This is a genomic window from Cryobacterium sp. Y11 (assembly GCF_002929535.1).
Classification (GTDB): Bacteria; Actinomycetota; Actinomycetes; order Actinomycetales; family Microbacteriaceae; genus Cryobacterium.
On the sequence record NZ_PJJO01000055.1, the window covers coordinates 115,344 to 173,014 of the forward strand.

The following is a 57,671-nucleotide window of genomic DNA, read 5'->3' on the forward strand; positions in this document are numbered from 1 at the left end:
GCCTCACCGGCGAAGCCTTCGGCTCACTCAAGTGCGAGTGCGGTCCGCAGCTCGACGCCTCGCTCGACATCGTTCAGGAGGAGGGCGGTGTTGTCGTCTACCTGCGCGGCCAGGAGGGGCGCGGCATCGGCCTGATCAACAAGCTGCGGGCCTATGAGCTGCAGGAGGACGGCCTCGACACCTTCGACGCGAACGTGGCGCTGGGCCTGCCCGTCGACAGCCGCGAATACGGCGCGGCCAGCAGCATCCTGCACGAACTCGGGTTGACTTCGGTGCGACTGCTCACCAACAATCCCGAGAAGGTGCGCCAGCTGGAGCGGCACGGTGTAGGCGTGACCGAGCGGGTGCCGCTCGTGGTGGGCATCGGCGAATTCAACGAGGAATACCTCGCGACCAAGCGTGACCGGATGGGTCACCACATCACGAACACCGACATCATGAATGGAATCGCCTAATGGCTGGAACCGGACCTTTAATCAATGTTGACGGCAGCGGTCTGCGCGTGGTCATCGTGGCGGGTCTGTGGCACGACGTGATCACCGCCGGCCTGATTGCCGGGGCGACCAGGGTGCTCGAAGCGAGCGGCGCCTCCTGGTCGCTCGTGCGGGTGCCGGGCAGCTTCGAACTGCCCGTCGCCTGCAAGGTTGCCCTCGAAAACGGGGCCGATGCGGTCGTCGCCCTCGGCGTTATCATTCGCGGCGGCACCCCGCACTTCGAATTCGTCTCTAATGCGGCAACGGATGGCCTCACTCGCGTCGCGCTCGACACCGGCAAGCCGGTAGGTTTCGGCGTACTGACCCTGGACAACGAACAGCAGGGCCTCGATCGAGCCGGATTGCCCGGTTCGAAGGAGGACAAGGGTGAGGAGGCGGCATCCGCTGCCCTCGCCACCGCTCTGGTGCTGCGTGAGCTGCGCGGGCTTGTCCGGTAGCTTGTGGCGCATCGTCGTCGCCTAGGCTGAACGCATGGACCTTCTGCGCAACATTCTGCTCATTCTGCACTTCGTCGGCCTCGCCTCGCTGCTTGGCGGTTTTCTGGTGCAGATCAAGGCGATCATCGCCGGCAAGGGCACGATTGTCGCCGCAATGTTTCACGGCGCGCTGACCCAGCTGGTCACCGGAGTGCTGCTGGTCGGCGTGATTGAGATGGGTTCGCTCGGCCACATCGACAACGTCAAGATCGGCATCAAGCTGCTCGTGCTCATCGTGATCACCGTGCTCGTGGTCATGAACCGCAAGAAGCCAAGCGTGGCCTCCTGGGTGCTCTGGGCCATCGGAGCCCTCACCCTCGTCAACATTGTCGTCGCGGTGCTCTGGAAGTAATAAGTTTCGCGAAAGCGGGTAACTGGCTGCTTCACGTCACTCGAAGCAACCATTTACCCGCTTTCGATCGGGCGAGGTAGGGTTTTTTATGGCCTCCACTCGCGGCCACACCCCCATTCGTGCGTAAACGTTACCGCGGGAAGTCAGATCGACTTGCGGGTTTCGTCAGCGCTTCGCAATCCCTTCCGGAGTGTTTCACCCTCATGTCTACATCCACTGCGTCGGTTTCGACGCCGACCAAGCCCGTCAATCCGAAGGGCCGCGTCATCATGGCGAGCCTCATCGGCACGACCATTGAGTTCTACGACTTCTACGTCTACGCGACGGCGGCCGTTCTCGTCTTTCCCCACCTGTTCTTTCCCACCGGTAACGAGACCACCGCACTGCTCGCCTCCTTCGCCGTCTTCGGCGCCGCCATGGTCGCCCGACCGATCGGCGCACTGTTCTTCGGTCACTTCGGTGACCGCAAGGGGCGCAAAGCCACCCTGGTCGGCGCGCTGCTCATCATGGGCATCGCAACGTTCTTGATCGGCCTGCTGCCGACCTACGAGATGATCGGCTGGTGGGCACCGTTCATGCTCGTCATTCTGCGCCTGGCCCAGGGGTTCGCCCTCGGCGGCGAGTGGAGCGGCGCGGCACTGGTCGCAACCGAGAACGCACCGGCCGGCAAGCGCGCCTGGTATGGAACCTTTCCCCAGGTCGGCGCCCCGCTCGGGTTCATCATCGCCAACGGCTTGTTCCTCGGCCTCGCCCTCGCGCTGCCATCGACCGACCCAACCCGCCCGTCCGAGGCGTTCCTCGAGTGGGCCTGGCGCATCCCCTTCCTGTTCTCGGCCGTGATGGTCATCGTCGGCCTCTGGGTGCGTCTGCGCCTGGTCGAGAGCGAGGTCTTCACCCAGGTCGTCACGGCCAAACGGGTCGAGAAGCTGCCGCTCGCTGCGGTGTTCAAGTCGAACTGGCGCGAACTCATCCTCGGCACGTTCACTATGCTCGCGACCTATGTTCTGTTCTACCTGATGACGACCTTTACCCTCGGCTATGGCCGTGCAGCAACGGATGCCCCGGTGCCGGGACTTGGGTTCACCTACAACAACTTCATTCTCATGATGATTCTCGGCGTGGTGTTCTTCGGAATCTTCACCCTCGCCTCTGGCCCCTGGGCCGACAGGCACGGACGCCGCAAGACACTCATCATCGTGACGCTCGCCATTGTCGTGTTCGGGCTGCTGTTCGTGCCGCTGCTCGGGGCCGGATTTCCCGGTGTGATGCTGTTTCTCATCGTCGGCTTTTCACTGATGGGCATGACGTTTGGCCCGATGGGCGCGCTGCTGCCTGAGCTGTTCCCGACCAGCGTGCGCTACACCGGCTCGGCCTTCGCTTACAACATGAGTTCGATTCTCGGCGCGGCCGTCGCTCCATTCATCGCCATTTGGCTGTGGACGCTCGGCGGGGGCAGCCCCTTCTGGGTGGGTATCTACCTCTCGGTCATGGCCGTGATCACCCTGATCGCGCTGATCCTGAGCCGCGAAACGAAGGACCTCGACCTGCACCGCTAGGTTCGTGCTCTCGAGAGCGGCTCCATCGGTCTCGAGACGCCGGCTCCTCGACCAGCGAAGTGGGCGACCGACCCGCTGGTTGAGGAGCGCGCTTTACGCGCGTCCCGAGACAGCGCACACGGAGGTCGCCGCTCGTGCGCGTGCAGACCGCACCTGTACCAGTGGCGACGGTTCGCATCTTCGGCGGTTAAGATTAATCAGTGACTTCCGCTGAGCCCGACACATCTGCTCCCCCAACTGAACCGAAGCCGGCGCGCGCCGGCCGCCGGGGCCGCCCAGCCCCCACCGGCCCGCGTGCGAAGTTCAGCCAACTGCTCCCCTACCTGTTCGAACACAAGAAGGTGCTCGGCGTTGTCGTCGTCTTGAGCGTGCTCGGGGCCGCGGCAAGCCTGGCCCAACCCCTGCTGGTCAGCCAGGTCATCACGAAAGTCCAGGCCAACAACCCGCTCGGCTCGTTGCTCGGCTGGCTGATCGCGCTTGTGGTGATTTCCGGGTTGATCAGCGGTTATCAGCACTACCTGCTGCAGCGTACCGGCGAGGGGGTCGTGCTCTCCAGCCGACGTAAGCTGGTCGGCCGCCTGCTGCGCCTGCCGATCAGCGAATTCGATGCTCGCCGCACCGGCGACCTCGTCTCCCGCGTCGGCAGCGATACGACCCTGCTGCGCGCCGTGCTCACCCAGGGCCTGGTCGAGGCGATCGGAGGGTCGCTCACCTTTATCGGTGCGCTCATTGCGATGCTCATCATCGACCCGGTGCTGCTCGGTCTAACCGTGCTCGTCATCGCGGTGTCGGTGGTCACGGTCACAGTGTTGTCACGGCGCATCCGCACCGCGAGCCAGGCCGCGCAGGCGAAGGTCGGCGACCTCGCCGCGAGCGTTGAGCGTGCCATCAGCGCCATCCGCACGGTGCGCGCCGCCAACGCAACCGAGCGCGAAGTCGCCGTGATCGACCAGGACGCCCACGGCGCGTGGCGCATGGGCATCGAGGTCGCCAAGATCAGCGCCCTCGTGGTGCCGATTGCCGGCATCGCCATGCAGGTCACATTTCTCGTGGTGCTCGGCGTTGGCGGCTTTCGCGTCGCGAGCAACGCCATCAGCATCGCCGACCTCGTCGCCTTCATTCTGTTCCTGTTCATGATGATCATGCCGCTCGGCCAGTTCTTCGGCGCGATCACCTCGGTCAACGCGGCGCTCGGCGCGCTCGGTCGAATCCAGGAAATCATCGATCTGCCCGCCGAGGATCAGTTCGATCGCGACATCGCGCCGCTCGCCATGACCGTCGGTGCCGCGAACGAGAAGGTCAATCCAGAAGCCGCGGCGATCAGCTTCGACAACGTGCACTTCGGGTACGCTGCGGCGGCGGTCGAGGTTGACCCTACGGCTGCAGCGGATGCTGACGGCTCGGCCGCCACCACGGCGACCGCACCAGACGCCTCAGCCTCTACCGAACCGCGTCCCGTACTCAAGGGCATCTCATTCACCGCGCCGCGCGGCCTGCGCACGGCGCTCGTCGGCCCCAGCGGAGCCGGAAAGAGCACCATTCTCGCCCTGATCGAGCGCTTCTACGACGTCTCCGATGGCACGGTGCGGCTGGGCGGGCTGGACATCCGTTCGCTGGATCGCACCGCTTTACGGGCACAGATCGGCTACGTCGAGCAGGACGCCCCCGTGCTGGCCGGATCGCTGCGCGACAACCTCACGCTCGCAACGCCCGATGCCACCGACGAGGACTGCATCAAGGTGCTGCACGCTGTCAACCTCGGCGAGGTACTCGACCGCGACCCGGCCGGGCTCGGCGCCGCGGTCGGCGAATCGGGCGTGAAACTCTCCGGCGGCGAACGCCAACGCCTCGCAATCGCGCGGGCGCTGCTCGCGGCTCCGCCCATTCTGCTGCTCGACGAGTCCACCTCCAGCCTTGATGGCAAAAACGAGCAGATGATGCGCGAAGCTATCGACGCCGTGGCAGCCGACCGCACGCTCATTGTGATCGCACACCGCCTGTCGACCGTCGTCGACAGCGACCAGATCGTGGTGCTCGATCACGGCGAAGTCGTCGGCATCGGCACCCACTCGGAGCTCGTGGTCTCAACCCCGCTCTACCGCGACCTCGCGAAGCACCAGCTGCTGGTCTAGGCCGCCGAGCCGGTACGTAACGCCGGTGAATATGCGACACGCCGTGTCGGGTGACGCGTGGTGACGGCGTGTCGCGAATATTACCGGCGTTACGTGCGCCGATAGCGCAGCGTCACCAGCTGGAACGGGCGCAATTCCAACGTCAGGCCGGCGTCATCAGTCGCGGTCACGGCGGCGGGGGCGACACGGCGCTCAAGCAGGTCCGTCTCGTAGGCCTCGGCCGCCTCGAATGAGCGGATGATCCGGGCCAGGGCCCGGATTCCGTGCGCCTCGTAGAGCCGCACGATCACGTCACCGCTGCCGTCTTCGGCGAGCTTGACGGCCTCAATCACCACAGCGGGATTGTCGACCGCGAACAGCGGCTCGACCGTTATAGCGCCAACGCCGGTGACGGTGCGCAGCGGCAGGTTGAGCCGATAACCCTCATATACCGCGTCAGGAATACTCGCGCCGACGCGGAGAGATACCCCGACGTCGTGCCGTCCCTGGTCGGTGGCCGGGTCGGGGAAGACCGGGGCGCGTAGTAGGGACAGCGCCACGGTGGTGCCGACGCGCGCTGGTGTTTCGATGCGGGGGGCGGCATCCGTTGCGCGAAAGACGGTGCGGGTGATCGCGTGGCCGTAGGTAGAGTCGTTGGCCACCGCCACTCCGAAATCGGGTTCCCCGACGTGCACCCAGCGGTGGGCGACGGTTTCGAAGCGGGCAGCGTCCCACGAGGTATTCGCATGCGTCGGACGGAATATATGCCCGAACTGGATTTCAGAGGCGGCCCGATCGGCGTGCACGTCGAGCGGAAAGTTCAGCCGCAGCAGCTTCTGCCGCTCGTGCCAGTCGATGCTGAAGTTCAGGTCGATCGCACGTGAATCCGATGCGAGGGTGATCTCTTCGGTGAGGGACGAGCCTCCGAATCGGCGAGTGACGCGCACCCCCACCCTGCCGCTGGGAAGTTCGTCGATTCGGTCGATCGACTCGGCAGCGGTGAGCGCCTCGAACAGGCGCGAATGCGGGGTGTCCAGGTCCCAGGCGTCCCACTCGGTGGGGGTGTCCCGGTGCAGCGTGAGCAGGTTGGCCCTGGCTCCGGCCGGCACGACCTCGCGGTGGTTCTGACGATCATAGACCAACGTGAAGAGTCCGTCCGTGTCAATCGTCACGACCACGTGCCGGTTGGCGAGTACCCAGCCGTCGGGGGTGTTGGCGATCGTCGCTGTGACGGGCGTCACCTCGGCGCGCACGCTGCTGCCGCCAAGCGCGGGCACCCCGGCGCGGGCATACGGTCCAGCGTTCAGCACGATCGCGCCGCTACCCGCCCCGCACAGTGCACGAACGGATGCCTCGATCACCCCCTCCAGCACGCGCGCGACCCGTGCATACTCACGCTCGGCCTCCTGGTGCACCCAGGCGATCGACGATCCCGGAAGTATGTCGTGAAATTGCTGCAGCAACACCGTCTGCCACGCGTTATCGAGGGCCGCGCGTGGATACTCAGCCCCTGCCCGAAGAGAAGCCGTCGTCGCCCACAGCTCCGCCTCTCGGAGCAGGTGCTCACTGCGCCGGTTGCCCCGCTTGGTTCGGGCCTGCGAGGTGAGCGTGCCGCGGTGAAACTCCAGGTACAACTCGCCAGACCACACCGGTGGCGCCTCATATTCCGCCTCCGCCGCCTCAAAGAAGCGCCGCGGGCTCGACAGTTCGACCGTCGGCGAGCCCTCGAGCGACGCTGTGCGGTGGGCGGCGGCAATCATCTCCTCGGTCGGGCCACCGCCGCCGTCACCCCACCCGAACGGCACGAGCGAGGTATTCGCGGCACCCTTTTCGCTGTACAGGTTTTCGGCGCGGGCCAGTTCGAGGCCGGAGAGCTGCGCGTTGTAGTCGGCGACCGGCGGAAAGTGTGTGAAGACGCGGCTGCCGTCGAGGCCCTCCCAGAGAAAGCTGTGGTGGGGAAACACGTTCGTGTCGTTCCAGGAGAGCTTTTGGGTGAGAAACCACCGACTGCCGGCCGCGCGCACGATCTGGGGAAGCGCCGCCGAATAGCCGAAGGAGTCTGGCAGCCAGACTTCGAGGGGTTCCACTCCGAACTCCCGCAGAAAGAACCCCTTGCCGACGACAAACTGCCGGGCCAGTGCCTCGCCGCTAGGCATGTTCGTGTCGGACTCGACCCACATACCGCCGACTGGCACGAAGTTTCCGGCCGCGACGGCCCCGCGCACCCGCTCAAACAAGTCCGGGTATTGGTCGCGCAACCAGGCGTATTGCTGGGCGGAGGAGGCCGCGAACACGAAGTCTGGATACCGATCGATCAGATCGAGCACGTTGGACCAGGTACGCGCGACCTTCCGCACGGTCTCGCGCACCGGCCAGAGCCAGGCGCTGTCGATGTGCGCGTGCCCGACCGCGTGCACCCGATGCGCGCTGGCGTTTGCCGGGCTCGCCATTACATTTGCCAAGGCAGCCCGGCCCACGACTGCTGTGCCACTCACATCGTCGGGGTCGAGCAGATCGAGGCAGCGTTCGAGGGCGCGCAGAATGTTCGCCCGCCGCGGTGAGGCGACGGGTAACTCGCGGCGCAGGCCGTCGAGAGCGAACACGTCCTGCACGAGGTGCCAGACCTGTGTGTCGCGCTGGGCGACATCCGCTTGTCGAAGCAGGTAGAGCGGCGTGGTGCCGGCGGTGTCGAGATCGCCGAGCAGCGTGGGGGTGAAGCTGAAGTCGGCCGCGATATTCGGGTTGGCGGCGGCCTCTATATAGAGGTCAATGGTGTCGCCGCGCACACTCACGGTGCGGTTCAACGACTCAACACCCTTGAGCAGGCGGCCATCCGGGCTGTAGGCGGTGCCCTCGGCCTGAAATCCTGGCACTGCGGCGGTGAACCCGAGGTCGATGACGACTTCGATGCGGGTGTCGGCCAGGCCGGCCCACGTGGGCGGCACCAGCCCGGTGAGGTGAAACCACACGGTGCCCCACGGACGGCCCCACGCTTCGCCAACGACGAACGGCGCAAACGGATGCGCGATCGCCTCGGCAAACGAGACCGGCTCTCCCGGCACCGTCCAGGCGGTGACTGTGAGCGGCGCGGTGGCCCGGTAGATCGCTGGCAGCAGTCGTTCACGAACGAACCGGTTCAGCCGGGCTTCGATCAGTGCGCTGTCGTCGTGCATGCTGGCCCTACCCTTTGATCGCGCCCGACATGGAGAAGGAGGCTCCCATGCCGCGCGAAACGAGTGCGTACAGAAGTATTACGGGAACGGAATAGAGCACGGAGAACGCCGCGAGTTGGCCGTACGCTATCGCCCCGAACTGGCCGAAGAAGCTATAAATGCTTACGGCCGCCGGTTGCTTACTCGGCGAGAGCAGCAGAATGAATGGTACGAAGAAGTTTCCCCAGGCCTGGATGAACACGAAAATGAAGACCACCCCGAGGCCCGGTCGCATCAGCGGCACGACAATGCGACGCAGCGCCGTCATAGCACTCGCGCCATCAACCCAAGCCGCTTCCTCAAGGCTGATCGGCACCGAGTCCATAAAGTTCTTGGTCATCCAAATCGCCATCGGCAACGACGTCGCCGCCAGGAACAGAACGGTCGCCCCCATCGAATCGATCAGCTGCAACCGCACAAACAGGCTGTAGACGGGAACCATGATCGCCGTGATCGGCAGGCAGGTCCCGAACAGAATCGCATACATAAACGGTTTATTGAAGCGCATCGAATATCGGGAGAGCGGGTAGGCGGCGAGAACGGAGGCCACCACGGTCACGACCGATGCGCCAGCCGAGAGTAGAAAGCTGTTCCACAGGGGCCGAAAAGTGAGATCGGGGGTGAGCACCGCCCGAAAATTCTCTAGCGAGAGCCGGTCGGGAATTTGCGTCTGATAGCTCGCCCGCACGTCGAGCGAGGCGAGCACGAGCCAGGCCAACGGCAGCAGAAAACACAGCGCAATGAGCACGAGAACGCCATTAACGAGCAGCGCACTGACCGCCTTTTTCGGCGAGGCGACGGATGCTGCCGGTCGCGTCACAGCCGGGACCACTGCAGCGAAATCGGTCACCCTTACCCCTTACTCGGGCGCAGCGCGCGAATGTAGATGATGGAGAAAGCCGCACCAATGAGAAGCATCACGGTGGCGATCGCCGTGCCGTAGCCGATATCACTGAACCGGAAGGCTTCCTGGAAAGCCATCACCGGCAGAATCGTGCTCTGGTTGCCCGGGCCGCCAGCGGTCATCACCCAGACCAAGGTGAAGACCGACAGGGTCTGCAGGGTGATCAGCATGAGGTTGGTGGTGATGCTCGATTTAATCATCGGAATGGTGATCAGGAACAGCCGTTTCGCCCCACCGGCTCCGTCGATCATTGCCGCCTCAGTAATTTCGATCGGCACGTCGCCCAGGGCCGCCCGATAGACCATCATCGAAAACGCGGTACCGCGCCAGACGTTGGCGAGCACGATGGCGAGCATCGGAAAGCTGTACAGCCAGTTCGGACCGGTCATGCCGAGTGCGGCCAGAATCTGATTAAGGGTGCCATCCTGGCTGAAATAGGCGTAGGCCACGAAGGCCGCGACAATCTCGGGTAGCACCCAAGCCGCGACGACGCAGGTGCCGACCACGCCGACCACGGCACTGTTCGCGCGGTTCATGAGCAGGGCGATGCCGAGGCCGAGAAAGTTCTGTCCAATGATCGCCGACGCCACCACGAACACCACGGTGAGCCAGAGCGAGAGCGGGAAGACCGGGTCGGAGAACAGGCGCAGGTAGTTGTCGAAGCCGATCCAGGCCGGATTTTGCGCGTTCGTACCGGTGAGTGAGGCGTTCGTGAAGGAGCCGTAGAACGACCAGACGACCGGCCCAGCGAGAAAGATCAGCAGCAGGACGATCGCCGGCACTACCGGAAGCAGCCGCCACGCCGGAGACGGCCGGCGTCGCCGACCGCCCCGCCCGGCGGGCCCGGCGGAGGCCGGACTCGCCGGGGCAGATGCGATCAGCCCGGCGGTCATCGTTACTCGGTGACCTTGTCCGCACCTACGATGCCCTCGACGGCCGCGTCATAGGCGGCCGCAGCATCGTCGACGCTGAGCTGCCCGGTGATGACCGCTTCCGTTGCGGCCTGAACCTCGGCGGAGATCTTCGGATAATCCGACGTCGCTGGCCGATAGTGGGTCACCGACACCAGGTCAGTGACCGCTTCCACGAAGGGGTTCGCCTCGAGGTAGCTGGGTTCGCTCGCGACATCCGTGCGCACCGCGATCTGCGAATTGTTGATGTTGTACCAGAGCGCGTTTTCCTGGTTGAGCGCGAGGGTGAGAAATTCGAAGGCCAGGTCGGCGTTCTTTGTCTTCGCTCCGACGGCGAGAGTCCAACCGCCCGACATACTCACGCCCTGCGGGGCATCGCCATCTTGGGTGGGGAAGGCCGCGACACCCATATCATCGATGTATTCTGGCCAGGCATATGAGCCGCCTTCCTGCCAAAAGGACGGGGTGTATGAGCCCTCGACCGTTCCTCCGAGTTTGCCCTGCGGGAAGAGCTCGCCGAAGACCTTCTTCCACACGTTGGCGTCGAGCGCCTCGGCCGGGGTCACGGCCAGCTTCTCGTCGTAGAGCGTCTTGAGAAATTCGAGCGAATCCTTAAACCCCTCGGAGCCGACGACCCATTTTTGCTCATCCTCGTTGTACAGCTCGTCGCCGGTGCCGTAGAGCAGTTCGTAGAAACTCTGCATGACGGTGCCCTCGCCGGTGCCCTTGCCGGCATACATATTGAAGGGTACGACGTCGGGCTGGCTTACTTGAATGGCGCGCGCTGCCTTGAGGATGTCGTCCCAGCTCTCCGGTTGCCACGGCACGGTGATTCCAGCAGCTTCGAGTATCGGCTTGCTGTACCAGATTGCGCGGGTGTCGGTTCCGAGCGGGACGGCGTAGATGCTGCCGTCGTCTCCCATTCCCGCCGCCTTGGCCCCTTCGTTGAACTGGGACCAGTCATCCCAGCCGTCAACGTGATCGTCGAGGTTGAGCAGGTAACCGGCGTCGATATCGGAGCGCAGACGGAACGTGTCTTCGTAGAAGACGTCGGGGGCGGTCTCTGCCGACTGCTGGGACAGCGCGAGCTTGGTCGAATAGTCGTCGTCGTTCGCCTGGATCGGTTGCAGTTCCACGGTGACCCCCTCATGGGCGGCCTCAAATTCGGGCTTGATCTTCGTGAAGAGAGTGTCGAGGGCAGTGAAGGAATCCGTCTCCTGATAGACGATCTTCAGGGTTTGAGCGTCTCCGTTGTCTTCTGCGGTCGGTGAACAGCCGACCAGCGCGACCATCGAGGTCGCCGCCAACACAGACACGGCAAGTCGTACAGTGCGATGCATGGTGCTCCTTTGCTCCGAGATGCCCCCGCGGCCAGATGCCGGCCATACGGCCTTATCTGTGGCGATACTAAATCAAATGGATGCGTTGGACAAGGCCACAGCGAGCACGCACCAGGGACACACAACGGCCCCGCCACGGAAGTGACGGGGCCGTTAGCTGCGCGAACTAGTCCTTGAGGTGGTAGCGCACGCTCGCGAGCTCGGCCCGAAGCGCCGGCGGCACGCGGTCGCCGAACTTGTCGAAGTATTCCTCGGTCAGGTCGCATTCGGCGAGCCAGCTGGTCTGGTCGATTGCGAACAGTTGGTCGACGGATTCCTCGGACAGGTCGAGACCGTCGAGGTTCAGTCCGCCCGTGGTCGGGAGCAGGCCGATCGGGGTATCGACGGCGTCAGCAGTGCCCTCGATGCGGCGAATCATCCATTCGAGAACCCGCGAGTTCTCGCCGAATCCGGGCCAGATGAAGCCGCCGTCCGGGCCCTTGCGGAACCAGTTCACCTGGAAGATCGCCGGGGCGTTGGTGCCAAGTTCCTTGCCGACCTTGAGCCAGTGGCCCCAGTAGTCGGCCATGTTATAGCCGCAAAACGGGAGCATCGCGAACGGGTCGCGACGCAGCTCGCCAACGATGCCGTCGGCCGCCGCGGTCTTCTCAGACGAAATCGTGGCGCCCATGAACACGCCGTGCTTCCAGCTGCGCGCTTGGGCGACCAGTGGAACGTTGGTCGCGCGGCGTCCTCCGAAGATGATGGCGTCGAGGGGCACGCCGCCGGCGGCTTCCCAGTCGTCGGCGATCGACGGGCACTGGGCAGCTGCAACGGTGAAGCGCGAGTTGGGGTGGGCTGCTGTACGGCCGGAGTCGGGCGTCCAGTCCTTGCCCTGCCAGTCGATCAGGTGGTCCGGGGCCTTGTCGGTGAGGCCCTCCCACCACACGTCTCCGTCGTCGCGCAGGGCGACGTTGGTGAAGATGGTGTTGCCCCACATCGTGGAGACAGCGGTCGGGTTGGTCGTTTCACCGGTTCCGGGGGCGACTCCGAAGAAGCCGGCCTCTGGATTGATCGCCCAGAGACGGCCGTCTTCGCCCTGGCGCAGCCAGGCGATATCGTCGCCGATAGTCTCGACCTTCCAGCCGGGGATGGTCGGTCGCAGCATTGACAGGTTCGTCTTGCCACAGGCCGACGGGAAAGCTGCGGCAACGTGGAACACGCCGCCCTCGGGCGAGATCAGCTTGATCAGCAGCATGTGCTCGGCCAGCCAGCCCTGATCGCGGCCCATCACCGAGGCGATGCGCAGGGCGAAGGACTTCTTGGAGAGCAGGGCGTTTCCGCCGTAGCCGGAACCGTACGACCAGACCTCGCGGGTGTCTGGAAACTGCACGATGTATTTGTCGTCGTTGCAGGGCCAGTCGACGTCGGGGCGGGTGATGCCCGACTGGTCGACGAGCGGGTACCCGACGCTGTGCACGGTGTGCACCCACGGGTCGCCAGCTTCGATCATGGTCAGCACGGTTTCGCCCATGCGCGTCATGATGCCCATGTTGAGCACGACGTAGGGGGAATCGGTGATCTCGACGCCGAGCTGGGAGATGGGGCCGCCGAGCGGTCCCATCGAGAATGGCACGATGTACATGGTGCGGCCGCGCATACTGCCGGCGAAAACACCGCGGAGTTCCGCGCGCATTTTGGCCGGTTCGGCCCAGTTATTGGTGGGGCCGGCATCCGCTTCATCGTTGGAGCAGATGAACGTGCGATTCTCGACACGGGCGACATCTTTCGGGTTGGTGCGGGCGAGGAAGCTGTTGGGGCGCCACTCTGGGTTGAGACGGATGAGCTGGCCGGAGGCGACAAGCAGCTTGGAGAGCTCATTGGCCTCACGCTTGGAGCCGTCGCACCAGACGATGGCGTCGGGCTCGGTCAGGCGGGCAATCTCATCGACCCACGCCTGCAGGTTGGGGTCGGTACTACCGGTACGCGTCGGGTACGCGTCGCCATTGGTCTGAAGGGAAGAGGTGGTGAGGGTCATGTGCTGGCCTTTCCGGTCGCCGGGTGGAGGTGAAAGCGTTCAAGAAAAAGTTGCGAAATGGTCTGGCCGACGTTGTGCACAACCATAATTTCGTCCTACACCCTAAGAATGGCCTCGCTTTGGGCCTCTAACGGCGATATTGACACTTAAGAAACGCGATTCTTTAGATATCGTTAAGGAATGTCGCCTCAGCCTTCCGATCTGATCATGCTCGGCCACCGCATTCGCCACTTTCGTGGAGAGCGCGGGCTCACCCTGGACCAACTCGGGGAGCGCGTGCACCTCGCCGGCAGCCAGCTGTCGCTGATAGAGAACGGGCGTCGGGAGCCGAAGCTGTCGACCCTGCAGGATCTCGCCACCGCCCTCGCGGTCGATCTGGCCGAACTCTTGCGCCGGGAAGCTCCCAACGACCGGGCAGCGCTGGAAATTGAGCTCGATCGGGCCCAGAAAAATCCGCTCTACGGGGCGCTTGGCCTGCCGGTCGTCAAGGTCACCAAGGGGATGCCGCTGCCCGCCATCGAATCGCTGCTCGGCCTGCACCGTGAGCTGTCCCGCCGGGCCAGCGAGGCCATCGCAACGCCGGAAGAGGCGCGGCGAGCCAATACCGAGCTGCGCGAGCGGATGCGCGAGCAGGGCAACTACCTGCCCGAGATCGAGGAGCTCGTGGAGGAACGGGTGCGGGCGAGCGGGCATGTCTCGGGAGCCCTTACCCATCGAGAGGTCAGCGTTATGGCCGATCAGCTCGGATTCAGCCTGATCTACGTGAACGACCTGCCGAACTCCACCCGGTCGGTGACCGATCTGGCCAACGGGCGCATCTACCTGCCGCCGGCCTCCATTCCCGGCGGGCACGGCCTGCGGTCGATGGCGTTGCAGGCGATGGGGCACCGCCTGCTCGGGCATGAACGACCGGGCAGCTACGCCGAGTTCTTGTGGCAGCGGCTCGAGATTAATTATTTCGCGGCGGCCTGTTTGATGCCGCGGGAGGCATCCGTTGCCTTTCTGTCGAATGCGAAGCAGGAACGCGAGCTGGCGGTGGAGGATTTTCGTGACGCCTTCGGGGTCACTCACGAGGCGGCAGCACTGCGGCTGACCAACCTTGCCACCTCACACCTCGACATGACGCTGCACTTTCTGCGCGTGAACGGCGACGGCGCCCTGCAAAAGGGATACGAAAATGACGACCTACCGTTTCCGGCCGACGTGACCGGGTCAATCGAGGGGCAGTATGTCTGCAAACAATGGAGCGGGCGCACGGCGTTCACGCACACCAATCGCACCACCGAGTTCTACCAGTACACCGACACCAGCGCTGGCACGTTCTGGTCGGCAACCCAGACCGGGTCAACGGATGCGGGTGAGTTCGCGATCAGCGTCGGCGTTCCGTTTGCGCAGGCGAAATGGTTTCGGGGGCGCGAGACCACCCAGCGCACGGTGTCGCGCTGCCCGGACGAGTCGTGCTGTCGACGTCCCAGCGCGGAGGCAGCACAGCGCTGGGCTGGCAGGGCCTGGCCGAGCGCCCGGTTGCACGCGCACGTGCTATCGCCGCTGCCGTCCGGAACGTTTCCGGGGGTCGACGACTCCGAGGTATACGCGTTCCTGGAGGCGCACGCGGCCGAGTAGCAGCCGTGTCGTTCACTACTGAGCAGGGGTGTTCCGCCGAAATTTCCGCAGTTCTGTCGGGCGCTGCACGTCGGGCGATACAAATCTCAAAACGGGTCCGCCGACGAGTAGGGCCGCGCGCGATGTCAGACTCACTGTACAACTCGTCTTAGGTGCGCCAGGGTAGTTCGGGCCAGTGAGAGCTGGCGGTGTTGGCTCGGTGGGTACGGGCGGGTCGCCAGGTCTGAGACGGGTCCCACAAGATGGGGCCGAGCACCTGGGGGCGCCCGTTGACCATTCGAATTTTCCACCCAGTGGTGTCAATGGTGTGGTGGTGAAACCAGCATAAAAGTGTTCCGTTACTGATGTTGGTCGCCCCGCCTTGGTGCCAGGGGATGACGTGGTGGACTTCGCACCAGCGTGCGGGGATGCTGCAGCCGGGGATGATGCAGCCTTCATCGCGGGCGGCGATGGCTGCGCGTTGTGTGGCGGTGAAGCAGCGGATTGTGGTGCCGAGGTAGAGCACATCACCGTTCTCGCCGAACATGACCTGCTTGTAGCCGCCGGTGCAGATGAATTCTTTCACGCGGCGAAACGATATGGGGGCTTCGATGCCGTCGATCCAGCCGACGCCGCGGCCTTGGTCAAGGTCGACGGCATTGATGTGCACCATGACGGTGGGGGCTGCGCCGCCCATGGTCGGGGTCTGCGGGTCACGTGCGGCCGCTTCACACACGGACCGGAGGATGTCGGCACGTTTTTCGCCGGCGGTGCGGCGGTCGCCGTCGAAACGGGTGTCGCCGGTGAACGAGTCGGCACTGAACGGCTCGGTGCCGGCCGTGCCGGCGTCAAGGGCAGCAGGGTCGTCGAGGAACTCGGTGGGCACGAAGATGGGTGTGCGAGACCGCGCCGACAGGAACGTGTCAAACAACGTATCCATGATTCCGCGCAGTTCGGGCGTGACGTCGGCGCGCAGCGGGTAGAGCCCGTTGCGGAGCAGGCCAAACGTCAACGTGCTCGTCGCCTCGACAACGTCGTCGTTTGGGACGGTGCCGTTGGGGTCGAGTCGGCCCTGCCATTCCATCGCCTGCGCCCGCAGCATGTCGGGGGCGAAGCGGATGCCCGCCCCCGGCAGCCCCACAGTCTCCGGCGTGATCGCGCCGGTCGCCGACGCGACCACAGCGCGTTCGACGCGGTCGAGGTCGTCCTGCCCGACCCGGCCCTGCACAGCCGTCAGCGTGGCGGCGATGATCTCCGCCGACTCCATCCCGAGATCGCCGCTGATCAGGCCGTCGGCAATGACCGGGTAGCGGGCAGGGACGGGCAGGGACGGGCAGGCCGAGCGGGGTGCGCTCCACAGCGCCCTCGCCCAGCTTCAACCGACGTTTGGCTTCACGGCCGGAAATGCCGACAAGCTGGGTGATGAAATCAACCCGGTTACGGCATCCGTTCTTGTACGCCAACGACCCGGCACCGAGGTTCACTTCGGCACGCGCACCAATGTCAGTAGTCGCCCGTAGCCTGGCACCATCAACCTTGCGACCCAGCCCCTCCAAAGCCACCAGCACCGCAACAGCCTCGGAATCATCAAGCTGACCACACCGCACCCCATCGAACGCGGCCGCCAGAATCGCCCCCGCCCGAGCAATCATCGACACCCGCGAGACGGGCTCCGGGATCGAACCGGATACTGCGGGCAGGGCGGTCAGGGTCATGGCGTCGATGCCTCCTTCACCCACAATTATAGCCCAGAACGCACATAAAAACGAGAAAACATCACTAAGTAAGCAATTTTTTATGGCATGTCTGTACACCCCCCACGGGGGAACATGGTCGCTTCAACCCAGCGAAGCAGCCCATCACACGCAGTGACCGGGTGGCGAGTTGAGGTACACGGGAGGTGAAATGCGGGCGAGTTAAGGCACGGGATGGCGCAGATTCCCCTCAACTCAGCGGTGAGACTGCCCGTTCTCTCTGGCGCACGTTTCCCAAGGATATGCACGGTATAGGCGTTCTGGAGGCGCACGCGGCCCAGTAGCCGCGGTGCAGCACTCCAGCAGGCAACGCCAGTTCCTGTTCGACGACGGCACGGCCGTCGCGCAGGCAGTGGCCGAGTTCGCACCGTTGTGCACGGTCGTCGCTCCGGCAGCGCGCCGTGGCGACAAGATGCCTGTCGGTCGAGATCGACCTGCTTGAGTCACCGCTGTATGACTGCTGGGTGCAAGACATTGGCCCGAGTTTTGTGGCCGGCGCGCCCGACCTGAACGCTCAGCACGCTCCGGTCAACGACCACCGGTGACTCGTTGATTGTGCCAGCGGCGCATCACGAAAAACGGTCCAAACGCTGTCACAATCAGCAGCGCGAACGCCCAGGCCCCGATGGTGGGCGTCATGAGGTTTGCGCCCCAGATCACCAGCGCAATCCCGGCCAGATTCAGCAGAGTGGATGCTCGCGGCTGGCTCGGCGCGCTCCGAAACAGGGGCAGCGTCGTGGCGGGGTTCGCCCGAGTGAGCCGTACGACCGAGCTGATGCTGCAGAAGCAACCAGCCAGAACGAGGATCGTGCCGAAAATCACTGCCATGCCGTGGATCCTCTCAAGAGTATGTACTTCGACCATAACCTGTTCAATCTGCGCGAGTACCCGACCATTTTTTAATTAGAGAGTGCTTGCAAGTCTGACAGTATCCACTTGCCGAAACGGCTCAACCCGCGGTGAGGAAACCCGATGCGGCCGACCATCGCACCCTGGCCCGCGCCCACTTCGGCCTGGCCGTGGCCTTATTCATCTATCTCGGCGCCTTTCTGCTCCTCGTGGGCAATCAGACACAGGACGAAGTGTCCGGCGCGGGGCTAACGGCTAGGCCGATGCAAACGTTTTACTCATTCCCTTTCTCGTGTTCACGCAACTGATGCAGGGCGTGCAGAACCGGGCCCGGCTGCCGAGTACACACCGGCGAGTGCTCCTGTTCGTTTTGCTCGGAATGATTCCGTTCGCTCTTGCTGGCTGGTCGGCGTGCTCGTAGCGCTTCCGCTCGTGGTCGCGGCCGTGCGCGGAGCCCGGTCCTGACCGACGCGCCCCGGCGACATCCTCGCCACGGACTCGACGACGCACTTCTCACTCCGTTGCGATTCTCGCTGATGGCGGCGCTCGGAACGGATTCCGAGATCGACTTTGGTGCGCTGCGCGAGCTACTAGAGACGGAGGATTCGGCGCTCAGTAAGGGTATCGCTAGGCTCAGCGCGGCGGGCTCTGTACTCGTGCGCAAGGGCTATGTCGCGAATCGTCCGCGCACCTGGCTCAAGGCGACTCCGCGTGGGCTGGCTGCCATGCGTTTACACGTGGCCGCACTGCGGGCGATTGCGACCGGTTCGACTACTTCGGCTGCATCCGAATAGCGCCGTCGAGACGGATAGTTTCCCCATTGAGCATGGGATTTTCTACTATATGCCGAACCAGGAATGCGAACTCGTTCGGGTCGCCGAGCCGGGATGGATGCGGCACCTGGGCGCCGAGAGAGTCTCGCATCAGCTGCGGTAGCCCCTGCAGCATCGGGGTGTCGAAGATGCCCGGTGCGATGGCAACGACCCGAATCAGGCTCTGCGCGAACTCACGAGCGAGCGGAAGCGTCATTGCGGCAACGCCGCCCTTGGAAGCTGCATACGCCGCCTGCCCAATCTGCCCGTCGAACGCGGCGACCGAGGCGGTATTGACGATGACACCGCGCTCGGTAACACCCTGACGGTTTAGGTCACCCAGGGGCTCGGTGCGCTGCATCGCGGCGGCGGCCAGCCGCACGACGTTGAAGGTTCCGACAAGGTTGATGCGAATCGCGCGCTCAAAATCTTCGAGCGGCAACGGGCCGTCGCGGCCGACCGTGCGGGCGCCGGGCGCGATGCCGGCGCAGTTGATCACTACGCGGAGCGGCCCGTGGGCCGACGCCACGTCGACGGCGGTCTGCACGTCGCCGGCACTCGTCACGTCCCCGGCTACGAACCGGGCTCGATTGCCGAGCGTGGCAGCAATCTCAGCGCCGGGGGCGCCGGGCAGATCGAGCAACACGACGGATGCGCCGGCTTCGTGCAGGGAGCGAACACAGGCCAGGCCGAGGCCGGAGGCGCCTCCAGTGATGAGGGCAGAGCATCCATTTATATTCACTAGAGCCTCTCAATCAAGGTGGCGTTGGCCATGCCGCCGCCCTCGCACATGGCCTGCAGGCCCCAGCGTCCGCCGGTCATCTCGAGGTGGTTGAGCAGGGTGCCGAGCAGGCGAGTACCGGAGGAGCCGAGCGCGTGACCGAGGGCGATGGCGCCGCCACACGGGTTGAGGCAGTCGGGGTCGGCGTGAAGCTCGCGCAACCAGGCCAACGGCACGCTGGCGAAGGCTTCGTTGATCTCGTAGGCGTCGATATCGTCGATGTTCAGGCTCGCCCGCGAGAGGATGCGCTGGGTCGCCGGAATCACGCCGGTCAGCATGAGTATCGGGTCACTTCCCACGACCGTGAAGCTGTGAAAACGGGCGCGGGGGTTGAGGCCGAGCTGCGCGGCCCGTTTCGCGCTCATGATCAGGGTCGCCGAGGCCCCGTCGGTCAGCGGTGACGAGTTGCCGGCCGTGACGTGCCAACCGAGTTTCGGAAACCGGGCGGCGAGTTCTTCGGTGCGAAACGCGGGGCGGAGGCTAGCCAGGGAGGCGTGCGAGGTGCCGGAGCGAATGGTTTCGTCCTCGCTGACGACGCTGCCGTCTGGCCGAGTGACAGCCACTATTTCACCGGAGAAGTCGCCCCGTTCGGCGGCCGCAGCAGCCAACCGGTGCGAGCGGGCCGCGTAGTTGTCGAGGGCGTCACGGCCGAGGTTCCATTTTTGGTTGATCAGCTCGGCGGAGACGCCCTGGTTGACCAGGCCGTCGGGGTAGCGCTCGTGCATGCGGGCGCCGAATGGGTCTTGTTCGCCGGCGGACGAGCCGAGTGGAACGCGGCTCATCGACTCCACGCCGCAGGCGATCACCACATCGGCGTTGCCGCTCATCACGGCCTGGGCCGCGAAGGCTGCGGCCTGCTGGCTCGAGCCGCACTGGCGGTCGATCGTCGTGCCGGGCACGGTGTGCGGAAATCCGGCGCTGAGCAGGGCGGTGCGGGTGACGTTGTTGCTCTGCTCGCCGGTCTGGCTGACACAGCCGCCGATGACATCATCGATGAGCGCTGGGTCGAGGTTATTGCGGCTGACCAGCTCGCGCAGCACGGTGGCCAGCAGGTCGGCCGGATGGACACCGTCGAGGGCTCCCCCGGGTTTGCCCCGGCCAGACGGGGTGCGCAGAACGTCGACGATGACAGCTTCAGTGCTCATAACCACAGCCTAGGCCCGCTGGGCGTGGGTGACAGAAGGCGTTAACCCGACAGAGCCCACATCGCGACGGCACTCGCCGCGGCGACGTTGAGCGAGTCGATGCCGTGCTTCATCGGAATCTGCACGACGCTGTTCGAGGCAGCGAGTGCCTCCGCGGTAAGCCCCTCACCCTCGGCGCCGAGCAGCAGGGCCAGGTGCTCGTGGGCGGTGCCGTCGAAGTCGCGCAGGCTGACCGCACCGGGCGTCAGAGCGAGGGCTGCCACGTGAAAGCCATGCCGGGTGAGCAGCGCGCGAGTCTCGGTCCAGTCGCCGACGCGAGTCCACGGCACTTGCAGCACGGTACCCATCGAGACCCGGATAGCGCGGCGGTAGAACGGGTCGGAGCAGCGCGGCGTGACCAGAATGGCATCCGCTCCGATGGCGCCGGCTGAACGAAAGATGGCGCCGACGTTGGTCGGATCTGCCACGTTTTCGAGGATAACGATGCGGCGTGCCCCGGCCAGCAGGGCGTCGGCGTTCGGCAGCTCTGGCCGGTGCATCGAAGCGATCAGGCCGCGGTGCAAAATGTAGCCGGTCAGTTCGGCGAGCAGTTCGCCGGGGCCGACGAAGACGGGCACCTCTGCCGCGTACTCGCCGAGCACCGCGAGCACCGCGAGCGCCTCGTCGGCCGAGTTGCCGAGCGCGAGCACCGACCGTGGAACATGCCCGGCGCGCAGGGCTCGCTCCAAAACCAGTGCCGACTCTGCGATATATAGCCCGTGTTCGGTGCCGCGTGCCTTCTTGAGGGCAACATCGGTGAGGTGGGCGTAGTCGACCAGTCGCGGGTCGCTCAGGTCGTCGATCGCGATCAGGGGCATCCGCCGATTCTATCCAACGGCGCCTATCCAACGGCCTGTACGCCCGGTTCGCTCGGCGCCGTGCGGGCTAATTCAGGAAAAGCAGTGACGCCGGAGCCGGCCGCGCCCGAAAACACAGGGTACGGCGGGTCTGCCGGTTCGGATTGCCTGAATTAGCCCCCACACACCGGGCTGGTTGGAACGTGGACCGGACGGCGCGCGCTCGGACCCGTTACGGAGCCGGCGTGAGCGTGTACTTCGTGGAGAGGTACTCGTGGATGCCCTCGAGTCCGCCCTCGCGGCCGAGTCCGGATTGCTTGACGCCGCCGAACGGTGCAGCCGCGTTGGAAACAACGCCGGTGTTCAAACCCATCATGCCGGTCTGCAGCTTGTCGATCATGCGCTGGCCGCGGGCCAGATCGGTCGTGAACACGTAGCTGATCAGGCCAAACTCGGTGTCATTGGCGAGGCGCACGGCATCCGCTTCGTCGGTGAACGTGCTGATCGCCAGCACCGGACCGAAAATTTCGTCGCGCAAAATATCACTGCCGGGCTGCACGTCGGTGAGCACGGTCGGCGCATAGAAGGTGCCTTCGCGCACGATCGCGGTGCCGCCGGTAACCAGGGTCGCGCCGCGGGTGAGGGCGTCCTTGACCAGGGAGTCAGCCTTCGCAACGGCTTTGCTGTCGATCAGCGGGCCGATGGTGATGCCGGCTTCTGTGCCTCTCCCGATCTGGAACGCTTCAACCTTCTCGGTGATGCGGCGAGCGAATTCGGCGGCGACGGACTCGTGCACGATGAAACGGTTGGCCGCGGTGCAGGCTTGGCCAATGTTGCGAAACTTAGCGATCACGGCGCCATCAACGGCCTTATCAAGGTCGGCGTCGGCAAAAACGACGAACGGGGCGTTGCCGCCGAGCTCCATCGACGTGCGCAGCACGTTCTCGGCGGAGAGTTTGATGAGCGACTTGCCGACCGCGGTCGACCCGGTGAAGCTGAGCTTGCGAAGGCGCGGGTCGGCGATGATCGGCTCGGTGACCGCGCCGGACTGTGATGTCGTGATGACGTTGACGACACCGGCTGGGAGGCCGGCCTCGGCGAGCAACGCCACGAAGTGCAGGGTGGTCAGCGGCGTGAGCGCGGCCGGTTTGACAACGACGGTGCAGCCCGCGGCGAGCGCCGGGGCAATCTTGCGGGTCGCCATGGCCAGCGGAAAGTTCCACGGGGTGATCAAGAGGCAGGGGCCAACCGGGTGCTGGGTAACGATCATGCGACCGGTGCCCTCGGGGTTGGTGGCGTAGCGGCCGCTGATGCGCACGGCTTCTTCGCTGAACCAGCGCAGAAATTCGCCGCCGTAGGCAACTTCGCCGAGCGCCTCGGACAGCGGCTTGCCCATTTCGATGGTCATGAGCAGGGCGAACTCCTGCTTGCGTTCCTGCAACAGATCGAAGGCACGACGGAGGATTTCTCCGCGCACGCGAGCCGGGGTTGCTGCCCAGTCGGCCTGCGCCGCATCGGCGGCGTCGAGGGCTGCAGCGCCGTCGGCCACACTCGCGTCGGCGATGGTCTTGATAACCCTGCCCGTAGCCGGGTCGCTGACATCGAGGGTGCGCCCACCGGTCGCGGCGACCCACTGACCGTTGATGTAGAGCTGATTCGGCACGCGAGCCAGCAGCTCGGATTCGTTCGTTAACGCGTCGGTAACAACCGTCATTGCTTCTCCCAATACTTTGTCTGCCCGTCAATCTGACGGTCTTAGCCTAGCTGCGCCCGCCGACACGTCAGTTGTGCGCTCGTCAGCGAAATATTGGAGGAACGACCATGGGCGGTATTCGAAAGGGTTGCATTCTCTCCGGGATCGTATATTATTTCAAATATAGACGCAGTGTCGCGAGAGGACTTCAGATGCAAAACCCCATACCGTTCACCGGCACCCCCGCCAAGGTTATTGCCCTGCACCTCAACTACCCCTCCCGCATTGCCCAGCGCGGGCGCATGCCGCAGCAGCCGTCGTACTTTTTGAAGCCCGGCACCTCGGTAAGCGCGTCCGGCACTCCCATCGAACGCCCGGCCGGCACCGAACTGCTCGCCTTCGAAGGCGAGATTGCCCTGATCATCGGCCACAGCATCCGTCGAGTAAGCCCGGAAGATGGCTGGGCCGCCGTCTCGGGTGTCACCGCCGCCAACGACTTCGGCGTCTACGACCTGCGTTACGCCGACAAGGGCTCGAACCTCAAGTCCAAGGGCGGCGACGGCTTCACCCCGCTCGGCCCGACCGTGATTAATGCCAGAGGCATTAAAGCGGATGCCCTGCGCGTGCGCACCTGGGTCAACGGCACGCTGGTACAGGAAGACACCACGGCGGAGCTGGTCTTCCCGTTCGGCCGACTGGTCGCCGATCTCTCGCAGCTGATGACGCTGGAACCGGGCGACGTGATTCTCACCGGGACCCCCGCCGGGTCCACCGTCGTGCAGCCCGGCGATGTAGTCGAGGTCGAAGTGGATGCCCCGACCGCGCCGGGCGCGCCCAGCACGGGCCGACTGGTTACGCCGGTCGTCGCCGGCACTGTCGCCATGGCCGAATACGGCGCCGGGCCGAAAATCGACGATCTGCAGCGGGCCGAGGCCTGGGGATCCGCTGACACAGCCGGACTACGTGCCAACACCATCCTGACCGACGAGCTCAAGGCGAAAATCAACTCCGTCGGCACCGCCACACTCAGCTCCCAACTACGCAAACGCGGCCTCAACAACGTCTCGATCGATGGGCTCCAGTCCACGCGGCCGACGGCCCGCCTGGTCGGTCTCGCCCGCACCCTGCGGTTCATCCCCAATCGAGAAGACCTCTTTATTGCCCACGGCGGCGGCTACAACGCGCAAAAGCGCGCCTTCGATTCGCTCCGGCCCGGAGACGTGCTCGTGATCGAGGCGCGCGGCGAGGCCGGAACCGGCACGGTCGGTGATATTCTCGCCCTCCGCGCCCAGGTTAATGGTGCCGCCGGTCTGGTGACGGATGGCGGGGTGCGCGACGTTGCCGCCGTCACCGCCCTCGAGATCCCCACCTACTTCGCCAACGCGCATCCGGCTGTTCTTGGCCGCAAGCATGTGCCGTGGGACACGGACCTCACGATCGCTTGCGGTGGAGCAGCCGTGCAGCCGAATGATGTGATCGTCGGGGACGCCGACGGCGTACTCGTGATTCCACCGAGTTTGATCGAGGAGGTCGTCGCCGACGCGATCGAGCAGGAACGCGAAGAGACCTTCATCGCCGAGATGATCGCAGCTGGCGAGGTCGTCGACGGGCTGTATCCGATGAACGCGACATGGCAGGGACGGTACCAGACATGGCTGCAGTAATTGCGCCGTCGATCAGCAAGTCGCAACTCGCCTATCAATGGATCAAAGCCCGCATCTCCGACAGCACATTCACCCCGGGCTACCGCCTCGTGCTCGGCGCGATCGGTAAGGAGCTGGGTGTGAGCGCCGTGCCGGTGCGCGAGGCGATCCGCCGACTCGAGGCGGAGGGCCTGGTCACCTTCGAGCGCAACGTCGGTGCCCAGGTCGCCATGGTCGAGGAGACCGAATACCTCTACACGATGCAAACCTTGAGTGTCGTCGAGGGCGTCGCGACCGCCCTGTCGGCGCCATTCATCACGGCCACCGACATCAAACGCGCCCGCACCGTCAATCAGGTCATGATCGCCTCCCTCGAAGATCTCAACCCGCACCGGTTCACCGAACTCAACCTCGAATTTCATTCAATCTTGTTCGAGAATTGCCCGAATCCGCACATTCTTGACCTTGTGCACCGCGGCTGGAACCGCATGAAGGTGCTGCGTGACTCCACCTTCAGCTTCGTGCCAGGCCGCGCCCGCGAGTCAGTGACGGAGCACGAAAACCTGCTGCAGCTGATCGAGTCGGGAGCGGATGCGCTCACGCTCGAGCTGGCCGCGCGCGCCCACCGCACCGGCACCCTGGATGCCCTCCTCGCCTTTCAGAAGTCGCACCACCCCCACGCCGCAGTCGAACAGTCCACGAGAAAGAGAGCCTGACCATGACGCAGACGTCTGCCCAGACCACGCACTATGTTCCCGCCGACCTGCCCACCAGCATCCGTCATTTCATCGGCGGACAATTCGTCGACAGTGTCAATGGAGAGACTTTCGACGTGCTCGACCCGGTGTCGAACCAGACCTACGCCACGGCGGCTGCCGGCCAGCAGGCCGACATCGCGCGAGCCGTCGCCGCCGCGAAGGATGCCTTCGACAACGGACCCTGGCCGCGCATGCTGCCCCGCGCCCGCGCTCGGGTGTTGCACCGCATCGCCGACGCGGTCGAGGCGCAGGACGCCCGGCTCGCCGAACTCGAAACCTTCGACACCGGATTGCCAATCACGCAGGCGCTCGGCCAGGCGCAACGCGCGGCCGAGAACTTTCGCTTCTTCGCCGACCTGATCGTGGCGCAGGCCGACGACACCTACAAGGTGCCCGGCCGACAGATCAACTACGTCAACCGCAAGCCGGTCGGCGTCGCCGGGCTGATCACGCCGTGGAACACCCCGTTCATGCTCGAAAGCTGGAAGCTCGCCCCCGCGCTGGCCTCCGGCTGCACCGTCGTGTTGAAGCCGGCCGAATTCACACCGCTGTCTGCGAGCCTCTGGGCCGAGATCTTTCGCACGGCGGGGGTGCCCGACGGGGTTTTCAACCTGGTCAACGGCATTGGTGAGGAGGCCGGCGCTGCGCTGGTCAAGCATCCGGATGTGCCGCTCATCTCGTTCACCGGCGAAACCACGACCGGCCAGACCATTTACCGCAACTGCGCAGCGAATCTCAAGGGCATGTCGATGGAGCTCGGCGGCAAGTCGCCAGCCGTCGTGTTCGCCGACGCCGACCTCGACGCCGCGATCGACTCGACGTTGTTCGGGGTGTTCAGTCTCAACGGCGAGCGCTGCACGGCATCGAGCCGCATTTTGGTGGAGCGGTCGATCTATGACGATTTCTGCGCCCGCTATGCAGCCCGCGCAGCGAGCATCGTGGTCGGCGACCCGCACGACCCGCAGACCGAGGTCGGCGCGCTCGTGCACCCCGAGCACTACGCCAAGGTCATGAGCTACGTCGAAATCGGCAAGACCGAGGGGCGCCTGCTGGCCGGCGGCGGCCGCCCGGAAGGATTGACCGAGGGTAACTACGTCTCCCCCACCGTCTTCGCCGATGTCGCGCCGACCGCCCGCATCTTTCAGGAGGAGATTTTCGGCCCGGTCGTGGCCATCACCCCCTTTGAAACGGATGCCGAAGCGCTCGCGTTGGCCAACGGTGTGAAGTACGGGTTGGCCGCCTACCTCTGGACCACAGACCTCACCCGCGCCCACAACTTTGCCCAGGCGGTCGATGCCGGGATGGTCTGGTTGAACTCGCACAACGTGAGGGATCTCCGCACCCCATTTGGCGGCGTCAAGGCCTCCGGCCTTGGCCATGAGGGCGGCTACCGATCGATCGACTTCTACACCAACTCGCAGGCCGTGCACATCACCCTCGCCCCCGTGCATACCCCGCGCTTCGGAGCCCACTAGCCCCGCCCTTTGTGGACGGGGCCCGGGCCCCGTCCACGGGCCCAGTTTAGAAACTGGGCCCGGGTTCATAAGGTGGGCCCGGCAGCACCGCCCCCGGGCTAACGCTGGCCGCCTCGATACCCAGCTCTACGCATCCGTTTACTCAACGAGGAGAACCCCATGACCAATCCGATCCCCACTCCCGCCGCTACCCCGCCCGATATCCTGCGCTGCGCCTACATGGACATCGTCGTGACCGACCTCGCCACGTCGCGCGAGTTCTACGTGGACATTCTCGGTCTCGTCGTTACCGAGGAGAGCGACACCGAGATCTACCTGCGCAGCTTCGAAGAGTTCATCCACCACAACCTCGTGCTGCGCCAGGGGCCCATCGCCGCCGTCGCCGCGATGGCGTTCCGGGTGCGCAGCCCCAAAGACGTCGACCTGGCCGAGGCCTACTACCAGGAGCTCGGCTGCCGCACCGAACGCCGCACCGAGGGCTTCGTGACAGGTATCGGCGACAGCGTGCGCGTCGAAGACCCGCTGGGCTTTCCGTACGAATTCTTCTTCGCGACCACCCACGTGGAGCGCCTCGCCTGGCGTTATGACCTGCAGGGCCCGGGCGCGCTCGTGCGCCTCGACCACTTCAACCAGGTCACCCCCGACGTCGGCCGCGGCCGCACCTACCTCGAAGACCTGGGCTTTCGCGTCACCGAAGACATTCAGGACTCCGACGGCGTCACCTACGCGGCCTGGATGCGCCGCAAGGATACCGTGCACGACACCGCCCTCACCGGCGGAAACGGGCCACGCATGCACCACATCGCCTTCTCAACGCACGAGAAGCACAACATTATTTACATCTGCGACAAGCTCGGCGCTCTGCGCAAGAGCGACCTGATCGAGCGCGGACCCGGTCGTCACGGCGTCTCGAACGCGTTCTACCTCTATCTACGCGATCCAGACGGCCACCGCGTCGAGATCTACACGCAGGACTACTACACCGGCGACCCCGACAACCCCGTCGTCACCTGGGACGTGCACGACAACCAGCGTCGCGACTGGTGGGGCAACCCCGTCGTACCCAGCTGGTACACGGATGCCTCGCTCGTGCTCGACCTCGACGGCAACCCGCAGCCGGTGATCGAGCGCACCGAATCCAGCGAAATGGCCGTGACCGTGGGAGCCGACGGCTTCTCCTACACCCGCAAGGACGACGAGCTGGCCGGCTTCAAACTCGGCACCACCCTTTAGAAAGAAGCGCGCATGCTTGACCAGTCAGTCATTGAAGAGATCGCCGACGAACTCGTCGCGGCCGGTCGAACCCGGTCGACCGTTCCCCTTCTGAGCGTGCGCTACCCCGGCATGACCGTCGACGATGCCTACGCCGTGCAGAGTCTGTGGAAGGAGCGCGGCATCGCGGCCGGCCGCCGGCTGGTCGGGCGCAAAATCGGCCTGACTTCCAAGGTCATGCAGGTCGCGACCGGTATCACCGAACCCGACTATGGGGTGATTTTTGGCGACGAGGTCTACGAAAATGGGTCGAGCATCCGTTTCGACAGCTTCTCGAACGTGCGGATCGAGGTCGAGCTCGCGTTCGTGCTCGGCAAGCCGCTGTCCGGCCCGAACTGCACCCTGTTCGACGTGCTCGACGCGACCGACTACGTCGTGCCGGCGCTGGAAATCCTCAGCTCGCGCATCGAGATGGCCGGCCGCACGATTGTCGACACCATCTCCGACAACGCGGCGATGGGCGGAATGGTGCTGGGCGGTATACCCGTGAAGGTCGGCGACATCGACCTGCGCTGGGTGTCGGCGCTGCTCTACCGCAACCAGACCATTGAGGAATCTGGCGTGGCCGCCGCCGTGCTGAACCACCCCGCTGCCGGCGTCTTCTGGCTGGCGAACAAGCTCGCCCAGCACGGAACCAGCCTCGAGGCCGGGGAAATCATTCTGGCTGGCTCGTTCACCCGCCCGATGTGGGTGGAACGGGGCGACACCGTGCACGCCGATTACGGACCATTGGGAGCCATTACATGCCGATTCGAGTAGCAGCAGAGCCGACCTTCCGCGACGTTCTCGCGGAAACCGCACGGGCGCAGATGGGAATGTGGGTGTGCTCCGGCAGCGCGCTGGTCGCGGAAATTTGCGCTAGCAGCGGGCTCGATTGGCTGCTGATCGACACCGAACACAGTCCGAATGGCCTCGAGTCGACGCTCAGTCAGCTGCAGGCCGTGCATGGCTACCCGATCGTGCCATTAGTGCGCGCTCCGATCGGAGATCGGGTCGTCGTGAAGCAGCTACTCGACCTCGGGGCGCAAAATCTGCTCATTCCCATGGTCGATACCGCCGAGCACGCCCGCGATATGGTGGCCGCGGTGCGCTACCCGCCGCGCGGCGTGCGCGGCGTGGGCAGCGCCCTCGCCCGCGCCTCGCGCTGGAACCGCATCGACGATTACCTGGCGAGCGCCGACGAAACGATCTCACTGTTCGTGCAGATCGAGACAGCGGATGCCGTGGCTAACATCGCCGAGATCGCCGCCGTCGACGGCATCGACGGTCTGTTCATCGGCCCATCCGACCTCGCAGCCTCGATGGGCTTGCTCGGCCAACAGGACCACCCCGACGTCGTTGCATCGGTCGAGCACTGCATTCGCACCATCACGGAGCTCGGCAAGCCCGTCGGCGTCAATGCCTTCGCGCCCGCGACCGCCGACCGTTACCTGGCGGCGGGCGCCCGCTTCGTGCTCGTTGGCGCCGATGTGGCCATCCTCGCTCGGGCCTCGGAGAAGCTCGCCGCGACCTACATCGGGCCCAACGCCACTGGACCGGCGGGCGATGCCGTTCCACGGCCAAGTTACTGAGCGCCGAATGCGAGAATAAGACGGTGTCGATCCCCGAATTCGCCGAGACAGCTCCCAGCCCCCAGCCGGCACCCGCCGTGCACTCGCAGACGCTGTCGCGAGGAATTCGCGTGCTGGAGATTCTTGCTGGAACCGACCAACCGATGAGCATCGTCGAACTCGCCGCAGCCCTTGAGGTGCACCGCTCGATCGCCTATCGCATCCTCCGCACCCTCGAAGATCACGGCCTCGTCGTGCGGGACCCGGCCGGACTGGTGCGGCTCGGCCCGCGCCTGGCCGCCCTGGCGCGCGGCGTATCCCGTGACTTGCAGGCCGCTGCCCTGCCCGTGCTCACCCGCATTGCCAATGACCTTGGCATGACCACGTTCATCGCCGTGCTCGACCAGAGCGAAATCGTCACGCTCGTGAGCATCGCGCCTCGTAAGGCCCACGCGGTTGTCGCGCAGCAGCCCGGCACGCAGCATCCGCTGAACAGGGGCGCGCCGGGAATCGCCATTCAGTCTGGGCTGGGCGCCGCGCAGTGGGCCGCGCTGGGACACGCGGAAACGCGCCGCAGCGAGACCGGCGAGGTCGCTGCCCTCGGCTACGCCTCGAGCCACAACGAGGTTATTCCCGGCCTGTCTTCGATCGCCGTTCCACTGCTCGTGCCCGGGGAATCACCCGCCTCCCTCGCCGTCGTCTATATCTCGAGTCTGCACTCCCCCACCGACATTGGCGCAGCGCTCACCGCAGCCGCGCGCACGATCGTCGCCGAACTCAGCTAGTTACCGAGCCACGCACAGGCTCTGCAGTCCTACCCGAACGGTCGACCCCGCGTGCCGGGCGCGCACGTTCAGGGCGACCTGTGCCAGTCAAAAAGACGGACAATAATGATCCCGCACAATACTGACCAATAGGTAGGTAATCTTTGATTTTGCTGCCATACTGCCCCCGTGCCGGTTTTCCCCGCACGATCCACACACTTTGCAGCAGCACCCGACCCAGCACCGCAGTGAGATACAAGGGAGTATTCCATGGCTATAACGACCGCGCGCACCGGCACCAGCGCTAAACGGAACGAAGAACGGCGGGTCCTTGCCGGCACCATGGTGGGCACCACCATCGAGTGGTATGACTTCTTCATCTACGCCCAGGCCGCCGGCCTCGTGCTCGCCGGTCTGTTCTTCGCCCCACTCGCCGGAGAAAACGACACGCTGGCCCAGCTGATCGCCTGGGCCTCGCTCGGTATCAGCTTTTTGTTCCGCCCGCTCGGCGCCATCGTTGCCGGACACCTCGGCGACCGCATCGGCCGCAAGGCGATGCTCGTCTTCACCCTGATCATGATGGGCGCGGCCACCGCGCTGATCGGTCTGCTGCCCACCTTTGACCAGATCGGCGTCTGGGCACCGATTCTGCTGATCGTGCTGCGCATTCTGCAGGGCTTCTCGGCGGGCGGCGAATGGGGCGGCGCCGCGCTCATGAGTGTCGAGCACGCCCCCATCAACAAGCGCGGATTCTTCGGCGCCTACCCGCAGATCGGCGTTCCGGTCGGTCTGATCCTCGCCACCGGCGTGATGATCGCTGTGACCACCTCGATGAGCGCAGAGGCGTTCCTCAGCTGGGGCTGGCGCATCCCATTCCTCGTCTCCGTGCTGCTCATCGTCGTCGGCTGGGTCGTTCGCCGCGCAGTCGCCGAGAGCCCGGTCTTCAAAGAGATGCAGACCCGCAAGAAGGAATCCGCTGCCCCGCTCAAGCAGCTGTTCCAGAATCACTCGCGTCAGGTCATCCTCACCGCGCTTATCTTCATCGCCAACAACGCGGCCGGCTACATGCTCATCGCGTTCTTCAGCTCTTACGCCACCAAGCCCGCCGAAGCCGGCGGACTTGGCATGGAGCGCACCCCGGTGCTGATCGCGAGCACCGTCGCGGCCGTATTCTGGCTCGCCTCGACCATGGGCGGCGGCATCCTCTCCGACAAAATCGGCCGGGTGCGCACCTTCCAGATCGGCTACGGCTTTCTATTTATCTGGGCCATCCCCATGTTCCTGCTCATCGACACCGGCGACATCGTCTGGTTCGCGTTCTCCCTCATCATTCTGGCGAGCGGACTCGGCCTCTCCTACGGCCCGCAGGCCGCACTCTACGCGGAGATGTTCCCCGCCCAGGTGCGCTACTCGGGTGTCTCGATCGGCTATGCCCTCGGCGCCATTCTCGGCGGAGCCTTCGCCCCGCTGATCGCCCAGCTGTTGCTCGATCAGACCGGCCAGACGGTCTCGATCGGCATCTACCTCATGGTGCTGGCCGCGATCTCGTTTGTCGCAGTGACCCTCGTGAAAGAGACTCGCGGGGTTCCACTGGGCGTCAGCACGCACGAGTAGCTTCCAGTAAAATCCGACCGTGCTCGCTTCTGACCGGGCCCGGGCCAAGAAAGCGGGCCCATGATCGATTATGGGCCCGCTGCCGTAAGGTGTGCCCGTCCGCCCACCGAAGCTAGACGCGTGTCAGCCGTGATCGTCGCGAGGCGACTTCCGCGCCGGCCTGCGCGTCGAGGCGCCAGGCCTCGATCGCTGGCACCAGAAGCAGCACGGCCACAATGACGAACGCCCAGCGGTATCCGAGCGACGCCGCGCCCGGGTCAACCAGCGAAGCGCCGGCCGTCGTGGCGCGCACGATGAGTGAAGCCACGGCAATGCCGAGCCCGGCGGCCACCTGCTGGAGGGTCGATGCGAGGGTATTAGCCCCAGAGGTGAGCGCGGGCGGCACGTCGGCGAACTGCACCGAGTTGTACGCGCTAAACCCGATCGAACGGAACACCCCGCTCGCACAGAGCAACACTGCGATAACGGTGATGGGCGTGGACGGCTCAATGAACGCGCACAGCACAAACACGGCAGCACCGCAGAGATTGCTGCCCACGATCACCCAGCGAAATCCGAACCAACGAATCAGCGGGCTTGTTGCCGGCTTGATGATGACATTGCCAACGAACACGGCCATCACCAGCAGCCCGGCCTGCACCGCACTCCAACCGAACCCGATCTGGAACAGAAGCACAAACAAGAACGGCGCGGCACCGATGAGGAGTCGGTAGACACCGCCGCCGACGTTACCTACCCGAAAGGTCGGGATGGCCAGTGGGGTCAAATTGAGCAGCGGATGCTTCGCGCGCCGCGTCTGCAGCACGGCACAGCCGCCGCCGACGGCCGCCAGTGAGAGCAGCCCGCCGGCCCACCACCAATTCGCTGCGCTTGACCCGACCTGTTCCATGCCGAGCACGAGCGCGGCGAGCGCCACCCCTACCAGCACAAACCCGGCCCAGTCCAGCCGGTGCCGCTGCACCGGGTCGGTCGTCGGCACCAGTCGGAGCGTCGCCAGAAAGGCGACGATGCCGATCGGCACGTTGATCAGAAAGATCCACTGCCAGCCGATGGTGTCAGCGAGCACTCCGCCGATCACGGGCGCGAGCACGGGCGCCAACAGGGCGGGCCAGGTGAGGTAGGCCATGGCATCCAACAGGTCACGCTTATCAATCGCGCGCAGAACGGCGAGCCGCCCGACGGGCACCATCATCGCGCCGCCCACCCCTTGGAGCACGCGCATGGCGACGAGCATCGGAAGCGTCGTGCTGAGCGCACAGAGAGCGGATGCCACGGTGAAGATCACGATCGCCCAGGCGAAGATGCGCTTGGTACCGAAGCGGTCGGCCAGCCATCCGCTCACCGGAACGCCGATCGCCAGGGTGAGCAGGTACGCCGTCATGGCGATGTTGATATCGACGGCGTTCACGCCGAGATCCCGCGCCATGGCCGGCGCGGCGGTCTGGATGATCGTGCCGTCGAGGATCTCCATGAAGAACGTACCCGCGACGAGCAGGGCGAGGGGCCGGTTAAGGGTCGTCGATCGGGTCATTCTCTTATCCTCCCCCACCGGAACAGGCAGGCCGTGCCAGATTTGCTGGCCGCGCGCACGATTGACGGATGGTCGCCGGCCAGGCCGATCACGCTATCGTCGAGGAATGCCGAACCTGCCATCAGACCCGGACAACGTCACTGACCTGGCCACCTATCGCGCGCAGATGGTCGCCTGGACGGCTGCGGACGGCCTCGACAACGTCGGTGGGCCATCGGCGATCGGTGGGGCTGATGAGTTCTCCTGGGGTGAGCAAGGCACACAGCCGCTGCCCCTGCACCCGGCGCGCGAAGCACCCACGCAGTTTCGTCTGCGCGTTGACCTGGTCGGTACGGCGCCCCCGCTGTGGCGGAGTCTGGTCGTCCCAGCCCACCTCACCCTCGATCTGCTGCACGACGTGGTGCAGGTGGCCATGGGCTTCACCAACAGCCACCTGCACCGGTTCGCTCTCGCCCAAGACCCGCTCGGCCGCGAATTCGAGGGCATCCTCACACCGTTCGATGTGGCGGAAGGTGACACCGGCATTCACGAGAGCACGTTACGCCTGGACCAGCTGCTGGCCAGTCCCGGTGACACGCTCCTCTATACCTATGATTTCGGCGATGATTGGGAGCATCTTCTGACCCTGGAGTCTATTGGGCCCCTGACCGGTGACGATACGACCGGTGGCGATGCGACGGATGCCGTACTGGCGGCACGCTGCGTCGCCGGAGCACGCACGGGGCCGGCCGAAGATGTCGGCGGCGTGAACGGTTGGGAGGAACTGCTCGCCCTGGCCACCAGCGGCCCCGGCAACGGCTACCCGGAGCAATGGGAGACGGTGCGAATTCTGGGCCTGAAAGGCGTCGTCGACGAGATCGACCTAAACATGATCAACCGTGGCCTGGCGCGCCTGGCGGGGGCGGCAACTGCTCTGGATTGGTTGCGCGCTCAGCCGATCGGCACGAAGGGTCCGTCGGCGCTGGCCGTTCTGGTGGCCAAACAAAGCCCGGCAGCGCAGCAGGTTCTCGCCGGCTACCTGGCCGCCGCCGAGCTGTCCGAGCCGATCACGCGAGGCGAGGCGGAGTCGGCCACGGCCGTGATCCGCACGTTCCTCGGAAAGGTGGGCGCCGGCATCCGCTTCACCGACGCCGGCTATTTGCAGCCAGCAGCGGTGCGAGCGATCATGCTTGCCCTGGATCCGAAGCGGCGGTGGCGCGGACCGGCCAATCGCGAAGTACAGGCCTACCCGGTGATGCAACTGCGCGAGACGGTAACCCTGCTTCGGCTGACCCGCAAGTTCAAGGGGGAGCTGCTGTTGACGGCCCACGGCCGAGCACTGCAGGATGACCCGGTGGGATTGCTGAAGTATATTGCAGCGTCTTTGCCGGCCGAGCGCACCGCCGCCGGCTCGGATATCGCGTTGCTGTTGCTGTTGCTAGTGGCAGCCGGCGAAGTCACGAACCTGGACACGCAGATCGACCTGCTCAGCTCGATGATCGGCTGGAGCTATCAGGGGCCCGGGCTGCATGGCAACCTGCATGCACTCCGGGATGCCTTCGACACTCGGGAAGTGCTCGTCTGGGCTGGCTTGGGCCAGTTCTTTCCGCCGGTGGGGTCGGAATCAAGCGGGCTCGAGGCGCCGCGCGCACGGATGCTGGCGCGCGCCGCACTGACGACCTGGACCTGAACGGGGAGCGAAGGCCGCGTACGACCTGTCGGCTGAGCGCGGCCGCTTCGGTCTCGACCGCGCGAGCCAGTGCGCTGCTCAGTCCAGAAACTCCAGTGCGGCCTGCTTGAATTCGCGCGACGCGAGGGCGTTGAGGTGAGTGCGGCCGGGCAGCTCTAGGTACTGGGCGCCGCGACCGGCCGCGAGGGCTGCGACCCCAGCGGGAATCTGGTCTGCACCACCAGCCACGAACAGCTGCGGGATGCCGGCCGGCACGTCGAGCGTGCAGCCCGCGACCCCCTGCACGCACGCCAACAGCGCCTGGCGGTCGGCACCCGCGGCGATCGCCGAGCCGAGCACGGCGACGATTGCAGGATCGGTTGGCGGCTCGCCGGAAAGCACGAACCGGCGGACCTCATCGAGGTTCCAGGTCGCGAACAGTTCAATCGGACCGGCACCGCCAAGCACGAGGCGTCGCACCCGCTCCGGCGCCAGCTGCGCCAGGGCAGCCACCACCCGCGACCCCATGGAATAGCCGATCACGTCGACCTGGTCGAGTTCGAGGGTGTCCAGCACGGCGACGAGGTCGGCGGCGAGCTGCCTCGGAGCGTAGTCGGCGACACGGTGCGGCTTGTCGCTCCGACCGTGGCCGCGGAGGTCGGGCGTGATCGCTGTGCGCCCGGCCTCGCCAAACGCGCGCACCCAGCCGGAACCTGCCCAGGTATCCACAGCGGTCGACGCAAAACCGTGCACGAGCAGAACCGGTCGCTCTCCCGGCGCGGAATCAAAGGCAATGCGCACGCCATCGAGCCGCTGCGCGAAGTCGGTCACGACGCAGCTCCACACAGAACTGCCCCAACCAGGACGGTCATCCGACGGTGTCGCTCGCGGCGAACATCGCGCCGGCGTGCGCCATTTCGGCGAGGGCGGTAGCCGTCGATTCCGCGGCGACACCGGCCACCAGATCGGTCAGCACGCGCACGCGCTGACCGTGTTCGAGAGCGTCGAGGGTGGACGCCCGCACGCAATAGTCGGTGGCGAGTCCGACGATGTCCACATCGGTCACCCCGTGTTCGCTCAGCAACGCGGTCACGGTTTGCCCGGCTTCGGTGGTGCCCTCGAAGATGGAGAATGCAGGCTTGCCCTGCCCTTTACGAATGTGGAAGGTCACGACATCCGTTGTGAGGGCGGGGTGATATTCGGCGCCCGCTGTGCCGGCCACGCAGTGCACCGGCCAGGTTGAAACGAAATCGGGGGCGCTATCGCGCGCGAAATGACCACCGTTATCGTTGCCGATATCATGCCAATCGCGCGAGGCGAAGACATATTTATAGGCGAGCGGATGCTCGGCCAGCAGCGCGCTCACGCCCGCCGCGACCGCCGCCCCACCGTCAACACCGAGCGCACCGCCCTCGGTGAAGTCATTCTGAACGTCGATGATAAACAGTGCCCGGGTCACGATTGTCTCCTTCGATATCAAAAGTTAGTTATTCGAGAGGTTATCGCCGCAGTGAAAGAAGCCGGTAGTCAACGTGTCGATTGCGATTTTCGCATTCGAGCTCACGTTACCGATGGCGTAAATGGCGAAGGTGAGCGGAGTTCCGTCGGCTGCGTGGATGACCCCGGCGAGTGTGTAGCCGGTGTCAATCCAGCCTGTTTTGGCGAAGACCGCGCCGTCGGCGGCGGAGTTCGCGCCGGTGAACCGGTCGCTGTAGGAGAGCGATCCGCGCGGCCCGCCCGCTATCGGCAGGCCGTCGAAGAGCACACCGAGGTTGCCCTCGCGGGCATTGACCTTCAGGAACAAGGCCGTTAGGTAGGCCGGAGACACGGCGTTGTATGGACTGAGGCCCGAACCGTCCTTGATGATCATGCCCGTCGTGTCGATGCCATAGGCGGCAAGGCCACCGACGATGCCCTGTTGCAGCGCGGAGAAGGAGTTGCCGGAGCCGTTTTCGATCGCCACGAGGCGAGCGAGCATCTCGGCGATGGTGTTGTCACTCACGATCAGGGACTGCTGAATGAGCGTAGACACCGGCGCGGACTGCACGGCGCCCAGTTGCGCTGCATCGGCTGGCGCGGTGGCCCGGCTGATGCTGAGGCCGCCGCCGAGCGCGTCGGCGAAGGCCTGGCCGGCGCGAGCAATCGGGTCTTCGCTGCGCGTCGAGGTGCTGCGGGTCGGGTCGTTGCGGTCACCGTCAACCATGAGCGCTGTCATCTCGGGCATGGAGCCGAGGCCGAGCTCGGTGCGGGCCCAGCCCTCGTCCCAGTCGGGGCCGGAAAAATACGAGGAGTCAAGCACGAGTGAGCTGATCGGCGGGTTGGCCGGATCGGCGGCCCAGGCGACCATGGTCTGAGTGGCAAGGTCGTCGAGGTGGGCGGCTCCGGTGTAGAAGGGTTCCTGACCGGTCGGCAGCCGCGACAGGGTGACGTCTCCCCCGCCAACGAGCACGACCTGGCCCGGTTCGGCGCCCTTGACGACCCGGGTGGTGGCGCGGTAGTCGCTGCCGAGCACGTTGAGCGCGGCGGCCGAGGTGAGCACCTTCATGACGCTCGCCGTGCGCGACGATGTGGTGCCGCCGCGGTCGAACAAGACCTCACCGGTGTTGGCATTGACAACCTGCGCCTGAAAATCTGCGAGCCGTCCGTCGGCGGCGAGCCCGGCGACCGAGCAGGTGCGCAGCCGACTGGCACTACTCGCCTCGGCGGGCACCGGCCGAGCCGGGTCGACGGTCGGCGTGGGCGTCGGTGTTGCCGAGGTCAGCGCCACAACGGATGCCGCCGCCGGCTCACCCCCGCCGGTTTGCGTTCCGGCCAACACGGCTCCACTGCCCAGCAGCACGAAGACGAGGGCGCCCGCCGTGATGAGCCAAGCACGCCGATGCCGCGTCAGGGTCGCCGTGATCCCGCGACGCGGGGCGTCAACCACCGGGGTCACGGGTATCTGCACTGGTTCTTCCACCTCCGTATGGTAACTGACCGGTCTGCATTAGCCCCGGGAGCACACTCATTGGCCCCTATTCGCCCGGGTAACGCAGCCCAATCTGTGCCCGTACAGCGTCGAGGGTCGCCATAATGGCAACGGATTCTTCAGCCGGCATGATGTCGCTCGAACGTGTTCCGGCACGAATCAGAGTTTCGACCTCGACCGCTTCGAACTGCATGCCACGGCCAGTGATCTCGGCCGGCGCGAAGGTCTCGAGTACGGTGCCGTGGTTGTCGAGCACCCGAAAAGTGGTCGGCGAATACCAGACGCCGTCGATGTCGATACGCCCGTGCGTGCCAATGATTGACGCCGTCGTCGGCCCGAGGGTGTCGCTGGCCGAGAAGGTCGTGGCAATTTGGCCACCGGCGTAGCGAAAGATGGTCGCGACCTGGGCATCCGCTCCGGTGGCCTTGAATGAGGCGCTCGCAAGAATCGTGTCGGGCGGCCCGAAGACGGCGTGCGCGAAGTTTACGGGATACACGCCGAGGTCAAGTAGCGCGCCGCCGCCGAGGGCGAGCGAGTTGAGGCGATGCGTCGGGTCGTCGGGCAGGTCCTGGGTGTGGTCGGCGAGCAGGCTGCGTAGCTCGCCGAGCGTGCCGGCAGCGAGAATCTCGCGAATGCGCACCATGTGCGGCAAGAACCGGGTCCACATGGCCTCCATCACGAGCAGGTTCTTGCTCGCGGCGAGGTCGACGATCTGCCGAGCCTCGCGGGCGTTGAGCGCGATCGGCTTCTCGATCAGCACGTGTTTGCCAGCGTTGAGCGCGAGGGTGGCCTGCTCGGCGTGAAACGGATGCGGCGTCGACACGTAAATGACGTCAACCTCGGGGTCGTTCACGAGGGCTTCATAGCTGGCATGCGCGGTGGGAATGCCAAATTCGGCGGCGAAGGCCTGCGCTGACGACTGCGTGCGCGACCCGACGGCCTGCACCGTCAAGCCGTTGGCAACGAGATCGCTCGTGAACGCGTGGGCGATGCCGCCGGTGGCCAGGATTCCCCAGCGAATCAAATCTGTCATGCCTTGAGCTTATCGGGCGGTACCGACAGTGGATTTTGAATGCCGATGCCCGAGATGATTCCGCCTCCGACCAGCAGAATTCCAGTGACGATCGCTGCACGGTGGAACCCGTCGAGGTCGAGCACCGGGCCAACGATGATGCTCGCCGCTGCGATCGCGACGAGTCCGGCGACCCGCGACAGCGCGTTGTTGACGGCGGAGGCGATGCCAGCCCGAGCCGGTTCGATGGCGCCCAAAATGGCGGAGGTCAGCGGCGCCACCGTGGTGGTCAAGCCCAGGCCGAAAATGATGACGCCGGGCAGAACCTGGCTGTAGTAGGCGACGCTCGAGTCGATGCGCAGCATCATGAAAAACCCGATCCCGGCCAGAATCGGCCCGACGCTCATGAAGAGGCGTGGGCCGAACTGCCCGGCGAGGCGACCGATGAGCGTCGACAGGGCCATGCTCAGAATGCTCACCGGCAGAAGAGCCAGGCCGGCCAGCGTCGCAGAATATCCACCGACCTGCTGCAAGAAAACAGCCAGAATGAAGGTACCGAGCGACAGGGCGGCGTAAATCAGGGTCGTGGCCACGTTTCCCACCCAGAAGTTGCGCACCCGAAAGAGGCTGAGCGGCATCATCGGCACTTTCGTGCTGTTCTCATGCCAGATAAACGCTGCGAAGCTCAGCACACCGACCACGAGTGGAACCAGAATGACCGGACTGCCCCACCCAAAATTGGTCTGTTCGATCAAGGCGAAGACGGGCAGGGCCAGGCCGAGCACCCCCAGAATTGCGCCGATGATGTCGACGCGGGTTGCGGCATCCACTGCCCGGTCGCCCGGCAGCCGCGCCAGCAGAACCAGCGTTGCCGCGATGGGCACGATATTGATGGCAAACACCAGCCGCCACGACGACAGGTCGACCAGCAGACCACCGATGAGCGGACCGGCGATGAAGGCGGTGCTGGTCCATGCCGTCCACGTTCCAATCGCGCGGGCCTGGCCGGCACCAGAAAACGTGCTGAAGATGAGGGCAAGCGAGCTCGGCACCAGCAGAGCACCCGCGACGCCCTGCAGGGCGCGCGCCGCGATCAGAAAGGGCGCGCTGGGGGCCAACGCACAGAGAACGGATGCCGCGGCGAACCCCACGAGCCCCCACAACAACACCCGTCTGCGTCCAAACGCATCGGACAGCGAGCCGGCCAGCAAAATAATGCCCCCGAGCGTGATGAGGTACGCGTCGACGACCCACTGCTGGGTCACAATGCCTCCACCGAGCTCACGGGTGATCGCCGGGAGGGCCACATTGATGACGGTGCCATCGAGGAACGCAACGAACGACGCGAGCACGGCAACGACGAGCACGAGCCGTTGGGCGGTGGAGGAACGAGTCATGCCTTGAGTTAACCCCACCAGCAGCAGCACGCGGGCGAATAAATAGGTCAGACTAGACCAATGATCACCCTGCAGCAGGATGCCGATGGTTTCATCCGCATGAACCGGCACTTTCCCGACACCACGCTCATCAGCATCAGCTTCACCGAGGGGACGGCGGAGGAGCTCACCGGAGCCCAGCTGAACGCCATCTTCGACGATGCCCTGGCTGAATTTCGCGGGCAGAACCGGCTTGAGGGCGCGAAAGGTTTCTCCCGGGCGCCCGCAAAAACTGTGCAACCGACCAAGAACATCACCGTCGTCAAGGTGCGCCCGGGCATGAACCGCTAACCGCGCCAGGTCACCGCAACCCGGCCAGCGCGTCGCGGCACGCGTCTGAGACTTTGGCACTGGTTTGAACACGTGCCAACTTCTGCCAGACGTGCCTTGAGACCAGGTACCCCTGGCGGCCATCGTCAGCACCCGTGTGGTGGCCTGGTCGGAATTCCGACCATCGTCGTCATCGGCACACTCCCCACACTCGGCGCCGCCTGGGATGGCGGCCTCGTCTGGCTTGTGGTCATCGACGTGATCACAAGCGTGGCGAGTCTATTTTACTACCCGCGCTGGCTGGCACCGATGTTTCCCTGCGCTCCTGCGCCTCCGGCTTCTCCGTCGACAACGTCACCGGTCGCCGTCGTAGCACGGGCGCAACGCCGCTAGGCAGCTCGCTCAGCCGGCACCGGAGCAGCATCCGTACTCATTCTCGGCATCGTCGCCGGCGGTATCCTCTCAAGCGCCGACGCGTAGTTTCCCAAAGATCAGGTGCGTGTCTGCTGCTATTTGCGTATGGATGCAGATAAGCGGATATGTGGCCGTCTTCCCGAGAGCGACTTCGTTGAACTGGCCGTAGAGATTTTCTCCATGTTGGCCGACGCCACCCGGGTACGTCTGATTTTTGCGCTTCGCGACGCGGGAGAGCTGTCGGTGAATCATCTTGCCGACATTGTCGACAAAACTCCCGCATCGGTGTCCCAACACCTGGCGAAGATGCGCTTAGCGCGCATCGTCTCGACGCGTCAAGAGGGCACGCGCATCTTTTATCGCCTCGAAAACGAGCATGCCGCGCAGCTGGTACGCGACGCGATCTTCCAGGCCGAGCACAGCCTGGGCGGCACACCGCGCCACCACCACCCCGACCTCGCATCGACCGGCGCGGAGGCTGCCAGCGCATGACGAACACGTTAGTGGACGCGCCAATTCGCACGGGTGGCCGCGTTCTCGCGAAGCCACCATCAATTTTTCACACCGGCAGCCGCTTACCCGAGGTGCGCTGGGCCGGCCTCGCGCTGCTGCTGTTTCTTATCGCCTGGCCCCTGCAACTCGCTGGCGCGCCCGCGCCCGTGTGGTCGACGATCTATCTCGCGTGCTACCTCGCCGGTGGGTGGGAGCCGGCCTGGGCTGGAATCTCAGCCCTGCGCGCCAAGGAACTCGACGTAGATCTGCTGATGATTGTCGCCGCGATCGCCGCAGCATCCATCGGGCAAGTTTTTGACGGCGCTCTCCTCATCGTCATCTTCGCTACGAGCGGAGCGATCGAAGCCCTCGTTACCCAGAGCACCGCCGACTCGGTCAGCAGCCTGCTCTCCCTGGCACCCGAACAAGCCAGCCGCCTCACCCGATCGGCGACCGATGACGACCTCGTCATTGTCGACACCGCAGACCTGCGTGTGGGGGACCTCATTCTCGTCCGTCCCGGCGAGCGAATCGGGGGCAACGGCATCGTCGTCGAGGGCATCAGTGAGGTCGACCAGGCCGCCATGACGGGAGAGTCAGTTCCCGTGCGCCGCGAGCCGGGCCACAACGTGCTCTCCGGCACTGTCAACGGCACCGGCGCTCTCACTGTGCAGATCACGAGTCCGGCAAGCGAGTCGGTCATTGCCCGGATGGTCTCCCTCGTTGCCGAAGCATCCGAGACGAAGTCGGTCCGTGCCCTTTTCGTGGAGAAGGTCGAGCAGCGTTACTCGCTCGGCGTGGTTATCGCGACCCTGTTCGTTTTCGCCGTGCCAGTGCTGTTCGGCGAGGACTTTCGCGACGCACTCCTGCGCGCGATTACTTTCATGATCGTGGCGTCCCCGTGCGCGGTCGTCCTGTCAACGATGCCGCCGCTCCTGGCTGCGATCGCCAACGCTGCTCGCCACGGCATCCTCGTCAAGTCCGCCACCGTGATGGAGGCGATGGGGCGTACTCAGCTGGTTACCTTTGACAAGACCGGCACCCTCACCGAAGGTGCTCCTATTCTTGTCGAGGTCACCCCCGCCGCTGGGCAGAGCGCACAGGCGGTCTTACAACTCGCCACTGCGGTCGAGTACCACAGCGAGCACCCCCTCGGTCGCGCCGTCGTGCGCGCTGCCGAAACAACGGTGACACCGGCGAGTGATTTTCGGGCCATTCCCGGCCACGGCGTCCACGGCATTGTCGACGGACACGTCGTGCGTGTCGTGCAAGCGCGTAGCGAGCGCGCCGACACGATCGGAACGGTCGTCGAAGTACTCGTCGCCGGCCAACTCGCCGGAACCCTGACGCTGGAGGACGCGCTCCACCCGGATGCCGCAACAGCAGTTGCACGCACCGCGGCAATCACGCAACACCCGGTTCACCTACTCACCGGCGATAACCAGCGCACCGCGGCCGATATCGCGGCACGCACTGGCATTACCGAAGTGCGCTCCCGACTGCTCCCCGAAGACAAGGCCGCCATTGTCCAACGGCTTGAGGCCGACGGTATCCCGGTGCTGATCGTCGGTGACGGCGTCAACGATGCCCCCGCCCTCGCGTCAGCCAGCATCGGCATCGCGATGGGACGCCACGGCTCTGACCTCGCACTGGAAACCGCCGACGCCGTCATCATTCGTGACGAACTCGCCGCGATCCCGAGCGTCATTGAACTCTCGCGGAAGGCGCACCGGTTTGTCGTGGCCAACCTCGTCATCGCTGGAACTTTTATAGTCGTACTCGTCACCTGGGACCTGATCTCGACCCTGCCCCTCCCCGTCGCGGTGGCCGGCCACGAAGGTTCCGCCGTGATCGTGGCCCTCAACGGTCTGCGACTACTGCACACCAAGGCCTGGCGCTAAGCCCCAACTTCCCTCACCGTGAGGAGACCGCGATCCCGCCACCACGCGGGCAGGTCACCACTGCCCCAAAGGAGATCCCTCATGCTTGAGGTCCTGCGCAACCGAACCTATCGCCGACTGTTCGGCGCGCAGATTGTGGCGCTGATCGGCACCGGACTGCTCACCGTGGCCCTGGGCCTGCTCGCGTTCGATTTGGCCGGCGGCGACGCCGGCATCGTGCTCGGCATCGCACTGACCATCAAGATGCTCGCCTATGTCGGAATCGCCCCGGTCATCTCCGCGCTCACCGCCCATGTACCGCGAAAAACCCTCCTTGTTTCAGCGGATGTGCTCCGCGCGATCGTCGCACTCTCCCTGCCGTTCGTCACCGAGGCCTGGCAGATTTACGTACTCATCTTTGTGCTCCAGGCCGCCTCGACCGGCATGGTCATCGTGAACACCGTCGTACTGGTGCAAAGCCATTTCGGCCGCGCCCAGTCCGACTTTGCGATCGCCCTGGCCTGTTACGGATTCGGGTCGATGCTCGTCGCGCTCGCACTACCGCGGCTGCTCGACCGCTTCGCCGACCGACGCGTCATGCTGCTCGGCTGCACTGTGCTGCCCATTGGGCTCATCGCCCTAGCCCTCGTTATTCTCGCTCCGGCGACCGCCTCGACCTGGTCGAGTCTGCTGGTGATCTGGTTTATCCGTGGCGCCGCCACCGCGCTGATTCTCACCCCGTCGGCCCGCTTGCTGCGCCGTTCTTCCGACGCGTCCACTCGGCCTCCGGTCTTTGCCGCGCAGTTCTCGCTATCCCACGCCTGCTTCATCGTGACCTATCCCCTGGCCGGAGTGCTCAGCGCCCTACTCGGCCTCGCCCCGACAGCCCTCGTGCTGGCCGCGATTGGAATTGCAGCCGCAGTTAGTGCCGCCCGCGTTTGGACTCCGTCAGCACCCACTCGTGACACCGAATCGCCCGCGAGAGAGACCTGAGCAGGTCTGGTCCGTGGGCATTCGGGGCACCGTTCGACCGTCGCCGATTTTGCCGTCCATTCCGAGGCCACTGGGCATGCCACGCACACCGGTTCGTGATGACGTGCATGCTGCTGCTCATCATTGAGGACCCGCGCGAGCCTTTGTTGTACGACCAGGAATGGGTGATCATGCTCGACGACTGGCTCGACGGCATCACCGGCACGCCCGAAGAGGCTCTGGACGAACTATCCATGGGCATGGACATGTCCGGAATGGATATGCCCATGACGCACATGCTTATGGGCGCTACCAGCACCTACCTCGGCGGTGACGCCGGGGATGTGGGCATGCCCGCTCACCTATTGAACGGGCGGGCCGAGCAGGATGCTGAGGTATTTCAGAGCCGGCCGGGCAACCGTATTCGTTTGCGGATCATCAATGCGGCCGGAGACACCGCTTACCGGGTCGGGGTGCCGGGGCAGAAGATAACGCTGACGCACACGGACGGGTTTCCGGTTCAACACGAAGATGTCGACGCGGTTGTGCTCGGCATAAGCGAACGCATCGATGCGATCCCCACCGTTCAGGACGGATACACGCCCCTTCTGGCCCTTCCAGAAGGGAAGGACGGCCGCGCCTACGGCCTGATCAGCACCGGCAGCGGCACGGCCCCGGACGCCGCCACACTTCTGTCAATCCTGGATGGCACAGCCACCGACGGAGGCCGCCTGACAGCAGACGAATCCGTGCTCCTCGCCGCCAAGACGCCCGACCGCATCCACACCATGCGTCTAACGGGCAGCATGGGAAAGTATGACTGGAGCATCAATGGGCGACGCTTCGACATGACGAAGCCGTTTGCGGGCGCCTTTGACATCAGTCTGGATGAACGCGTTCAGGTCAAGATGGTCAATGACACCAGCATGTGGCACCCCATGCACCTGCACGGACACAGCTTTCAACTGGCCAACAACGGCGCGCGCAAGGACACCGTCATTGTTCGCCCGAAAGAAACCGTTACGTTCGAATTCGACGCCGACAATCCGGGACAGTGGATTACCCACTGCCACAACGCGTACCACGCCGCACAAAGCATGATCGGTTTGTTCTCCTATGTAAGGTAGTGCGCGGCATTGATCACCCGGTCAGATATCCCAACCAAAAGGTGCGCGGTGCCGCGAACGGGGCGGGTGTCATCAAGTCGGGGCAACCGCCGGGTGGTGTGCGTCAACCACGGCGAAGAAGATCGCTTTGGACCGGTTTACAGCTTGTTTGCGGCAGTTGAGGCCTCTGGGATGAGGCAGCGCAGTGAGTTGATCCGGTGTGAGATCCGTGTCGACGCGCGGATTGCGGACCGGCTCGACCTGCCCCGAGACGCCCCGTTGGTCAATAGTTAGTCAAGCTGAAGGTGGACAGAGGAAACTTATTTGTCGACGACGATGGCCAGTCCGGTGGCGGCGGACGCGTCCGTGATGCCACCCGCATCGGTCAGCGTGGTGAATCCGAGGTCGGCCATGCGGGTGACGGCTGCAGCCGACCGGTTTCCGGTGGCGCAGTAGACGATGTAGTCCCCGTCGATCGGCAGCGCCGCGATCAGTGTGTCGAAGTCCGTGGATTGCACGTCTATATTGATGGCGTCCTGCAGGTGTCCATCGACATACTCTGCTGCGGTGCGCACATCGATGATGACCGTACTGGAGGAGACCGCGATGGAGGGCGCCGCGGCGGGGCTCGCGCAGGCGACCATGCTGAGCAGTGCCGCCATGGCGATTGTGATGGCGGTGAGTGTTTTCTTCATGGCTGGGTGTCCTGACGGGTGCGTGACGCGGGTGGCAGTGTGATCGGCTCGGGGGCGACCTTCCGGGAGCGTGGGAACAAGGGCGTGCAAGTGGTGCAGACCTCGCCCTCAGTGGACTGTGACGATTCGCTGCGGGTGGAGGCTCGGCGTTCGCTGGCCAGTCGTTCACGCAGGGCCCAAATCACCAGGGTGAGGGCGGCGGCGGCCAGGATCGGGCGAGCAGCAACGCTCACGACCGGGTCGAGGGAGCGGGCTTCGGTGGTCAGATAGAGTGCGATCAGACCCAGAACTGGCCACCGTGTGTCACAGAGAGTTGCGCCAGCGCCGATGGGGGTGCCGATATAACTGGCGACGATCAAGCCGATCACGCTCGCTCCGAGCGCGGTGGCCGCGACCGTCCACCACAGCGCATTGCCTGCGCCGCCTACCAGAGGTGCGTAGCCGGTGGCAAGAGCAGTGAACGCGGCTGCGGCAACGAAGGCCACAATCATCCAGCGTCGCGCGGGCCAGACTCGGAGGTCAGTGAACACGATCCAAAGCCTCCACCTCAGCATCGGCCCGAGCGGGGAGCTGGCAAGAATTTTCTCGAGTCATGCGCGCATAGAAAGCCCAGCCCAGCAAGACGATCGACGCGGCGGCCAGATACGGCTGGATCGGCTCGAAAAATTGCATCGCTCCGGTTGTTCCGAGGGCGAGGAGAACCAATTTGTTACACACGGGGCACCCCACCGCGAAGAACGTCACCAGCCAGCCAGCCATGCCCACCCGTCCAGCCGCCCTACTAGGCGGGGCGCCTTCCGGGTGAGCCACATAGGTGGCGGTGACCAGACCCGTTAAGACCGCGCTGAGGATGAGCACCGGCCACGACCAGTCGGTCGGCGGAATCTCTCGCGAAAAAAGTGGCGTGTCGATCAGATCGGTCGGTACCGCGATGAAGACTATCGTGAACACTGCCGTCGCTAGGGCAACCCACCACCGACGAGAGGGCCAGCGACGCAGGTCCCCAAGAAGTTCCGTCAGCACGAGGCCCCGTGTCACACGCCGTGATGATCTGCCGCTGGCCGCATCGGTTCGTTGGTTATGCATTCGGTGTGTCCTCGTCTCCTGTTTCAGCATGCAGTGTTTGTTGCCGTACCGCGTCCCTTGATACCCTAAGGGGTATCTCGCCGGGTTTCCTGAACGCAGCCAGTCTCGAAGAGCTCACTACCGGCGTCGAGAATCTCAACAGGGACGACGTGCGCGCCAGTATCGCCGCCCGCTGAACTGCGCGCCCCCGCGAAATAGCTTCGCAGTAGAACCACAGGCTCCGCACGCTGTCATCACTTCGCGAACAATACTCCCTGGGGTATAATTGAATGATTAGTTCACCGTTACGAATGGAGATCCTTTATGTGTCGTGCCGTAACGTGCAAAGTATGCCAAAAAACAACGTGGGCGGGCTGCGGTCAGCACATTGATCAGGTAATGCGAGGCGTGCCACGCAACCAACAATGCGTCGGGCACGTCAAAGAAAAATCGACCGGATCATTCTGGTCCCGGCTACTCGGACGCTAACGCCGGCACCCGCTCCGTTTCGTGTTGAAGCCTGCCAGCGCCGGGCAGGGCGCCAACCGGACCACCTGCGCGACTAAGTGCCTGACGATTGGCCGGGGTGAGGTCATCCTCGTGCGGGGGCCCGGCATGGGCGCAGCCCGCGTGTCAGAAAAGAGTGCCAGTTGGCGTTGCGGCGCACGGACTTCGCGAACCTGCTGCGTGCTACGCGCTGCTGTTTTCTCCGTGCAGCGCGGCTAACGCAGCGAGAAGACGTTCATCGGCTTGATCAGCAACGTTCTGTATCCCCGGGGAATTACTTAACTGGACCATGGTTTGTGGGTTGATAGCTTGAACCGTGGTGGTGCTCGCTGACGGGCTGCGGCGAATGACGACGTTGCACGGAAGCAGCAATCCCATGTCGGGCTCTGCTATCAGTGCCTGCTCGGCGAGGGCCGGGTTGCAGGCACCCAGGATCAGGTAGTCGCCCAGATTGTGTGCGCTTTCCACGCCGAGTTTCTTTTCAAAGGTCGCGTGGACGTCGATTTCGGAAAGAACGCCAAATCCCTGGTTGGCCAGTTCTTCCCGCACTCTGGAGACGGCTTCTTCGTAAGGCAGCGAGACGGTGACGGTGTGTGCGTAGTTCATTGGTTTCTCCTGATCCATTTTCTTGAATTGATCATGGCGGCTGGCGTCAGTTTGCGGTGACAACTCCCATCATTCCGCTATCTTCGTGGTCAAGGATGTGGCAGTGGTACACGGTACGTCCGCTGAAGTCGTCAAACGCAATGCGCACGCGCACGGTGCTGCGTGCCGGGATGTTCACGACATCTTGCCACATGATGTTTTTGACGGGCTGGCCTGACTGTTCGATGATCTGCATCGGCCACACGTGCAGGTGCACGGGGTGATCGAGCGGACTGGTATTTGTGAGCAACCATTCTTCCACGCTGTCGAATTGCACGGTCGTGTCGACCCGGGTGGCATCGAATACCTGGCCGTTGATTGTGGCTGACATCATGCCGCCACCCATACCACCATTCATGTCTCCACTCATGTTCCCGCCCATTCCCATCGCGAAGATCAACTCGCGTCGGGCGGTTACGGTAGCCGTGCGTAGGTCACGCGGAACGGGCTGTCCAGGTATGGCGGCGACGGTCGCGACGTCGTCACCGGCCACGATAAAGGAGGCCAGCGCGATGACGTCGGCGGCAGTAAAGCTTTCGCGTCCCATCATCATTCCGCCGGACCTGCCTCGATCGTAGGTATGGGCCCGCAGTACGGAGGTACCGGCTGTGCCGGTGACGAGAAGGTCTGCCCGGTTTCCGGGGGCCAGCACGACCTCGTTCACTTCCTGCGCGGCTTCGAAACGTCCGGAGTCGATTCCGAGAAGGGACAGCTGCTGCCCGTCGAGGCGCAGCCGCAGGTAGCGAGACACGCAGGCATTGACAATGCGCCATCGCTCCCGTTCGCCAGGGCGGGCAGTCATGCTGGGGGTGAGTTGTCCGTTGACCAGGACGAGGTCTCCTTCTCGTCCTGACATTTTCTCCATCGATGTGCCCGACGGAATTGTTCCTGTGGAATCAAGGGTGATGTCGGAAATGACGAGGACGCGCTCCCGGCTGGCAGGAATGGGGTCGGGGTCTTCGACAATGATGGCGCCATAGAGCCCACCAAATACCTGATCGGCCACGAAACCATGGTGATGCGGGTGATACCAGTACACGCCCGGCGGATGATTGACGGGCAGTTCGTACTGGTAATCAAAGGAGTCGCCGGCTGCGACGGTGACGAACATGTTGTCGCCGTTGTTCTCGGGTGAGACGTGGAGGCCGTGTACGTGCAGGTTGCTCGGGTCTGCCAGACCATTGCGCAGGCTCACGCTGAGGGTATCTCCCGCTCGAACGCGCAGTGTGGGGCCGGGCACGCCACCGTTGTAACTCAGCGCACGCACATCACGACCAGCGATGGTCACCTGTTGAGGTGACGACTCGAGGTCAACGGCAAGGGCGCCACTGACGCTGCGTATCTCTGCAGGCTCGATGAGGTCGCTCCCGGACGGTGTTGTCGGTGACGTGCCTGACGAGAGGCGCTGATTGACGAAGAAACCTGTTCCGCCTACAGCCGTGGCCGCAATCCCCACCCCGCCGAGGATCAGGGCGCTACGGCGACTGAGGGCGGGCACTACCGCCCCTCCTCAAGCACCCGCAACTGATCACGCAGCTGCTCAGCAGTGATCTCCCCCCGAGCGAAACGCTCCTGAAGAATTTGTCTGGCACCGGCCGAATCAGCTTGCCTCGGAGCAGTTCTCCCATCATCGCTCCCGGATTTGTTCGACAGTAACCGAACAATGACATAAATGAGCACGGCGACACCTGCAATAGCCAACAGGCCAAAGCCCCAGGACCATCCCATATTTCCGTTACCCCACATCATCTGATTTGCTTCCTTTCGTTTTTTAAACCGTACCTACAACATACCCCTAGAGGTATAAATTGTGGCGTGGTGCCACCCTTTCACAGTTGCCGCGCACCGGCTCGACGACTCACACAACACTCAAATAGCTTGCCGACACCTGTGTTTACGGAACCAAACATGACTGAGAGACGCGGACCAGGTGCGGCATCCGCTATGCTCCCTTGGCGCGTTACAGCGGGCGCTCCAGCCCTTGTTCAGGTTTCAATGCCGCCGGTAAGTTATTCTGCTGACGGCACCCTTTGTGGTCAGCTTGCTGACTGGTGGCAATAATGGAGGTGACATGACGCTGGATCGAACCGCTCGCCGCAAGGTGGCGCCGATCACACCGTCAACCTTCGTCGCGGTACTTGCTCTTGTTGTTATGCTCATCGGTATTTTCGCGATCCATTCAGAAGCCACCGGGCATGACATGCGCACTTCTGTTGTCATGTCGTCAGCAGCGGCTGGTCCGCTCGACGCGACTATCGATACGGCAGTCCTTGCTATAGTGCCCGTTTTGATGTCTTCAGTCGCTCACGACGGATCATTGAATTGCGCCCTGCTCGCTTTGGCCTGTGTTCTGTTACTCACCCTCGTCGCCTTGATCGGTCTGACTCATCGGCCAGCCGTGTATCGTCGACTTCTCGATGCCGGTGGCGTCGTGCTCGGTCTTTTGCGCACGATCGCTTTATCAATTTATCGGCCCAGCCTCACTCGTCTTTCGATCAGTCGCGTTTAGACCGTGCTGCCGTTTTCGAAGCCAGAACTGGCTTTGGAAACTTCGCTGTGCCCACGGCTAAACGTACCGACGGCTAGATGCTGTTCCGAGATCTGATTCACCTGCAAGGACGATGTACATGCACTCCGCACAATTTTCTGTACTACCCACTTTTCACCTCCTGGTCGCCCGTGGATAGCGCCGGTCACGTCGCTACGGCACCTGAGGTCGCCGGTACGCAAGCGCTCCTGTCACGTCGCGACCTGCGTGCGCTGGAACAACGTGTCGCCGCACAGCGATCGAATCCGCCTGCACCGGCACGATCCGTGCCGAAACGAGCGTCAATCCGCCAGCGTGCCGCCGCCGGTGGTGCAATGGCGTTGATCGCCCTGTTCGCCATCAGCACGTCCCTGCCCGCTCTCGCCGTCAACCCGGAAACGGCTCAGGCATCGGTAACGACCACGGCCCAGACCGACAAGTTGCAAACTGTCAGCACGTCCAGCGCTGCAGCGGTGCATATTGATCGCGATGGGTTCACCGTCACCGACGCGCCGGAGCCTACGTCGTACACGACGAGTGCAAGCAACGGAGCGTGGTCCAGCCTCGTGCCCAGCCAGCTGAGCGATCAAGGATGGGCGTTGCCCGTCCTGGGCAGAATTACGAGCCCGTTCGGTCCACGACCGAACAAGCCCGTTGATGGTGTCGGCGATTACCACAACGGGACCGATATTGCCGCTCCGTGCGGCCGGCCCGTCTTCGCCGCGACCGGAGGAAAAGTTGTCGACGCGGGCTATCAGGGCTCCTACGGCAAGTGGGTTCTCATCGACCATGGCAATGGCGTTGAGACCGGGTATGCCCACAACAGCAAACTGCTCGTCGATGCCGGGCAGCTGGTCGTCGCTGGCGAAATTATTGCAGTCGTCGGCACGACGGGCGCATCCAGCGGCTGCCACGTGCACTTTGAAACGCTGGTCAACGGCGCACGCGTAAATCCGCAATCATTCATGAGCTCTCGAGGAGTCACCCTGGGCTAAATTCGTCATGCCCTACCGCGTTACTTGGGTGCTGTCAGTGCCGCTCATCGCGACCCAGCGGAGCAGTCATCCGCTACGAAACGACGTGGATGCGGGATTGCGGCCGATGCGCGGGCTGTAGCGGCCAGAATCCGCTCAGACGGGTAACGGCGCCAGCGCGGTGAGCGATTTGAGCCGCTCGACGCCGATCGGTTCCTCGGCGAGCAGTGGCACGATTGCGACCCGCGCAGCGGCGGCGCATACCTTCGTGATCTGGGCGGCTTCGTTGGCCGCGCGCGCCTGCAAAAACGGCGTCTCGGGCTGCGCAGCGGCGATGGAATTGTTGACCACCCAGCCCCAGGGCGCAATTCCGGCGCGTTGCAGATCGTGTTGCAGGCCCTCAGCCTCGAGCACCGGCGTCGTCTCGGCGAGCGTGACCAACAACACCTTGGTCAGGGCCGGATCCTGCAGCCGCATCAACGGCGTCACGAACGCCATGCCCTCCCCCATCTGTCGTGCGATTTCACGATGGTACGACCCGGTGGCATCCAGCAGCAACAGGGTGTGGCCGGTCGGAGCGGTATCGACGACGACAAATTCGTGCCGTGACTCGTGCACGGCCTGGGAGAACTGCCGGAACACCGCAACCTCCTCGGTGCATGGCGAGCGCAGGTCTTCGGCCAGGGCGGCCCGACCATCGTCGTCGAGATTCTTGCCTTGGGTAGCCAGCACGTGATCGCGATATTCGCGAATCGCCTTGGCCGGGTCGATGCGCGAAACGCGTAGCCCCGGCAGGCTCCCGTGCAGGGTGTCGACCAGGTGCGCCGCCGGGTCGGTCGTGGTCAGGTGCACGGCGTGGCCGCGCTCGGCCAGAGCAACGGCAAGCGCCGCAGCGATCGTGGTCTTGCCGACGCCGCCCTTGCCCATGCAAAGAATTAGGCCGTGACCAGCCTGTTCCAGCTCGTCGACGAAATGGCCAAGCGGCGCCTCCGGCACGTCGACCGACGTATGCGGTGCTGGAGCAGCGCTGCTGGCCTGAAACAGGGTGCGCAGCGCATCAATGCCCATCATGTTGCCGGCTTTGAGCTCGAGCACGTCGCGCGGCAGACCAGCCAGGCCTGCGGGGACAGCCTCCAGCGCCGCCGACTCCCGGTTGCGCACCGCCGTCGCTATCGTTTCGGTTCCCGCGCCGGCCGCCAGCACCCCATTAATAACGACGTAGCCGCCGTCAATACCGATCTGCGCCAGCTCACCACGGGTGCGATCAATCTCGCTCAAAGCGGATGCCTGCGCGCGCGCCACCAGCACCAGCCGGGTGTGTGCGGGGTCGGCCAGCGCGGCGACCGCAGCGGCATACACCGCCTTGTGTTTCTCCAGCCCCGACAACGGCCCGAGGCAGGACGGATCGCCCTTACCGGCTTCGAGAAAGTCGGTCCAGGAGCCGGGCAGCTGCAGCAGGCGAATCGTATGCCCAGTCGGCGCGGTGTCGAAGACGATGTGGTCGTACGTCGTGAGCAGGCTGTCATCGGTGAGCAGATTCGTGAACTCGTCGAACGAGGCGACCTCGGTCGTGCAGGAGCCGGATAGACCCTCGGCAATGCTCACGAGCTCGCGCTCCGGCAGGAGCCCTCGAACCGGGGCGATAATGCGTTCACGATAGGCATCCGCTGCCTGCTCCGGGTCGATTTCCAGCGCACTGAGACCGGCAACTGCGTCAATCGGAGTAATCGTGTTGCCGATCGTAAGACCGAAAACCTGCCCAATGTTGGAGGCCGGGTCGGTACTCACCAGCAATACGCGGCGACCCCGGGCAGCCAGCTCGATGGCCGAAGCGCAGGCAACGGATGTCTTCCCAACGCCGCCCTTACCGGTGAAGAACAGAAAACGGGGCGGGTTGCGCAAGAACTTCATGGCGTTAGCAGCAGCCGGTTGCGCCGCCGCAGCATCCGCTTGCAGATGTGTCGGTCAAGCCGAGCTGGGGGCGGTCGGTCGGCGCTACGCCTGCGAGGCCGGCGAAGGCGAGCAGCTGGGATTTCGTGGGGTAGGCCCCCGTCGCAACGGTGACCCCATCGACGACGGTGAGCGGCAGCCCGACAGAACCGACGACGTGCATGTAGGCGCGCACGGCCTCATCCGTGGTGAAAGCAAGCGGGTCACTGGCCAGATTGTGACGCTGAATGTCGGCGCCCTGGTCCTTCAGGCTGCGCACGGTTGCGGTCAGCTCAACGAGGGACTGGTCGACATCGACACCACACACCCCGGTATCGCAACACAATGCCGGCTCATAGATTCGGATGGCAGCCATATCGATCTCCCTAATAACTTTCGTAGCACTCACTATATCGATCTGTATCAATGTAGCACTTCACCCATTTGGTCCAAAAATTCATGGCTGGCGAAATCGTGCCCGGCAGACCACGGCCAAACACATAGATATCCATCTATGGACACGCTCCGGTCGACTAGTGTTCACCCGGTGTTCATATAGACCAACTTCTATAGATCGAGTCGGCCGTCGGTCGATAATCACAGTTCACGTTCGGCGCACCCAGCCGATAAGGAAAGGACCACGACAGTGTCCCTGCTTTCATTCAAGACCGCCAGCATCAGCGCCGGCGTCCTTGCAGCAGCACTATTCTTGACCGCCTGTGGCGGCCAGCTCGCCAACACAAGCTCCGACCCGGCCGACGGGCTGTCCGGTTCGGTCACCATCGACGGCTCATCTACCGTCGCCCCGCTCAGCGAGGCAGCAGCCGACATGTACCGCGATGTCGAGGCTGACGTCAACGTCACCGTCGCGACGTCCGGAACGGGTGGCGGTTTCAAGGCATTCTGTGCCGGCGAAACCGACATCTCAGATGCCTCGCGCCCGATCAAGGACGAAGAAGCCGCCACGTGCGCTGAAGCAGGCATCGAATACACCGAGATCGTCATCGCCAATGACGGACTCTCCGTGGTCGTGAACCCCGAGAACGACTGGGCTTCCTGCCTCACCGTTGAGCAGCTGAACACCATCTGGGCTCCGGAATCCGAAGGAACGATCACCAGCTGGAACCAGGTTGACGCCTCGTTCCCCGACGAGCCGCTCGTGCTCTTCGGCGCCGGTACTGACTCAGGCACCTTCGACTACTTCATCGATGCTATCAACGGCGAAGAAGGCGCCATCCGCGCCGACTACAGCCCCTCCGAGGATGACAACATCACCATCCAGGGTGTCCAGGGCGACACGGGCGCTATGGGATTCTTTGGCTTGAGCTATGTCGAAGAGAACCCGGACGCAATCACGGCACTCGAGATTGACGGCGGCGAAGGCTGCATCTACCCGACCAAGGAGACCGTGCAGGACAGCACGTATCAGCCGCTCGGCCGTGGACTGTTCCTCTACGTCAACGACGCGAATTACGCCGACAAGGCGCAGCTGCGCTCGTTCGTCGACTTCTACCTCGAGAACTCGGATGCCGTCGCCGAGGCCGCGCTGTACATCCCCCTGACCGCCGACCAGAAGAGCACCGCGACAGCGGAACTCGCCTCCCTCGTCGGCTAGTCACAGCGCACACTGATTCAAGAAGGAGATTGTGCGTACATGAGCACACTCACCCCCGTCGGCGGTCCGGCTCTTGTGCCGGGCCGCCCCGCGGTGTCCCTGCGGTCTACCCGACCGCGCCACGGAGAAGCGTTCATGCGGCTTCTCCTGCGCTTCGCCGCCATTGTGACCATCATCATCACCGCCGGCATCCTGATTGCCCTTCTGGTTCCCTCCGTAGAGTTCTTTCGCACCGTCTCGGTGTTTGAATTTCTTTTCGGCGATCGTTGGGCTCCCCGCTTCGCTGACGCCTCGTTCGGCGTTTGGCCCCTCGTCACCGCCACCGCCTGGACCTCCGGCATCGCCCTGTTGGTCGCCATTCCGCTGGGGCTGGGCGCGGCAGTTTTCCTGTCCGAGTACGCCAGGCCTGGCCTGCGCAAGGTGTTGAAGCCCGTCCTGGAAATTTTGGCCGGCATTCCCACCGTCGTGTTTGGTCTCTTCGCCCTGCAATTCGTGCAGGCCACTCTCTTTCGTGACTGGTTCGACCTCGACACGGGCGCCTTCAGCGTTCTCGCCGCCGGGCTGGTCATGGGCGTCATGATCGTGCCGACCATCGCCTCGATCAGTGAAGATGCCATGTCGGCCGTGCCGCTGAGCATGCGCCAGGGCTCGGCAGCACTTGGCGCCAACCGCATGCAAACCACCGTACGCGTCGTCTTTCCCGCCGCCCTGTCTGGCATCATCGCCGCGATCGTGCTCGGTGTCTCCCGCGCCGTGGGAGAAACCATGATCGTCGCCATTGCCGCCGGCGGGCAGGCCCGCATCGTGACGGGGCCGCTCGAACAGGGTCAAACAATGACCGGGTTTATCGCCAACGCCGCACTCGGTGACTCACGAGTTGGGTCGCTCGAATACGACACCCTCTTCGCCGTTGGCCTGCTGCTGTTTCTCGTGACCTTGCTGTTCAACTTCATCAGCATCCGCTTCGTACGCCGTTTTCGGGAGATCTACTGATGACATTGCTCACCACCGGCCTGGGTGCTCACATTCGTAGCGCCAGCATCCGCGGAAAAGTCCAGGGCGGAGAACACAGCGCCCGCTCGGTACTCTTTCTCATCGCGCTCTGGCTCTGCCTGTTTGTCGCGTTCGGCGTGCTCCTGACGCTCATCATCACGACACTCATCGACGGGTCCTCGCGGCTCGACTCACGTCTCGTGACCGAGTATCCCGCATCCGCTCCAGAACGGGCCGGATTTCGACCTGCGATTCTCGGCTCCATCTGGGTGATCGGCGTCACTGCCGTGCTGACCATCCCTCTCGGCGTGGCCGCGGCCGTGCACCTGGAAGAATTCGCCGATCGCACGAAGTGGTTCAATCGCGTGATCGAACTCAACGTGCAAAACCTGGCCGCAGTACCCTCGATCGTCTATGGCCTGCTTGCCCTCGGTTTTCTCGCGCTACTGGGTGTACAAAACAAGAACATCGTTATCGGCGGCGCCTTGGCCCTTGGGCTGCTCGTGTTACCGGTCATCATCATCTCCACCAGGGAAGCGTTACGGGCTGTTCCCCTCGAAATTCGTCAAGGGTCACTGGCACTCGGTGCGACACCGCTGCAAACCGTGTGGCGGCAAACTCTGCCAGCATCGATACCCGGCATCGCGACCGGCGCCATTTTGGGTTTGTCCCGCGCCCTCGGCGAGGCCGCTCCGCTGCTCATTCTCGGCGCGCTGGTATTTGTCAGTTTCGACCCGAATGGGCTACTCAGTGGGTACACCACGATGCCGATCCAAATTTTCAACTGGACGTCACGGCCGCAGGCCGAGTTCCACGAGCTGGCATCAGCCGGAAGTATCTTGCTGCTCCTGATTCTGCTCGCCATGAACGGGCTCGCCATCTTTATTCGCAACCGTTACCAGCAGCGCTGGTAGCTAGACAGGACCCCCATGACGACGAACACACGCGCTGCCAGCTACACCACGGGTAGCAATCACACGCCCACCATCCAATTTCCGGCCGAACACGCCCATCGCAGCAACGGACTGCCCGATGTACCCAACGCCATCATCGAGTGCACAAACGTCAACG

The 57,671-nt window shown here is 64.3% G+C and carries 53 protein-coding genes (2 of these 53 cut by a window edge); 28 read left to right on the forward strand and 25 right to left on the reverse strand.

Annotation, left to right across the window (positions count from 1 at the left end):
- From ribA to CXY75_RS08820, 5 genes are all read left to right on the forward strand, one after another.
- Positions 1–455: the end of a GTP cyclohydrolase II gene (gene ribA / locus CXY75_RS08800; protein WP_104082454.1), read on the forward strand. The gene continues 796 nt to the left of window position 1, outside the view; only the last 455 of its 1,251 coding nucleotides appear in the window; its start codon lies off the left edge, out of view; it ends in the stop codon at positions 453–455.
- The gene (gene ribH, locus CXY75_RS08805; protein ID WP_104082455.1) at positions 455–931 is read left to right on the forward strand and encodes a 6,7-dimethyl-8-ribityllumazine synthase; all 477 of its coding nucleotides are present in this window, start codon (positions 455–457) and stop codon (positions 929–931) included. The genes ribA and ribH overlap by 1 nt, the downstream gene beginning before the upstream one ends.
- Positions 932–965: 34 nt before the next feature.
- The gene (locus CXY75_RS08810; protein WP_104082456.1) at positions 966–1,322 is read left to right on the forward strand and encodes a hypothetical protein; all 357 of its coding nucleotides are present in this window, start codon (positions 966–968) and stop codon (positions 1,320–1,322) included.
- 203 nt (positions 1,323–1,525) lie between these two features.
- Positions 1,526–2,878, forward strand: a complete 1,353-nt coding sequence (locus CXY75_RS08815; protein WP_104082457.1) for an MFS transporter — start codon at positions 1,526–1,528, stop codon at positions 2,876–2,878.
- A 200-nt stretch (positions 2,879–3,078) separates the two neighbouring features.
- On the forward strand, positions 3,079–5,010 hold the full coding sequence (locus CXY75_RS08820) for an ABC transporter ATP-binding protein (protein WP_104082458.1): 1,932 nt from the start codon (positions 3,079–3,081) through the stop codon (positions 5,008–5,010).
- An 89-nt stretch (positions 5,011–5,099) separates the two neighbouring features.
- On the opposite strand, the gene CXY75_RS08825 is transcribed toward CXY75_RS08820, so the two are convergent.
- From CXY75_RS08825 to CXY75_RS08845, 5 genes are all read right to left on the reverse strand, one after another.
- Complete coding sequence (locus tag CXY75_RS08825; RefSeq protein ID WP_104082459.1) at positions 5,100–8,162, reverse strand: glycoside hydrolase family 38 C-terminal domain-containing protein; 3,063 nt, start codon at positions 8,160–8,162, stop codon at positions 5,100–5,102.
- A gap of 7 nt (positions 8,163–8,169) precedes the next feature.
- Entirely contained in the window at positions 8,170–9,051 is an 882-nt protein-coding gene (locus tag CXY75_RS08830) for a carbohydrate ABC transporter permease (RefSeq protein ID WP_369826705.1), read from the reverse strand.
- 2 nt (positions 9,052–9,053) lie between these two features.
- Complete coding sequence (locus CXY75_RS08835; protein ID WP_104082460.1) at positions 9,054–9,998, reverse strand: carbohydrate ABC transporter permease; 945 nt, start codon at positions 9,996–9,998, stop codon at positions 9,054–9,056.
- 2 nt (positions 9,999–10,000) lie between these two features.
- Positions 10,001–11,356, reverse strand: coding sequence for an extracellular solute-binding protein (locus tag CXY75_RS08840; protein ID WP_104082461.1), 1,356 nt, complete (start codon positions 11,354–11,356; stop codon positions 10,001–10,003).
- 166 nt (positions 11,357–11,522) lie between these two features.
- Complete coding sequence (locus CXY75_RS08845) at positions 11,523–13,373, reverse strand: phosphoenolpyruvate carboxykinase (GTP) (RefSeq protein WP_104082462.1); 1,851 nt, start codon at positions 13,371–13,373, stop codon at positions 11,523–11,525.
- Between the two features lie 180 nt (positions 13,374–13,553).
- On the opposite strand from CXY75_RS08845, the gene CXY75_RS08850 reads away from it, so the two are divergent.
- On the forward strand, positions 13,554–14,996 hold the full coding sequence (locus CXY75_RS08850) for a helix-turn-helix domain-containing protein (protein ID WP_104082463.1): 1,443 nt from the start codon (positions 13,554–13,556) through the stop codon (positions 14,994–14,996).
- A gap of 148 nt (positions 14,997–15,144) precedes the next feature.
- On the opposite strand, the gene CXY75_RS08855 is transcribed toward CXY75_RS08850, so the two are convergent.
- On the reverse strand, positions 15,145–16,335 hold the full coding sequence (locus tag CXY75_RS08855) for a DUF222 domain-containing protein (RefSeq protein WP_369826707.1): 1,191 nt from the start codon (positions 16,333–16,335) through the stop codon (positions 15,145–15,147).
- A gap of 795 nt (positions 16,336–17,130) precedes the next feature.
- Between CXY75_RS08855 and CXY75_RS19810 the strand changes: the two genes are divergently transcribed.
- Positions 17,131–17,274, forward strand: coding sequence for a hypothetical protein (locus tag CXY75_RS19810; protein WP_158251163.1), 144 nt, complete (start codon positions 17,131–17,133; stop codon positions 17,272–17,274).
- Here CXY75_RS19810 and CXY75_RS08860 read toward each other — a convergent pair.
- Positions 17,258–17,557: a hypothetical protein gene (locus CXY75_RS08860; protein WP_104082465.1), complete on the reverse strand. Its 300-nt coding sequence runs from the start codon at positions 17,555–17,557 to the stop codon at positions 17,258–17,260. The two genes, CXY75_RS19810 and CXY75_RS08860, sit on opposite strands and share 17 nt — an antisense overlap.
- A 542-nt stretch (positions 17,558–18,099) precedes the next feature.
- On the opposite strand from CXY75_RS08860, the gene CXY75_RS08870 reads away from it, so the two are divergent.
- Complete coding sequence (locus CXY75_RS08870) at positions 18,100–18,372, forward strand: transcriptional regulator (protein ID WP_255411777.1); 273 nt, start codon at positions 18,100–18,102, stop codon at positions 18,370–18,372.
- On the opposite strand, the gene CXY75_RS08875 is transcribed toward CXY75_RS08870, so the two are convergent.
- From CXY75_RS08875 to CXY75_RS08890, 4 genes are all read right to left on the reverse strand, one after another.
- Positions 18,350–19,132 carry a 3-hydroxyacyl-CoA dehydrogenase gene (locus CXY75_RS08875; protein ID WP_104082468.1) on the reverse strand — a complete coding sequence of 261 codons (783 nt, stop codon included), beginning with the start codon at positions 19,130–19,132 and terminating at the stop codon, positions 18,350–18,352. The genes CXY75_RS08870 and CXY75_RS08875 overlap by 23 nt on opposite strands.
- The gene (locus CXY75_RS08880; RefSeq protein WP_104082469.1) at positions 19,132–20,316 is read right to left on the reverse strand and encodes a thiolase family protein; all 1,185 of its coding nucleotides are present in this window, start codon (positions 20,314–20,316) and stop codon (positions 19,132–19,134) included. Before CXY75_RS08880 ends, CXY75_RS08875 begins: the two co-directional genes overlap by 1 nt.
- Before the next feature lie 41 nt (positions 20,317–20,357).
- Positions 20,358–21,173 (reverse strand): RNA methyltransferase, encoded by an 816-nt coding sequence (locus CXY75_RS08885; RefSeq protein ID WP_104082470.1) that lies wholly within the window; start codon positions 21,171–21,173, stop codon positions 20,358–20,360.
- A 211-nt stretch (positions 21,174–21,384) separates the two neighbouring features.
- Positions 21,385–22,866 (reverse strand): NAD-dependent succinate-semialdehyde dehydrogenase, encoded by a 1,482-nt coding sequence (locus tag CXY75_RS08890; protein ID WP_104082471.1) that lies wholly within the window; start codon positions 22,864–22,866, stop codon positions 21,385–21,387.
- A 191-nt stretch (positions 22,867–23,057) separates the two neighbouring features.
- Between CXY75_RS08890 and CXY75_RS08895 the strand changes: the two genes are divergently transcribed.
- From CXY75_RS08895 to CXY75_RS08930, 8 genes are all read left to right on the forward strand, one after another.
- Positions 23,058–24,509 carry a fumarylacetoacetate hydrolase family protein gene (locus tag CXY75_RS08895; protein WP_104082472.1) on the forward strand — a complete coding sequence of 484 codons (1,452 nt, stop codon included), beginning with the start codon at positions 23,058–23,060 and terminating at the stop codon, positions 24,507–24,509.
- Entirely contained in the window at positions 24,497–25,204 is a 708-nt protein-coding gene (locus CXY75_RS08900; RefSeq protein ID WP_233201817.1) for a GntR family transcriptional regulator, read from the forward strand. Before CXY75_RS08895 ends, CXY75_RS08900 begins: the two co-directional genes overlap by 13 nt.
- 2 nt (positions 25,205–25,206) lie before the next feature.
- The gene (hpaE, locus tag CXY75_RS08905) at positions 25,207–26,721 is read left to right on the forward strand and encodes a 5-carboxymethyl-2-hydroxymuconate semialdehyde dehydrogenase (RefSeq protein ID WP_104082474.1); all 1,515 of its coding nucleotides are present in this window, start codon (positions 25,207–25,209) and stop codon (positions 26,719–26,721) included.
- A gap of 159 nt (positions 26,722–26,880) precedes the next feature.
- Positions 26,881–27,954, forward strand: coding sequence for a 3,4-dihydroxyphenylacetate 2,3-dioxygenase (hpaD, locus tag CXY75_RS08910; protein WP_104082475.1), 1,074 nt, complete (start codon positions 26,881–26,883; stop codon positions 27,952–27,954).
- Positions 27,955–27,966: 12 nt separating this feature from the next.
- Positions 27,967–28,752: a 2-oxo-hept-4-ene-1,7-dioate hydratase gene (gene hpaH, locus CXY75_RS08915; RefSeq protein WP_104082476.1), complete on the forward strand. Its 786-nt coding sequence runs from the start codon at positions 27,967–27,969 to the stop codon at positions 28,750–28,752.
- Positions 28,737–29,564, forward strand: coding sequence for an HpcH/HpaI aldolase/citrate lyase family protein (locus tag CXY75_RS08920; protein ID WP_104082477.1), 828 nt, complete (start codon positions 28,737–28,739; stop codon positions 29,562–29,564). The genes hpaH and CXY75_RS08920 overlap by 16 nt, the downstream gene beginning before the upstream one ends.
- A gap of 23 nt (positions 29,565–29,587) precedes the next feature.
- On the forward strand, positions 29,588–30,328 hold the full coding sequence (locus CXY75_RS08925; RefSeq protein ID WP_233201818.1) for an IclR family transcriptional regulator: 741 nt from the start codon (positions 29,588–29,590) through the stop codon (positions 30,326–30,328).
- A 249-nt stretch (positions 30,329–30,577) separates the two neighbouring features.
- Entirely contained in the window at positions 30,578–31,921 is a 1,344-nt protein-coding gene (locus tag CXY75_RS08930; protein ID WP_104082478.1) for an MFS transporter, read from the forward strand.
- Positions 31,922–32,033: 112 nt separating this feature from the next.
- On the opposite strand, the gene CXY75_RS08935 is transcribed toward CXY75_RS08930, so the two are convergent.
- Positions 32,034–33,452, reverse strand: a complete 1,419-nt coding sequence (locus tag CXY75_RS08935; RefSeq protein ID WP_104082479.1) for an MFS transporter — start codon at positions 33,450–33,452, stop codon at positions 32,034–32,036.
- 106 nt (positions 33,453–33,558) lie between these two features.
- Between CXY75_RS08935 and CXY75_RS08940 the strand changes: the two genes are divergently transcribed.
- Positions 33,559–35,121 carry a plasmid pRiA4b ORF-3 family protein gene (locus tag CXY75_RS08940; protein ID WP_158251164.1) on the forward strand — a complete coding sequence of 521 codons (1,563 nt, stop codon included), beginning with the start codon at positions 33,559–33,561 and terminating at the stop codon, positions 35,119–35,121.
- A 78-nt stretch (positions 35,122–35,199) separates the two neighbouring features.
- Here CXY75_RS08940 and CXY75_RS08945 read toward each other — a convergent pair whose 3' ends face one another.
- Genes CXY75_RS08945 through CXY75_RS08965 form a run of 5 tightly spaced genes read right to left on the reverse strand, consistent with a single transcriptional unit; the run spans position 35,200 to position 40,477 of the window.
- Entirely contained in the window at positions 35,200–35,931 is a 732-nt protein-coding gene (locus CXY75_RS08945) for an alpha/beta fold hydrolase (protein WP_104082481.1), read from the reverse strand.
- 37 nt (positions 35,932–35,968) lie between these two features.
- Positions 35,969–36,559, reverse strand: coding sequence for an isochorismatase family protein (locus CXY75_RS08950; protein ID WP_104082482.1), 591 nt, complete (start codon positions 36,557–36,559; stop codon positions 35,969–35,971).
- Between the two features lie 24 nt (positions 36,560–36,583).
- Positions 36,584–38,059, reverse strand: a complete 1,476-nt coding sequence (locus CXY75_RS08955; RefSeq protein WP_233201819.1) for a D-alanyl-D-alanine carboxypeptidase/D-alanyl-D-alanine-endopeptidase — start codon at positions 38,057–38,059, stop codon at positions 36,584–36,586.
- Between the two features lie 55 nt (positions 38,060–38,114).
- The gene (locus CXY75_RS08960; protein WP_104082483.1) at positions 38,115–39,101 is read right to left on the reverse strand and encodes a Gfo/Idh/MocA family protein; all 987 of its coding nucleotides are present in this window, start codon (positions 39,099–39,101) and stop codon (positions 38,115–38,117) included.
- On the reverse strand, positions 39,098–40,477 hold the full coding sequence (locus tag CXY75_RS08965; protein WP_104082484.1) for a DHA2 family efflux MFS transporter permease subunit: 1,380 nt from the start codon (positions 40,475–40,477) through the stop codon (positions 39,098–39,100). The genes CXY75_RS08960 and CXY75_RS08965 overlap by 4 nt, the downstream gene beginning before the upstream one ends.
- A 60-nt stretch (positions 40,478–40,537) precedes the next feature.
- On the opposite strand from CXY75_RS08965, the gene CXY75_RS08970 reads away from it, so the two are divergent.
- The 5 genes from CXY75_RS08970 (at position 40,538) to CXY75_RS08990 (ending at position 45,671) form a co-directional block, all read left to right on the forward strand.
- Entirely contained in the window at positions 40,538–40,807 is a 270-nt protein-coding gene (locus CXY75_RS08970; RefSeq protein ID WP_104082485.1) for a hypothetical protein, read from the forward strand.
- A gap of 498 nt (positions 40,808–41,305) precedes the next feature.
- Complete coding sequence (locus tag CXY75_RS08975) at positions 41,306–41,692, forward strand: metalloregulator ArsR/SmtB family transcription factor (protein WP_104082486.1); 387 nt, start codon at positions 41,306–41,308, stop codon at positions 41,690–41,692.
- Complete coding sequence (locus tag CXY75_RS08980) at positions 41,689–43,593, forward strand: heavy metal translocating P-type ATPase (protein WP_104082487.1); 1,905 nt, start codon at positions 41,689–41,691, stop codon at positions 43,591–43,593. The genes CXY75_RS08975 and CXY75_RS08980 overlap by 4 nt, the downstream gene beginning before the upstream one ends.
- Before the next feature lie 81 nt (positions 43,594–43,674).
- On the forward strand, positions 43,675–44,565 hold the full coding sequence (locus tag CXY75_RS08985; RefSeq protein WP_104082488.1) for an MFS transporter: 891 nt from the start codon (positions 43,675–43,677) through the stop codon (positions 44,563–44,565).
- Between the two features lie 107 nt (positions 44,566–44,672).
- On the forward strand, positions 44,673–45,671 hold the full coding sequence (locus CXY75_RS08990; RefSeq protein ID WP_233201820.1) for a multicopper oxidase family protein: 999 nt from the start codon (positions 44,673–44,675) through the stop codon (positions 45,669–45,671).
- A 299-nt stretch (positions 45,672–45,970) separates the two neighbouring features.
- Here the strand turns inward: CXY75_RS08990 and CXY75_RS09000 are convergent, their stop codons facing one another.
- The 6 genes from CXY75_RS09000 to CXY75_RS09025 form a co-directional block, all read right to left on the reverse strand.
- Positions 45,971–46,345: a rhodanese-like domain-containing protein gene (locus tag CXY75_RS09000; RefSeq protein ID WP_104082491.1), complete on the reverse strand. Its 375-nt coding sequence runs from the start codon at positions 46,343–46,345 to the stop codon at positions 45,971–45,973.
- Positions 46,342–46,875 (reverse strand): hypothetical protein, encoded by a 534-nt coding sequence (locus CXY75_RS09005; protein ID WP_104082492.1) that lies wholly within the window; start codon positions 46,873–46,875, stop codon positions 46,342–46,344. The genes CXY75_RS09000 and CXY75_RS09005 overlap by 4 nt, the downstream gene beginning before the upstream one ends.
- Entirely contained in the window at positions 46,865–47,296 is a 432-nt protein-coding gene (locus tag CXY75_RS09010; RefSeq protein ID WP_233201821.1) for a hypothetical protein, read from the reverse strand. Before CXY75_RS09010 ends, CXY75_RS09005 begins: the two co-directional genes overlap by 11 nt.
- 804 nt (positions 47,297–48,100) lie before the next feature.
- On the reverse strand, positions 48,101–48,523 hold the full coding sequence (locus CXY75_RS09015; protein WP_104082494.1) for a DUF302 domain-containing protein: 423 nt from the start codon (positions 48,521–48,523) through the stop codon (positions 48,101–48,103).
- Positions 48,524–48,569: 46 nt separating this feature from the next.
- Positions 48,570–50,060 (reverse strand): multicopper oxidase family protein, encoded by a 1,491-nt coding sequence (locus CXY75_RS09020; protein ID WP_104082495.1) that lies wholly within the window; start codon positions 50,058–50,060, stop codon positions 48,570–48,572.
- Positions 50,060–50,311 (reverse strand): SHOCT domain-containing protein, encoded by a 252-nt coding sequence (locus CXY75_RS09025; RefSeq protein WP_104082496.1) that lies wholly within the window; start codon positions 50,309–50,311, stop codon positions 50,060–50,062. The genes CXY75_RS09020 and CXY75_RS09025 overlap by 1 nt, the downstream gene beginning before the upstream one ends.
- Before the next feature lie 283 nt (positions 50,312–50,594).
- Here CXY75_RS09025 and CXY75_RS09030 point away from each other — a divergent pair, with 283 nt between their 5' ends.
- Both CXY75_RS09030 and CXY75_RS09035 read left to right on the forward strand, forming a co-directional pair.
- Positions 50,595–51,071: a hypothetical protein gene (locus tag CXY75_RS09030; protein WP_146069424.1), complete on the forward strand. Its 477-nt coding sequence runs from the start codon at positions 50,595–50,597 to the stop codon at positions 51,069–51,071.
- A gap of 353 nt (positions 51,072–51,424) precedes the next feature.
- The gene (locus CXY75_RS09035; protein ID WP_158251165.1) at positions 51,425–52,084 is read left to right on the forward strand and encodes a M23 family metallopeptidase; all 660 of its coding nucleotides are present in this window, start codon (positions 51,425–51,427) and stop codon (positions 52,082–52,084) included.
- Positions 52,085–52,219: 135 nt separating this feature from the next.
- Here the strand turns inward: CXY75_RS09035 and arsA are convergent, their stop codons facing one another.
- The gene (gene arsA, locus CXY75_RS09040; protein WP_104082499.1) at positions 52,220–53,974 is read right to left on the reverse strand and encodes an arsenical pump-driving ATPase; all 1,755 of its coding nucleotides are present in this window, start codon (positions 53,972–53,974) and stop codon (positions 52,220–52,222) included.
- 4 nt (positions 53,975–53,978) lie between these two features.
- Positions 53,979–54,368: an arsenite efflux transporter metallochaperone ArsD gene (gene arsD / locus CXY75_RS09045; protein WP_104082500.1), complete on the reverse strand. Its 390-nt coding sequence runs from the start codon at positions 54,366–54,368 to the stop codon at positions 53,979–53,981.
- A 270-nt stretch (positions 54,369–54,638) separates the two neighbouring features.
- Between arsD and CXY75_RS09050 the strand changes: the two genes are divergently transcribed.
- The 4 genes in view from CXY75_RS09050 to pstB are tightly spaced (at most 39 nt apart) and all read left to right on the forward strand, a layout consistent with a single transcriptional unit that may run on beyond the window.
- Positions 54,639–55,607, forward strand: coding sequence for a PstS family phosphate ABC transporter substrate-binding protein (locus tag CXY75_RS09050; RefSeq protein WP_104082501.1), 969 nt, complete (start codon positions 54,639–54,641; stop codon positions 55,605–55,607).
- 39 nt (positions 55,608–55,646) lie between these two features.
- The gene (gene pstC / locus CXY75_RS09055; protein ID WP_104082502.1) at positions 55,647–56,600 is read left to right on the forward strand and encodes a phosphate ABC transporter permease subunit PstC; all 954 of its coding nucleotides are present in this window, start codon (positions 55,647–55,649) and stop codon (positions 56,598–56,600) included.
- Complete coding sequence (gene pstA / locus CXY75_RS09060; protein ID WP_104082503.1) at positions 56,600–57,514, forward strand: phosphate ABC transporter permease PstA; 915 nt, start codon at positions 56,600–56,602, stop codon at positions 57,512–57,514. Before pstC ends, pstA begins: the two co-directional genes overlap by 1 nt.
- 15 nt (positions 57,515–57,529) lie before the next feature.
- Positions 57,530–57,671 carry the 5' portion of a phosphate ABC transporter ATP-binding protein PstB gene (pstB, locus tag CXY75_RS09065; protein WP_104082504.1) on the forward strand. 749 nt of this gene lie beyond the right edge of the window, so 142 of the gene's 891 nt are visible here — the first part of the coding sequence; the start codon lies at positions 57,530–57,532; its stop codon lies off the right edge, out of view.

What these genes read in the sequence shown, in the direction of transcription:
- CXY75_RS08980 (WP_104082487.1), top strand. Translation starts at nt 41,689, where the DNA reads ATGACGAACACGTTAGTGGACGCGCCAATTCGCACGGGTGGCCGCGTT.
- pstC (WP_104082502.1), top strand. Translation starts at nt 55,647, where the DNA reads ATGAGCACACTCACCCCCGTCGGCGGTCCGGCTCTTGTGCCGGGCCGC.
- CXY75_RS08975 (WP_104082486.1), top strand. Translation starts at nt 41,306, where the DNA reads ATGGATGCAGATAAGCGGATATGTGGCCGTCTTCCCGAGAGCGACTTC.
- CXY75_RS08850 (WP_104082463.1), top strand. Translation starts at nt 13,554, where the DNA reads ATGTCGCCTCAGCCTTCCGATCTGATCATGCTCGGCCACCGCATTCGC.
- CXY75_RS09035 (WP_158251165.1), top strand. Translation starts at nt 51,425, where the DNA reads ATGGCGTTGATCGCCCTGTTCGCCATCAGCACGTCCCTGCCCGCTCTC.
- CXY75_RS08810 (WP_104082456.1), top strand. Translation starts at nt 966, where the DNA reads ATGGACCTTCTGCGCAACATTCTGCTCATTCTGCACTTCGTCGGCCTC.
- CXY75_RS08940 (WP_158251164.1), top strand. Translation starts at nt 33,559, where the DNA reads ATGCCGAACCTGCCATCAGACCCGGACAACGTCACTGACCTGGCCACC.
- pstA (WP_104082503.1), top strand. Translation starts at nt 56,600, where the DNA reads ATGACATTGCTCACCACCGGCCTGGGTGCTCACATTCGTAGCGCCAGC.
- CXY75_RS08985 (WP_104082488.1), top strand. Translation starts at nt 43,675, where the DNA reads ATGCTTGAGGTCCTGCGCAACCGAACCTATCGCCGACTGTTCGGCGCG.
- arsA (WP_104082499.1), bottom strand. Translation starts at nt 53,974, where the DNA reads ATGAAGTTCTTGCGCAACCCGCCCCGTTTTCTGTTCTTCACCGGTAAG.
- CXY75_RS08880 (WP_104082469.1), bottom strand. Translation starts at nt 20,316, where the DNA reads ATGAGCACTGAAGCTGTCATCGTCGACGTTCTGCGCACCCCGTCTGGC.
- CXY75_RS08840 (WP_104082461.1), bottom strand. Translation starts at nt 11,356, where the DNA reads ATGCATCGCACTGTACGACTTGCCGTGTCTGTGTTGGCGGCGACCTCG.
- CXY75_RS08835 (WP_104082460.1), bottom strand. Translation starts at nt 9,998, where the DNA reads ATGACCGCCGGGCTGATCGCATCTGCCCCGGCGAGTCCGGCCTCCGCC.
- CXY75_RS08965 (WP_104082484.1), bottom strand. Translation starts at nt 40,477, where the DNA reads ATGACTCGTTCCTCCACCGCCCAACGGCTCGTGCTCGTCGTTGCCGTG.
- hpaH (WP_104082476.1), top strand. Translation starts at nt 27,967, where the DNA reads ATGCTTGACCAGTCAGTCATTGAAGAGATCGCCGACGAACTCGTCGCG.
- CXY75_RS08845 (WP_104082462.1), bottom strand. Translation starts at nt 13,373, where the DNA reads ATGACCCTCACCACCTCTTCCCTTCAGACCAATGGCGACGCGTACCCG.
- CXY75_RS08895 (WP_104082472.1), top strand. Translation starts at nt 23,058, where the DNA reads ATGCAAAACCCCATACCGTTCACCGGCACCCCCGCCAAGGTTATTGCC.
- CXY75_RS08920 (WP_104082477.1), top strand. Translation starts at nt 28,737, where the DNA reads ATGCCGATTCGAGTAGCAGCAGAGCCGACCTTCCGCGACGTTCTCGCG.
- CXY75_RS08890 (WP_104082471.1), bottom strand. Translation starts at nt 22,866, where the DNA reads ATGACGGTTGTTACCGACGCGTTAACGAACGAATCCGAGCTGCTGGCT.
- CXY75_RS08860 (WP_104082465.1), bottom strand. Translation starts at nt 17,557, where the DNA reads ATGGCAGTGATTTTCGGCACGATCCTCGTTCTGGCTGGTTGCTTCTGC.
- CXY75_RS08990 (WP_233201820.1), top strand. Translation starts at nt 44,673, where the DNA reads ATGCTGCTGCTCATCATTGAGGACCCGCGCGAGCCTTTGTTGTACGAC.
- CXY75_RS08930 (WP_104082478.1), top strand. Translation starts at nt 30,578, where the DNA reads ATGGCTATAACGACCGCGCGCACCGGCACCAGCGCTAAACGGAACGAA.
- CXY75_RS08825 (WP_104082459.1), bottom strand. Translation starts at nt 8,162, where the DNA reads ATGCACGACGACAGCGCACTGATCGAAGCCCGGCTGAACCGGTTCGTT.
- CXY75_RS08885 (WP_104082470.1), bottom strand. Translation starts at nt 21,173, where the DNA reads ATGCCCCTGATCGCGATCGACGACCTGAGCGACCCGCGACTGGTCGAC.
- CXY75_RS08970 (WP_104082485.1), top strand. Translation starts at nt 40,538, where the DNA reads ATGATCACCCTGCAGCAGGATGCCGATGGTTTCATCCGCATGAACCGG.
- CXY75_RS09015 (WP_104082494.1), bottom strand. Translation starts at nt 48,523, where the DNA reads ATGAACTACGCACACACCGTCACCGTCTCGCTGCCTTACGAAGAAGCC.
- CXY75_RS08960 (WP_104082483.1), bottom strand. Translation starts at nt 39,101, where the DNA reads ATGACAGATTTGATTCGCTGGGGAATCCTGGCCACCGGCGGCATCGCC.
- CXY75_RS08935 (WP_104082479.1), bottom strand. Translation starts at nt 33,452, where the DNA reads ATGACCCGATCGACGACCCTTAACCGGCCCCTCGCCCTGCTCGTCGCG.
- ribH (WP_104082455.1), top strand. Translation starts at nt 455, where the DNA reads ATGGCTGGAACCGGACCTTTAATCAATGTTGACGGCAGCGGTCTGCGC.
- hpaE (WP_104082474.1), top strand. Translation starts at nt 25,207, where the DNA reads ATGACGCAGACGTCTGCCCAGACCACGCACTATGTTCCCGCCGACCTG.
- CXY75_RS08900 (WP_233201817.1), top strand. Translation starts at nt 24,497, where the DNA reads ATGGCTGCAGTAATTGCGCCGTCGATCAGCAAGTCGCAACTCGCCTAT.
- arsD (WP_104082500.1), bottom strand. Translation starts at nt 54,368, where the DNA reads ATGGCTGCCATCCGAATCTATGAGCCGGCATTGTGTTGCGATACCGGG.
- CXY75_RS09000 (WP_104082491.1), bottom strand. Translation starts at nt 46,345, where the DNA reads ATGAAGAAAACACTCACCGCCATCACAATCGCCATGGCGGCACTGCTC.
- CXY75_RS08815 (WP_104082457.1), top strand. Translation starts at nt 1,526, where the DNA reads ATGTCTACATCCACTGCGTCGGTTTCGACGCCGACCAAGCCCGTCAAT.
- hpaD (WP_104082475.1), top strand. Translation starts at nt 26,881, where the DNA reads ATGACCAATCCGATCCCCACTCCCGCCGCTACCCCGCCCGATATCCTG.
- CXY75_RS09025 (WP_104082496.1), bottom strand. Translation starts at nt 50,311, where the DNA reads ATGATGTGGGGTAACGGAAATATGGGATGGTCCTGGGGCTTTGGCCTG.